We start from the raw sequence: 57671 nt of genomic DNA on the forward strand, positions 1-57671 counted from the left end.
GCCCCAGTGGGCGCGCTACGTCGGCGCGCCCGACGCGCACCGCAGGCGTCCCGTCCCGACCGCGCCGAACCAGGCGCCGCGCCAGCAGCCGGTGCTGTCGCAGTTCGCGGTGCTGTGCCGGCGCTACCTCGCCGTGGTCCTGGCCGACCGCCAGTACACGATCTTCATGGCGGCGCTGCCGCTGCTGCTGGCCGTGCTCACCCACGCCCTGCCCGGCGACACCGGGCTGTCCCAGGCCGCGCAGGCACGCGGCACACCCGGCTCGCCGAACAGCCTGCTGCTGGTGTTCGTCGTCGGCGCCGCGCTGATGGGGTCCGCGGCGTCGATCCGCGAGGTCGTGAAGGAACGCGAGATCTACCGCCGCGAGCGGGCGATCGGGCTCTCGCGCGGGGCCTACCTCTTCTCCAAGCTCAGCGTGCTGATCGCGATCACCGGCGTGCAGGCCGTGCTGCTCGGCGTGCTGGGGATGCTCGGCCGGCCCGCACCCGACGAGGCGGTGCTGCTGGGCTCGGGCACCCTCGAGATCGTCGTCGCACTGGTCGGCGTCGCCGTCGCGAGCATGGCCCTGGGGCTCGCGGTGTCCGCGGCCATCACCAACGCCGACCGCGGCATGCCCCTGCTCGTGCTGCTCGCGATGCTGCAGTTCATCCTGTCCAGCGCCCTGCTGCAGATCCAGGGCAGCCCCGTCCTCGCGCAGCTGTCGTGGCTGGTCCCGGCCCGGTGGGGGTTCGCGCTCGGCGCGTCGACCATCGGTCTGCCGAGCGGCCCTGGCCTGCCGACGCCCTACCGCGAGCACGACCCGCTGTGGGACCACGACGCCGCCACCTGGCTGCTCGACCTCGGCGCCCTCGTCGCCCTGCTGGTGCTCTTCGCGGTGGCGACCTCGGTGCTGCTGCGCCGCGTCGAGCCCATCCGTCGCCGCCGCCGCGCGAGGTAGGGGCGCTGCCAGGGTTCCCTCAGGAACATCCGCGGTCCCCCGCGCCGTCACAGGGTCGTCCGCACCGACCACTCCGGCGAGGGAGACCCCGAGATGACCAGCCCCGGCACCTACACCACCAGCGACGGCGCGACGTTCGGCGCCGACGGCGGACTCCTCGCGGAGCCGGCGGGGACGCCGACCATGACCTCGTTCGACGAGGACCGCGACGGCTACTACGAGACCTCGGCCACCGACGCCGACGGCGACGGGTACGCCGAGACGGCGTCGGCCGACCGGAACCACGACGGCTTCGACGAGTACGCCGTCTCCGACCACGACCACGACGGCAAGGTCGACGAGGTCGTCCTCGACACCGACGCGGACGGCTACGGCGACGCCGCGGTCACCGACGGCGCGCCCTACGGCGACCACGGCCCGGTCGCGGTCGCGGACACCGACGGCGACACCTACGCCGACATCGTCATCCCGATCCCCTGACGCGCACCCGGTGCTTCGTCGCACCGGGAATCGCCCGAAACCACCGACCCGACCTCTAGGATCCACTCGTGAGCTCGCCGTGGGAACCGCCGCGTGATCCGCAGTACCCGCAGCCCTACGGCTCGACGGAGGGCCCGGGCGGCGGACTGACGCCCTACTCCGACCCGTACGGTCCGTCGCCGTACGGCGCGCCGTACCAGCAGCCCTACGGCGCGCCGTACGAGCAGGCCTACGGCTCCGGCCCGTCCTCGCCGATGCCGTACTCCGGGTCGCCCGCCGCGCCGGGCCCCTACGGTGCCTACGGCTACCAGCCCGGTCCGCCCGCGTCCGGGCTCGCCATCGCCGCGCTCGTCTGCGGCATCCTCGGCTTCTTCACCGCCGGCATCACCTCGATCCCCGCGGTCATCTGCGGGCACCTCGCCTGGCCGGACACGAGCAACGGGCACTACACGGGCCACGGCATGACGATCGCCGGGCTCGTCCTCGGCTACATCCCGATCGTCGGTTGGATCGTGTTCTGGCTGTTCATCGTCGTCCTCGGCGCCGCCAGCGTCTGAGCGGGCCTGAGAGGTCCTCCACAGGGACGGTTGGCCGCGCGCGGGACCGGTTACCGTAGCTGAAGGTTCAGCGACTGCAGAGTTGCGGACACCGAAGCGAGTTCCCTCCGCGAGCCAGGAGGTCCTCCTGACCACGAGCGACACCCCGGCTCCCGCGCGCACCGGGCTGCGGGAGCGCAAGAAGGCCGCGACGCGCGAGGCGCTGCGGGCGGCAGCCGTGCGGCTCGGGCGCGAGCGCGGCCCGGACGGCGTCACCGTCGAAGCCGTCTGCGCCGAGGTCGACGTCTCGCCCCGCACGTTCTTCAACCACTTCGCGAGCAAGGACGACGCCTTCTTCGGGACGGGACCCGAGGCGGCCGGCGACCTCACCGCCGCCGTCGTCGCGCGCCCGGCCGGAGAGGAGCCGCTCGACGCCGTGGCCGCGGCCCTCGGCGACCTCCTCGACACCGCCACCGGTTCCGGGATCTGGCACGAGCAGCTCCTGCTGCTGCGCGAGCACCCCGAGCTCCTCGGGCGGATGCACGCCGCCACCCGGGAGACCGAGGCCGCGCTCGCCGCGGGCGTCGCCGGCCGGACCGGGCGCACCGCGGCCGACCCGTACGTGCTCACCGTCGCGGCGGCCGCCATGACCGCGATGCGGGTGGGCGTGGGTCTCTGGCTCGACGCACCCGGCGGCACGGCGCGCGACCGCCTCGGCGAGGTGGTCGCCCTCCTGCGCGACGGCCTGACCCCGCCCGACGACCCCGGAACCGGGAGCCGATGACCACCGCGAGCCCACCCCGTCAGCAGCAGGACGACCCCGGGACCGTCGAGGAGCCGGCCGCGTCCGGGCCTCCGGAGATGTCGCCGGAGATGAAGCGCAGCAACGTGCGGTTCGCCCTCGCGCTCCCGCTCTTCTTCATGATCATGTTCCCGCTGTGCTACATCACGGCCCTGCACCTGCCGGTGCCGCACGACCTCCCGGTCGCCGTGGTCGGCGCCGGAGCGGCGTCGTTCATCGCCGCGGCGGGCCCGGCGCTGGCCGGGAAGTTCACGCTCGTCGCGGTCGACACGCCGCAGCACGCCACCGACATGATCTTCCAGCAGACGGTGAAGGCGGCCTACGTCCCCGCACCGGCGGGCCAGCCCGCGCACATGCTCGTCGCGGGCGCCGACGGCCGGGTCATGACCCAGCTCGTCCCGACGGTCTTCCAGCCCTTCGCCACCGCGGCCGGCAACCCCGGCGCGATCCAGACCGTCGACGTCGCCCCGCTGGCCCCCGGCGACGGCAACGGCATCGGGCTGATGTTCTTCATGCTGATCGTCTGCATCGTCGGCTTCATGACCGCGAACATCCTCGGCAACGCGGCCTTCTTCCTGCCGATGCGCGTGCGGGTCGCGATCAGCGCCGGGATCGCCGTGCTCACCCCGATCGTGCTCTACCTGTTCATGGGCGCGTGGCTGCAGATCCTCCAGGGCAGCGTCGGGCAGATCGTCGCGGTGATCGCCCTGGGGGCGGTGACGTCGTTCGCGGTGGGGCTGACGACGACGGCGGTCGTCGCGTTCATCGGCAAGTGGGCGCTCTTCCCCTGCATGCTGGTCTTCGTCTTCCTCAACATCCCGTCGTCGAACTCGGCCTACCCCGCCGAGATCGTGCCGCCGTTCTTCGGCTGGATCTCCGACTGGCACCTCGGCGCCGCGTTCGTCGACGCCGTGCGCTCGATCCTCTACCTCGACGGCGCCGGGCTCGGGAGCCATCTGCTCGTCGTCGGGCTGTGGCTGCTCGCGGCGGTCGTGCTGATCACCGTCGCCGCCCTGCGCGCCCGGGCCGCGGCGCCGGCGTCCGCCGAGCAGGAGGACGAGAACGCCGACGACACCGGTGACGCCCATGGCCCCGGGTACGCCGACGCCGCGGCGGCCGGCGCGGGACCGGAGCGCGTGCTGCTCGGGCGGGTGCACGACCACCACGGCACCCCGCTGCCCGGTGCCGTCGTCACGCTCGTGGACACCCGCGGCGCCCAGACCGGGCGGACGAGCACGTCGCCCGAGGGCGACTTCCGCATCGACGACCTGCCGACCGGCGCCTACACGCTGATCGCCGCGGCGCCCGGGCACGAGCCGGCCGCGCGGGCGACGGTCGTCGACCACCACGCGCCCGCGTCGGCGCCGGGGGGCGGCTCAGCGGCCGACCTGGGCTCGATCCGTCTCGTGGCGCACGACGACGAGTACCGCCACCGCACGTCGGTCGCCACCGACGGCACGGTGCCGCCGTCGGGCGGTGCCTACGGTGGGGCCTGACGTCGTGGGAGCCTGACCGCGTGCTGTTCGCGCTGCGCTTCGCCGAGCCGATCGCGCGCGGCGAGGTCGACCTGACGTTCCGGCGCTGGCGCCGCGCCCAGGTCCGGCCGGGCCGGCCCTACCGGACGCCGGTGGGCCGGCTGCAGGTCGACGAGGTCGACGTCGTCGAGCCCGGCGACCTCGCCCCCGACGACGCCCGCCGCGCCGGCTTCGCCTCGGTGGACGCGGTGCTCGCCGAGGCGGACCGGCACGCGGCGCCCGACGCGGTCCTGTTCCGCGTGCGCTTCCACCCGCTCGACGAACCCGACCCGCGCGCCGAGCTCGCCGCGGCCGTACCCGGTGGCGACGACCTCGCCGCGGTGTGCCGGCGGCTCGACGCGATGGACGCGCGCAGCGGGCACGGGCCCTGGGCCTGGTCGACGCTCGCGACGATCGGCGCGCGTCCGGGGGTGCGCGCGCCCGACCTCGCGGCGTCGTTCGGTCGCGAGACCGCCCCGTTCAAGGCCGACGTCCGCCGGCTCAAGGCGCTGGGGCTGACCTACTCGCTGCCGGTCGGCTACGAGCTCTCGCCGCGCGGCCGGGCGGTGCTCGCCGCGCGGGCGTGACGGCTCTGCCGTGACGGCTCTGGCGTGACGGTTCTGGCGTCACAGATCTGGCCTGACGGAGCCCGACCCCGTCACCCCGGTGCTCTCCAGACTGATCTCTCGAGAGTGTCAGGAGTGCCGCGCGCTGGTGACACCCCCGAGAGATCGTTCTGGAGAGGTGCCCGGTGACGACCCGGTCGCCCGGGAGCGCGCTCAGCGCACCCAGCACGGGTGCACGGTGCGCACCACGGCGAACCCGTCCATCTCGCTCCCCGGCACGCAGGGCACGAGCGCCTTCGCGGGCGCGGCGGGCGAGACCTCGTCCCCGACCGAGCGCCGCGACGCCGTCGCCCCGGCCCAGGCGGTGACCGCGGCGGGGGTGCCGGCGTCGCCGAGAGCACCGAGGTCGAGGGCGAGGTCGGGGGCGGCGCCGGGCGAGGCGGACGCGGCAGACCCGGACGCGGCGAGCAGGTCGGCCTCGAGGGCACCAGCCGGCGGGGCGGGGAGTCGGTGCACGGAGGGGGTGCGGGCACGTCCGCTGAACCGGCGCCGGCGGACCGCGCGCGTCCGGCCCTCCCCCGCCGAGAACACCAGGGCGCGGTAGCGGTCGCCGAAGCGCTCCCGCAGGTGCGCGCCGAGCGTCGGGGCCTCCCCACCGGGCCCGCCCGACCCGTCCCGCACGACGACGTGGTCGGCGTGCGCCCACAGCACGACGCGTTCGTCGGGTCCGCCCGCGGCGAGCGCCTCGACCACGGCGTCGGCCATGAGCCGACCCGCCACCGCGTCGGCCTCGGCCGGCGGGGTGGCCGCGAGCTCGGCGGCCCGGGCGAGGTATCCGGCGTGCCGCACGGCCTCGTCGTGCTGGCGCGCGGAGGTCGCGGCGATCAGCGCCGGGACGTCCCGCCCGAGCCGCTCCTGGACCCGGTCGACCGCGCGGCGGGTGGCCTCGTCGCCGTGCCCGAGCGTGAGATCGGCGAGGCCGTCGCGCACCGAGGGCAGCACGTCCGGGGCCGCGGTGCGCAGGAACCGGCCCACGACCTGGACGGCCGTGGCCGGGCGCCGCGGGTCGATGCCGACGACCCGCAGCGTCCCGCCGCCCGGTCGGCCGGCGAGGTCGCGGACGACGTCGAGCACCTCGCGGGTGTTCCAGCTCCAGGACCCGAGCGCCTCGAGCGCCGCGCCGGGTGCGCCCGCGCCGCCGCGCACGTGGTCGTCGACCAGCGACGCGCCCGACTCGCTCGCCTGCAGCGCGAGCGTGTGCACGCCGCCGTCCGCGACGAGGCCGTCGAGCACCCGGTGCGCCAGGCGCGGGAGCTCCCGCGTGCCCACCACGGCCGGCCCGAGCGCCACCACCCGCGCGCCCGACGCCGCCCGCACCCACGCGCCCACCCCGTCATCAGGTCGGTCGTCGGGGCGCTCGTCGGGCACCGGGGAGTCGTCGTCGGGCGTCTGCTCGACCAGCTCGTCCGGGGCCGCGAGCGGCCGGGCGTGCTCGGCGAGCCAGCGCGTCACCTCACCACCACTGCCACCGCTGCCGTCGGTCACGGCGAGCACCCTGGCAGGTCGTCACGCGGACAGCGGCAGCGCCTCCTCGACCGGCGCGGCGACCGTGCCGTCGTAGACGCGCGTGATCGCGTCGCACCAGGTCGGGGCCGTGAACCGCGCGCGGAAGGACGCGCTCGCCCGCCGGCGCAGCCCCGTCCCGGCGCCCGTGATCGCAGCGATCCCGGCCCGCAGCTCGCCGGTGGTCGGCGAGGCCGCGGTGACGACGCCGAGGTCGTGCGCGGCGACGTCGTCGGCGGCGCTGTTGCCGTCGACGGCGAGCACCGGCAGGCCCGCGGCCAGCGCCTCGAGATACACCGTCGGCAGGCCCTCGAACCACCGCGACGGGACGACGAGCCCCGCGTAACCGCCCATCGCGGCGCGCAGCGCGGCGTTGTCCCGACTGCCGAGCAGGCGCACGCCCGCCGGGGCGGCCGCCTCGATGTCGGCGCGCAGCTCGCCCTCGCCCACGATGTCCAGCCCGACCTCGGCCGGCCACGAGCGCACCAGCTCGAGCACGCCCTTCTCCGGCGTCAGGCGGGCGATGCAGAGCCAGCGCTCACCGTCCCGACCGCCCGCGCCGACGGTCGGGACGGGCGGCACGTCGGCCACGAGGTTCGGCACGACGTGCAGGCGCTCGGCGGGGACACCGGCGTCGCGGTAGGTCCGCCGGGCCCGCTCGGAGAGGACGACGATCTGGTCGGCGCGGGCGAGCAGCGGGTCGCCGACGGCGCCGTGGCGGCTCCGCCAGGCCAGCGGCAGCGAGGCCACGCGCGAGCCGTGGAAGCAGCCGTGCCGGACGGCCGCCCACCGGTCGCCGGACGGGCAGGCCGTGCACGCGGCGCCGTCGCGGAAGAGGTAGCCGTTCGCGCACATGGGCCGGAAGTTGTGCAGCGTGGCCACGATCCGGCCGGGCCAGTCGCGCAGCCAGGCGGTCCCGAAGTTCGGGAACAGGTTGTGCACGTGGACCACGTCGGGGCTGAACGCGGCGAGCTCGGCGGTCGGGTCGGGCCCGACACCGGTGGCCGTCGTGAGGGCGGCCTCGACGGGGTACGACGCGCGCCGCAGCCGGTCGTCGGTGTGGCGGGCGACGAGCGCGACCTCGTGGCCGGCGGCGCGCAGCGCCTCGACCTGGGCGAGCACGACCTGGTTCTCCCCGCTCGGCACGCGGCTCGAGTAGAAGCTGTGGACGACGGCGATGCGCATGGTCAGACCTTTCCGGCGTGCGGGAGTCGCGGGGAGAGGGCCCGGAGGGCGTCGACGGCCCGCAGGGCGAGGAGCACGGCGGCGGAGTAGATGAGCATCCGCACGCCGGAGCGCAGGTTGTACTGGAGCATGAGGATCGTGAAGACCAGTGGCAGCGCGGTGAGCACCAGCGCGACGCCGCGGCGCCCGGCGTCCAGCAGGGCCCCGATGCGCTGGTCGAGGGTCCCGAGGAACAGCCCGACCACGAACCAGAAGCCGACCAGGACACCCCAGCCGTAGTTGGCGAGCTCGCCGGCGCCGGAGAACGGCGTGTACAGGTTGATCCGCAGGGAGTCGGAGACGTCGTACCAGCCGATCATGTTCCCGGGCAGCGGGTTGACCTGCAGGAAGAAGTAGTCCAGCGGCAGCGGCGCGACCTGGAAGGCCGTGGCGCCGACCAGCGGGAACGAGATCAGCAGGTTGTCGGCCGCACCGCCGAGGACGTCGTTCTGCTCGACGATGTCGGGCAGCGCCTGGAGGTAGGGGATGAGTCCGTGCGCCCCGATGCCGCGGACGTAGAGCGGGATGGGCAGGAGCACGAGGGCGGCGACGACGGCCGCGCCGAGCCCGATCCGCGTCGCCCGCGACGGCCGGGCGACGTGCGCGCCGACGGCCATGAGCAGCGGCAGCAGCGCGAGGCGGCGGCTGCCGAGCGCGAAGAACAGCACGAGGTAGCCGGCGGCGAGCGCGATCGGGAGCAGGAGCCGCGGTCCCTGCTCGGCACCGAGCACGAGCCCGCAGCCGACGGCTCCCGCGAGCCCGAGCATCGAGATGATGCCGCCCGCGGAGCCGGCGTCCCCGATGAGGTAAGTGCTGCGCTCGAGCAGCTCGGGGCCCTGGACGACCACCGTGGCGACGAGCGGCAGCGCGGCGACCGCGAGCACGACCGACCGTGTCGCGGGGTCGCCGCTGAACGCGCCGGTGTCGGGCAGCAGGGCGGCCCGCTGCTCGCGGCGGTCGCGCGCCGCCCGCGCGCCCAGGGCGGTGAGCACGACCGCCCCGCCGATCAGGAGCGTCGTCGCCGACACCGCGAGCAGCAGCGCGGTCTTCAGCGTCTCGGTGTCGTTCAGCGAGAGGTGCGCGCTGACGCCGCCGTCGTCGCCGACGCTGCGCCCGAAGGCCGCGCCGAAGCCCGCCGTCACGAGCAGGGCGACCGCGACGAGCAGCAGCGGCGACACCCAGCCGTCGAGGAACCGGCGGCGCACGGCGACCGCGACCGCCAGCGGCGCGCCGATCAGCCCGACCCAGACGAGCGCGCTCCCGGCGTGCACCGCGAGCAGGGTCAGCGCGACGGTGAGGACGGCGCCGGCGCCGTACAGGGCGACCCGGGGCGAGGTCGTCACGACGTCTCCAGCGCGCGCGGCGTGGGCGCGGAGACCGACGGGCGCACGGACGAGAGGGCACCGGTCGCGCGGCTGCGCCAGGTGCCGGTGCTCTCCTTGCGGTGCGCGCCGCCGGTCCGGCGGGCGGGAGCCGGGTGGGCGTCGACCACCGGCTGGAGGCTGCGCGGCGGCGGCACCGGCGTGGCCGGCGTCTGGGCCGACCGCGGGGTGAGCGGCACGACCCGCGCCGTCGGGCTGGGCAGCGGCGCGGGCACCGGGGTGCCGGAGCCGCCCGACGAGCCACGACGCGTCCCGTCGGTCCCGTAGTAGCCGCCGTAGCCCTCGCCGCCGCTGCGGGGCACCTGGGTGAGGACCGTGCCGACGAGGTGCGCACCCGCGGTCTCGAGGGTGGCGACGCCCTGGCGCACGGCGCTCGTCGAGGTCGCGCCGTGGCGGGCCAGCAGCACCACCGCGTCGCACCGGTGGGAGAGCACGGCACCGTCGGTGACCGGCAGGAGGGGCGCCGAGTCGACGATCACCCAGTCGTAGCGGGCGCGGAGCTCGTCGAGGGTCGCGCCGAGGCGGCGGGACTCGAGCAGCTCGCTGGGGTTCGGCGGGACGGGACCGGCGACGACGACGTCCAGCCGCCCCGCCCGCTGGACCGCGTGGGCCACCGGGGTGCCGCCGCCGAGCACCGTGGTCAGCCCGACGGCGGGCTCGAGGCCGAAGGTCGCGGCCAGGACGGGGCGGCGCAGGTCGGCCTCGAGCAGCAGCACGCGGGCGCCGAGGTCGGCGAGGCTGAGGGCGACGTTCGCCGCGGTCGTGCTCTTGCCCTCGCCCGGCACGGCGCTCGTGATCATGACGACGGCGGCGCCGTCCTCGCGGTCGACGGTGACGAAGCCGAGGTTGCTGCGCAGCTTGCGGTACGCCTCGGACGCGCTCGACGCGGGCCGGTCGGTCACCGCGAGCGGGCGGGCACCGGTCTGCGGGTCGAGCTCCACCTGCCCGAGGTCCGGGACGCCGGCGAGCTCGGCCAGCGCGGCGGCGCTGGTCACCGTGGTGTCCATGGCCGCGCGGGCCACGGCCACCGCGGCGCCGACCAGCAGGCCGACGACCAGGCCGAGGGTGACGTCGAGGACCGGGCGCGGCGACACCGGCGTCGCGTCGGGCTGCGCGGGCAGGGCCGTGCGCACCGACACCACCGGCGCGGCACCGTTGTCGGCGGCCTGCTCCATCCCGGACACGACGCCGGACAGGACGTCGCCGTAGGTGGTGGCGATGAGCGCCGCGCGCTCCGGGGAGCGGTCGGTGGCGACGACGAGCAGCAGCGTCGTCTCGGGCTGGTTGGTGATGCTGACCGACGACGACAGCTGCTCGGCGGTGGCGCCGCCGCCGACGCGCTGGGCCACCTGCTCGGCGACGCGGTCGCTCGCGAGGATCTCGCGGTAGGACTTCACGCGCTCCTGGGAGAGCAGGCTGCCGTTGTAGGCGTTGGTCGCGTTGTCGGTGCCGGCACTCGCGACGTAGAGCGTCGCGGTCGACCGGTACTGGTGCGGGCTCAGCACGGCGACGGCGACGCCGACGAGGACCCCGATCAGGGCGAAGACCACCACGGTCGTCCAGCGCGACCGGATCGCGCGGAGGTGGCTGACGATCACGGGATGTCCTCTCGGGGTGCTCGGGTGGGTGTGCTCGGGTGGGAGCCGCTCACGCGGCCCAGGTCTCGTACAGGCGGACGGCCGCGCCGCCGGGGGCGTGGCGGTAGGACTCCCAGCAGGCGACGGAGGCCGGCAGGGTGGGGACGCGCGCGTCGCGGACGGTGGTGTGCCGACCGTCGGGCAGCGCGATCTCCGCGCGGTCGCCGGCGAGGGTGACGTCGAGCGTCAGCGCGGTGCCGTCGGTCGCCAGCGGCCGGTCGAAGGCGCCGGTGGCCAGCTCGACGAGCCGGCCGTCGACCGCGATCGAGTGGATCCAGCGCCGCGGGGTGACGACGAGGTGCACCGGCGCCTCGATGACCCCCGGTCCGTCCGGCGGCAGCCCGCCCCGCCAGGCGGCGAGGCAGAGCGAGCCGTCGTCGGACGTCCCCGGGCCGGGGACGAAGCCGAAGCGGGCCCCGAGCCGGTGCACGGCCGTGCCGAGGTCCTGGTTGACGTACGACGCCGCGCGCTGGTCGCCCAGCTGCGCGTCGAGGGCGCCGTCCCGGACCACCGGGCCGCCGAGCGGCCCGGAGCTCCGGAGGACGAACGGCACGCCCTCGTCCCCGCGCGCGGGCATCGGGCCGTCGGCGTGGTCGCGCCAGACGGTGCGCATCCGCGGCGCGGGCGGCGGCGTCGCCGGAGCCGACGTGTCGCCGCCGAGCGCACCGCCGAGCACCTCCACGGCGCCGTAGGCCACGGCGGCCCCGCCGAGGAGTACCGCGGCGCCCCCGCCGAGGAAGGCGCGCCGCGACAGCCGGGTGGTCACCGGACCACCTCGACCAGCTCGGGCCGGGTGACCGGGACGGCGGGGGCGGCAGGGACGGTGGGGACGGCGGGCGGGGCGGTGCCCCGGTGGCCGTCCCCGGCCCGGCGCCAGCACGGGGTGGCGATCACGAGCAGGACGTCGACGAGCAGCGCCGCGCCGGCCAGCCCCCACGCGAGGACGACGACGCCGCCGAAGCCCATCCCGGCCGAGGCCGCGCCGACCAGCACCGTGGACGCGAGCACCTGGAGCCCGAAGAGCGTGCGGGCCCGGTGGAAGCCGCGGAGCTGGGCGTGGAACGGCACCCCGAGCACGTAGAACGCCGACTGCAGCGCGATCGGCACGACGAGCGCCGAGAAGGACGTGTACTGCGGGAACAGCAGCGCCAGCAGGGTGTCGCGCAGCGGGATCACCGCCAGCACCAGCGCGGCCAGGGCCCCGGCGGCGAGCATCGCGAACCGCCGGGCGTGGCGGGCCGCCTCGACGTCCCGCCGCGCCACGGCTCCCGCGACCAGCGGGGTGGCGAGCACGAGCAGGGCCGCCGCGACGGTCGCCGCGGGCTGGAAGACCATGAGCTGCACGGCGCGCAGGCCCGCGGCGTCGCCCGGGGCGAGCAGCGTGCCGGCGAGCACCAGTACCGCGTAGATCTCGCACTGGCCGAGCACCGACGTCAGCACGAACCACCCGGACAGCGACCGGGTGCGCCGCGCCCACGCCCGCGGGCAGCACGGACGCAGGGAGGCGCCCCCGAGCGCGGCCGCGACGACGAGGCCGGCGAGCGCGCCGATCCCCCAGGCGGTGGCGATGCCCGCCACGGTGAACCCGGTCGTCGTCGCGAACAGCACGAGCGCGAGCACCTGGGCGCCGGCCCAGACGCCGTCCGAGGCCAGCGCGCGCCCGGGGCGGCCCTGGCTGAGGAAGGCGAAGCGGCTGGCGTCCTGCAGCAGGGCCACCGGCACCCATGGCGCGAGCCAGAGCAGCCCGGCCAGGGTGTCGTGACCGACCAGGCCGCCGCCGACGCAGACGACCGAGCCGAGCGCCCCGAGCAGGAGCGCCGCGCCGGCGGCCGAGCGGACGACGCCGACACGGTCGCCGTCCGCCACCGTCGGCAGGTAGGCCAGCAGGACCTCGCCGATCACCGCGCGCCCGAGGGCGAGCACCACGGTGACCACCGCGTACGACACGACGAAGGTCGCGAACTCCGTGGGTGCCAGCGCCCACGAGGCCACGAACGCCGTGAGGAAGTTGGTCCCCGAGCTGAGCAGCTGGTCCGTGACGCCCAGGACGGGCCGACGGCGCGAGGCGGTCCCCGACTCCGCGCTCACCGGATGTCCGCGACGGCGCGGTGGAAGAAGGCGAGCTGGGGCGACAGCGAGCGCTTGGCCACCGCGGGGACGCCCTCGTAGAGGGTGTGCTCCTCGGCGAGCGGGCCCTTCACGACCGAGCCGGCCGACACGACGGTGTTGTCCGGCACCACCGCGCCGGGCAGCAGCACCGAGCTCGTGGAGATCATCGCGTGGTCGCCGATGATCACCGGCTTCGCGACCTGCTTGAGCCGGACGATGTCGACGGTGTGCGTCATGACCTGCGAGCCGAAGCCCGCGAGCCCCGAGTAGCGGCCGATCTCGACGCGGTCGCAGCAGTCGACCATGTGCAGGCAGCTGATCAGCGCCGCGCGCTTCATGTGCAGCACCGGCCGGCGCAGCGGCTGATCGGCGAAGTAGTGCTTGTCGCGACGCACCGCGTTGACCCACACGAGCGGGCCGATGACGGCCTCCGCGTCGAGCGCGACCTCCTCGCAGCCGCGGATCACCGAGCAGCTGCCGATGGCGGCGTGCGGGCCCATGACGAGGCGGTCGACGTCGACGAGGCTGCGCCCGAGGCGGGCGGTCGGGTGGATGGTCGCGCCGAGCAGGCGGGTGTGCACCCACCGGCGGGCGCGGCCCGGGAGGACGATCGCCGCGCCGGCGGCGAGCAGGCGTGCCTTGCGGCTCCGGAGTCGGACGCTCATGCCGCCGCCCCCGTCCCGGCCGCCGCGGCGGTGACCATCCACGGCCGCGGCGCGGCGAGGTCCTTGCGGAGCGTGAAGCCGAAGATGTTCCCCTGGCGGCGGGCGACGCCGTTGAGGGTGAGGTTGACCGCGCCGACGAGCGCGGCGCGGTGCGCGCGCCCGCCGCCGCCGAGCACCTGGCGCATCCCCGGCGTGAGGGCGCGGTCGGTGCCGATGAGCCACCGTGCGTGGAACTCGACGGGGACCTCGCGGCCCGGGTCGAACGAGCGGACGGTCTTGGTGACCTCGCGGCGCGTCCAGCGGTAGACGTGGTTGGGCACCCCGGTGCCGTCGACCCCGCCGGTGGTGCCGCCGCCGTCGGCGACGGCCTCGAGCTCGTAGGAGTTCGCGAGGCCGAACCGGGCCGCGAAGCGCATCAGGGGCGAGTCCTGGTTCTCGACGGCCACGACGGTCTTCGCCGCGATCCGGTACATCTCGTGCAGCGCCTCGTGCGGCCGGCTGCAGTGGTGCAGGCCGGCGTGGCCGATGACGTGGTCGTAGCCGCGGTCGGGGACGTCCATCTGGTGGGCGTCGGCGGTGCGGGCCTCCGGCAGGCGGCTCGACGCCGACGTCGGCGCGAGGTTGGTGAACGTGACGCGGGTCAGGCCGAGACGCCGGGTGACGTCGCGGTCGAACTCCCCGGCGAACTGCACGAGGACGCGGTCGTGGCGGTGGATGACCTCGCGGTCCATGAGGTCGGCGAGGATCGCCTCGTAGGTGCCGGCGCCGTTCTCGGCCATGGCGGGTTCCTGTTCTGGGAGTCGTGGGATCAGCTGGCGAGGGCGGGCCGGTCGAAACCGAGCACCGGCAGCGGGGTGACGGTCGCCGTCGGTCCCTCGAGGGCGGTGAGCTCGGCGTCGACCATCACGCGGGCGAGCTCGGGGGTGAACGTCTTCGGCGTCCAGCCGAGGGCATCGCGGGCCTTCGACGCGTCGCCGATCAAGGCGTCGACCTCGCTGGGGCGCAGGTAGCGCTCGTCGAAGCGGACGTGCTCGTGCCAGTCGAGGCCGGCGTGGTCGAAGCAGAGCCGAACGAAGTCGCCGACGGTGTAGGCGGTGCCGGTGGCGAGCACGTAGTCGTCGGGCGCGTCGGCCTGCAGCATCCGCCACATGCCCTCGACGTACTCGGGCGCGAAGCCCCAGTCGCGGACGGCGTCGAGGTTGCCGAGGTGGACGGTGCGCTCGAGGCCCAGCGCGATGCGCGCGGCGGCCCGGGCGATCTTGCGGGTCACGAAGGTCTCGCCGCGGCGCGGGGACTCGTGGTTGAACAGGATCCCGTTCACCGCGTACATCCCGTAGGCCTCGCGGTAGTTCCGCGCCGCCCAGTAGCCGTAGACCTTCGCCGCGCCGTAGGGCGAGCGCGGGTGGAACGGGGTCGCCTCGTTCTGCGGCGGCGGCGTCGCGCCGAACATCTCCGAGCTCGACGCCTGGTAGTAGCGGGTGTCCAGGCCGATCATGCGGATCGCCTCGAGCAGCCGGATGGTGCCCAGGCCGGTGGTGTCGCCGGTGAACTCGGGCTCGTCGAAGCTGACGCGCACGTGCGACTGCGCGCCCAGGTGGTAGACCTCGTCGGGCCGGATCCGCGAGAGCAGCGTGACCAGCCGCGACGAGTCCGTCAGGTCCCCGTAGTGCAGGAACAGCGGCACGCCCTTCTCGTCCGCCTCGTGCGGGTCGACGTAGAGGTGGTCGAGCCGGCCGGTCGAGAACGACGACGAGCGCCGCAGCAGCCCGTGCACCTCGTAGCCCTTGGCGAGCAGCAGCTCGGCGAGGTACGAGCCGTCCTGGCCGGTGATGCCGGTGATGAAGGCGGTCTTCACGAGATCTCCTGGGGGGTGAGCGCGAGAACGTCGGCGGTCGTGCGGCTGTCGGGGTCGGGCAGGTCGGGCACGCGCCGGTCGGCGAGGTCGCGGACCCAGGCGCCGTAGCGGGCGTGGGCGGCGGCGGCGCCGTAGGAACCGGTGGCGTAGCGACGGGCCGAGGCGGCGTGGCGGGCGGCGGCGCCGGGGTCGGCGACCAGCGCGAGCGCCGCGTCGACCAGGGCCTCCGGGTCGCCGGGGGCGACGATCGGCCCGGCGCCCGCCGCGCGGACCTCGCGGGCGGCCGCCGAGAGCTCGTTGGTCGCGGCGAGCACCGGGCGGCCCGCGGCGAAGTAGCTGGTCAGCTTGCTGGGCGCGCACATCTCGGCGACCTCGGGCCGCTCGTGCAGCAGCAGCACGTCGGCCGCGGCGAGCGCGGTGCGGAAGGCCTCGGTGGGCAGCGGGTCGACCACCGTGAAGCGCTCGACGCCGCGGGCGGCCTCGACGAGCCGCGCGCGCTGGTTGCCGTCGCCGAGCAGCACGAACCGCAGCGGCAGGCCGCGCTCGTCGGCGAGGCGGGCGGCGGCGACGACGCCGTCGAGACCCTGCTTGGCGCCGATGTTGCCGGCGTGCAGCACCACGGCCTCGCCCTGCGGCCAGCCGAGCTCCCGGCGGGCCGCGGTGACGTCGTCCAGCCGGCCGGCGGGCTCGAGGTGCGTCCAGTTGCGGATCGTCGTCACGCGCTCGGCGGGCAGGCCGGTGCGCAGCAGGGCGTCGCGCAGGACGTCGTGGACGGCGACGATCCCGTCGGCGCCGTCGAGCAGGGAGCGCTCGAGCCGGGCGACCGCGCCTGCGCCCCGGCCGCCCAGCGCGTCGGCCTCGGCGACCGCCGCGCCGTAGAGGTCCTGGACGATGACGCCGACCGGGCAGCCCCGCCCCCACGTCCGGGCGATCCAGCGCGCGGCGCCGACGCTCAGCAGCGCGGGGCTCACGGCCAGCACGACGTCGGGCCGGGGGCCGCGCACCGCCGCCGCGCGCAGGGCGAACACCGCCTCCATCCCGATCCGCGACGCCCCGGTGGGGCGGGCGGGGACGGGGTGCGGGACGCGGGTGACGCGCACGTCCCCGTCGCGCTCGCGGCGGGCCCGGCGGGCGCCGCGGTACTCGTCCTGCACGCGCCACTGCGGGTAGTGCGGCATGCCGGTGACGACGTGCACCTGGTGCCCGTCGTCGGCGAGCATCCGGGCCAGGCCCGTGGTGTAGGGGGCGATCCCGGTGGTCTCCGGGGCGTGGTTGAGACCGAGGAGCAGGACGTTGAGGGGGCGCTCGTGGTGCTGAACCGGTGCGGTCGACTCGAGCGGGGCTGCGGACATGCGTGTCTCCGGGATGCGACGGTGGCCGGGTCAGTACGCGCCGCGGGCGCCGACGACGGCGGTGACGGTGCGGGCGAGGATCAGGAGGTCGAGGCCGGGCGACCAGTTCTCGACGTAGCGCAGGTCGAGGCGCACGGTGTCCTCCCAGGACAGGTCCGAGCGGCCGCTGATCTGCCAGAGCCCGGTGAGGCCGGGGCGCACGAGCAGGCGCCGGCGGGCGTCCTCGGCGTAGGTGCCGACCTCCTCGGGCAGCGGAGGGCGCGGCCCGACCAGCGACATGGAGCCGCCGAGCACGTTGAACAGCTGGGGCAGCTCGTCGAGCGACCACCGGCGCAGCACGGCGCCGACCGGCGTCACGCGCGGGTCGCGGCGCAGCTTGAACAGGGGGCCGGCGCCGTCGTGCTCACCCTCGGGGCGGATCCGTTCGGCCCCGACGACCATCGAGCGGAACTTGACCATCGCGAACGGCCGGCCGTCCCGCCCGATGCGGACCTGGCGGTAGAACACCGGCCCGCCGTCGCGGCGCACCAGCACGGCGATCACCGCGAAGACCGGCGCGAGCACCAGGAGCGCTCCCGCCGCGGCGACCCGGTCGACCGCCGCCTTGACCGCGAGCGGACCACCGCGGAACGACGGCGGGCGCAGGCGCAGCAGCGGCAGCCCGTCGACCGGGGTGACGTGCAGACGCGGGCCGGCGATCTCCATCAGCCCGGGGTCGACGACGAGGTCGACGTCCAGGCCCTCGAGGCGCCAGGTGAGCTCGTGGAGCCGGCGCGGGGTCCAGCCGGGCGACGGGGCGACCGCGACGACCTCGGCGCCGGTGCGGTGGAGCTCGGCGGCGACGGCGTCCAGGTCGCCGACGACGGGCACGCCGGCGATCTCGGCGGCGCCGTCGGCGCCCGAGCCCGTGGCGGTGCACGCGGCGACGACCGTCCACCCGTGGCCCGGGACGCGGCGTGTGCGGGCGACGAGGTCGGCGACCGCTGCCGGCGCCCCGACCGCGAGCACCGTCGCCGTCCACCGGCCGCGGCGGCGGGCGCGGGCGACACCTGCGCGCAGCGCGAGGCGGCCGAGCGCGGCGACGACGCCGGCGGCGGGGACGGCGAGGAGGGCCCAGGCGTGGCCGACCGGGTCGGCGCCCGCCGCGGTCAGCACGAGCGCGAGCAGGGCGACGGCGACGGTCGCGGTGACCGTGCCGCGGGCGAGCCGGGCGAACTCGGCGCCGCCGGCCCCGATCGCCGCGGGATCCCAGGCGCGGGCGACGGCCAGGCCGGTGAGCTCCGCGACGACGGTGGCGCCGGCGAGGCCGAGCGTCGTGGGCGTGACACCGGCGACGGCGAGCGCGGCCGCGGTGGTCGCGACGACCGCACCGGCGTCGATGCCGACCGCCCAGCGCCGCAGCAGGGTGCGGTGGCCGTGTCGGTACCGGGCCGGGGTGGTGGCCGGGGTGGTGGTCCCGGTGGCGACCGTCAGGTGCGGTCGGGCCGGCACGACCACGGGCGCGGCGCCCCCCGGCCGTGTGACCGGTGAGTGCGCGGCCGCGGCTCTCGCCTCGCTGCTCATCGACGTCCTCCTCGCTGCGGGTGATCTCCGGACCCGCCGTTCTGAGGGGCGCATCGGGCGATCGAGCGAGGGCGCTACAGCCGGTTGTCGTAACTGAATGAGCAATTGGCTGCTTCACAGCGTCCGAACGGGGTAACAGAACGCGGACACGCCGACACGATCCGAGGTTTCGCGGTCAGGGCGAGCCGTACCGACGGCGGACCCGCCGGGTCGTGTCGCGAGACGGCCGGATCTTCACCCGATCCGGTCGTCCACCGGCGCACCGGCGTCATGTCCACGCGGCGGTGACGCGGATCGCGTCGGCCGCGAGCCGGGCCGGGGATGGTGATCGGGAGAACACCCGCCCGGGTGATGAGCGACGGGTGCGCGGGGGTGATCGCTCCGGGTGCTCCGTCGGGGCGATGTCATCGACCCGCAGGAGCACCCGCGGCGATCTTGTCGAGTGTCCTGCTGGATCCGGGGCCCGCCGAGCTGCGTCCAACCACGGTATGGACACCGAGAACGACCTCGCCGCCCTCCTGCGCCGACAGGACGGGGTGGTCAGCCGTGCGCAGGCCCTCGCCTGCGGTCTCTCCCGAGCAGCGATCAAGCACCGCCTGGCCCGAGGGCTCTGGACGCCGCTCTGGCCGAGCGTCTACCTGTCGGCGGCGCACACCCTCGGCCCGCGGGCTCGCCTGCGCGCGGCATCCCTGTGGCTGGGTGGGTCGGCGACCCTGATCGGCGCCGGCGCGGCCTGGTGGTGGCGCCTGCTCGACGAGCCGCCGGAGGTCCTCCGTTTCGCGGTGCCACCCGAACGCCGCGTCCGACCCCGGCGCGGCGTCCGAGCCGTACGGCGGGTCGCGTTCGGTCGGCGCAGCACGGTCGACGGCGTGCCGGTGGTGTCGAAGGCGTACGCCGTGGTCGACGCGGCCGCCGAGCTGGGCCTGCGTCGGGGCGCCGAGCTCATGGACCGCGCCCTGCTCACCGAGCGCGTCACGCTCGACGCACTGCAGCGCGCCCACCGCACGCGTCTCGGGCGACCGGGCTCGCGCACGGTCGCCCGCCTGCTCGCGCTCGCCGCCGGGGGTGCCCGGTCGGAGGCCGAGCGGCGCCTTCACCGGCTCCTGCGCGCGGCGGGGGTCGCCGGCTGGGTCGCCGATCACCGCGTCGTGCTGCCGAGGTACGGCCAGGCGGTGCTCGACGTCGCGTTCCCCGATGCCCGCGTCCTCGTCGAGGTCGACGGCTGGGCCTACCACCGCGACCTGCCCGCCTTCCGCCGCGACGTCGCACGGCAGAACGCGCTGGTCCTCGCCGGATGGACGGTACTGCGGGTGACCTGGCACGACCTCGAGGGCGACCCCGGCGCCGTCCTCGCGACGATCACCGACGCGGTGGCGTCGTCGGCATGATCCGCCCAGGTGCTCCGGCGGGTCGACCACATCGCCCCGGCGGAGCACCCGGGGCGATCACGACGCTTCTCGTCTCGACAGGGGCCGATCGGCGACGGAGGGTGCAGGGGTGACGTCCACCGACACCCCACCGGATTCCCGTGCCGATCTCGGCGCCGAGGACCTCGCCGCGCGCGTCGAGGCGTTCCTCGCCGAGCACGATCCGTCGACCACCGAGCCCGCCGCGTTCCTGCGCGAGCGCTTCGCCGCCGGCCTCGCCTGGGTCCACTACCCGGCCGGCCTCGGCGGCCTGGGCGCGGCGAACGGCCTGCAGACCGCGGTCGACGCCGCGTTCGCCGAGGCCGGCGCGCCGGAGAACCGGCCGCGCCTCAACGTCATCGGGCTCGGCATGGCCGCGCCGACGATCCTGCGCTTCGGCACCGAGTCCCAGCACCGGCGTTGGCTGCCGTCGCTGTGGACCGGCGAGGACATCTGGTGCCAGCTGTTCAGCGAGCCCGGCGCGGGGTCCGACCTCGCGGGCCTGGCCACCAGCGCGGTCCGCGACGGGGACGAGTGGGTGGTCAACGGCCAGAAGGTGTGGACGTCGATGGCCCACCACGCGCGCTGGGGCATCCTCGTCGCCCGCACCGACCCGTCGGCGCCCAAGCACCGCGGGCTGTCCTACTTCGTGGTGGACATGCAGGCGCCGGGCGTCGAGGTCCGCGGCCTGCGCCAGATCACGGGCGAGGCCGAGTTCAACGAGGTCTTCCTGACCGACGTGCGCATCCCCGACGACCAGCGCCTCGGGGAGGTCGGGCAGGGCTGGGCCGTCGCGCAGTACACGCTGATGAACGAGCGCGTCGCGATCGGCGGCGGCACCCTGCCCCGCGAGAGCGGTGCGGTCGGCCCCCTCGCGGCGCGCTGGCGCGAGCACCCCGAGGCGCACACACCCGGCCTGCACGACCGGATGCTGCGGCTGTGGGTGCAGACCGAGGCCGCGCGGCTGACCGCCGAGCGCCTCGGCCAGCAGCAGGCCGCCGGCCAGCCCGGGCCCGAGGGGTCCGGCGTGAAGATCACCTACGCGCGGCTGAACCAGGAGTGCTCGTCGCTCGAGCTCGAGCTGCGGGGCGAGGACGGCCTGCGCTACCCCGACTACACCGAGCGGCGTCCCGAGGTCGAGGACTACGGCAGCCGCGACGCCGCGTGGCGCTACCTGCGCTTCCGCGCCAACTCCATCGAGGGCGGCACCTCGGAGATCCTCCGCAACGTCGTCGCCGAGCGCGTGCTCGGCCTGCCCGCCGAGGCCCGCGCCGACAAGGACGTCCCGTGGAAGGACCTGCCCCGATGAGCGCCGCAGCAACGACCCCGAGCACTCCCGAGACCGGCGACCTCCTCTACTCCGACATCGAGGAGGACCTGCGCGCGAGCGTCCGGGCGCTCGTCGAGAAGCAGGCACCCTGGGACGCCGTCCTCGCCCGCACCGACACCGAGGAACCGGTCGACACCGACCTCTGGAAGCGGCTCACGCAGGAGATCGGCGTCGCCGGGCTCGCCGTGCCCGAGGAGCGCGGCGGCGCGGGCGCCTCGTGGCGCGAGGTCGCCGTCGTCGCCGAGGAGCTGGGCCGCGCGCTCGCGCCCGTGCCGCACCTGGGGACGGCCGTCGCCACGGCGCTCCTGCTCGGTACGGGTGAGGACGAGCTGCTCGCCGCCGTCGCCGCGGGCGAGCGCACCGCCGCGCTCGCGGTCGGCGCCACCCGCGGGGCCGGGCGCGCGGTGCCGGTGACCGTCGAGCGGCAGGGCGCGGGCGACCTCCTGCGCGGCACGGTCACCGCGGTGATCGACGCCGTCACCGCCGACGTCCTGCTCGTGCCGGTCTCGGGCACCGAGATCGCGGTCGTCGACGCTGGTGTCGACGGTGGTGGCGACGGCGTCACGCGCACCACCGCCGAGTCGCTGGACATGACCCGCCGGCTCACCGACGTCACCCTCGACGGCGCGCCGGCGCGGATCGTCTCCGGGGCCGACGTCGGGCACGCCCTGCGGATCGGGGCCGCCGTCCTCGCCTCCGAGCAGCTGGGCCTCGCCGAGCGCTGCCTCGCCGACACGGTCGCCTACCTGCGCGAACGGCACCAGTTCGGGCGGCAGCTGGCGTCCTACCAGGCGCTCAAGCACCGGCTGGCGGACCTCTGGGTGGCGATCACCCAGGCCCGCGCGACGGCCCGCTACGCAGCGCGCTGCGCCGCCGACGGCTCGCCGGATCTGCCGGTCGCCGCCGCGGTCGCGGCCGCCCACGGCTCCGAGGTCGCCCTGCTCGCGGCCGAGGACGCCCTGCAGCTGCACGGCGGCATCGGGTTCACCTGGGAGCACCCGGCGCACCTGTTCCTCAAGCGCGCCCGCGCCGACGCCCTGCTGCTGGGGTCGGCCGACCACCACCGCGCCGTGCTGGCGGAGCTCGTCGACCTGCCGGCCTGATGTCCGGTCGGGGGCGAGGCCTACCGTGACGCGGTGGCCTCGCTCCTGACGACCGACGAGCTCGACGGCCTCGGCGCCGACGCGTTCGATGCGCGCGACCCGCGGTCCGTCGCCCGGCGCATCGTCGCGGCGGTCGACGACGGCGGGCTGGCCGACCCCGACGACGCCGGCTACGCGCTGAGCCTCGCCGCCGACATCCACGAGCGTGCCGGCGACCACGACGAGACGCTGGCCCTCTCGGCCCGCTCGGTCACCGCCGGCGCGGGGACCGACGACGCCACCTGGCTGCACGCGATGCACGCGGACCGCCTGCTGCGCGCCGGCCGCGACGACGACGGGATGGCCGAGCTCACGAAGCTCCGCCCGCGGCTGCACCGCGAGGTGACCGCCGTCGGGGCGATCAGCGACGCGCTCACCGAGAACGGGCGGGCCGAGCTCGCCGAGCAGTGGCTCACCGCCGCGCTGCAGACCGCGATCGAGCGCGAGGAGCGGGCCACGTCGGCCTCCGGCCGGGACTCCGAGGAGCAGCTCGACGCCGCGGACGTCGTCGACGAGCTCGTCACGTGCCGCCGCCACGTCCGCGCCGACCTCGGCCGGGAACCCGACGAGTACGACGTGCTCGCCGAGGAGATGGACGCCGCCCCGGACCTCGTCTTCTTCCCGGAGGCGGAGTTCACCCGGCTCCTCGCCGCGCAGCCGGACGCGGCCGGCGAGCTCGGCGCCGACTGGGACACCCACCGCGCGCTGGTCGAGGCCGAGCTCCAGGACGCCGCGGCGGAGGGCGAGGTGCTCGATGTCGAGGTCGCGACCCCCGCCCTCGTGGCGGCGATCATCGACGACACCGACGCGGACCCCGCCGGGGAGCCCCTGGCCTGGCCGCCGGGCCGCAACGACCCGTGCTGGTGCGGGTCGGGGACCAAGTACAAGAAGTGCTGCCTGCCCCGGACCCGCGGTCGGGACGCACCGCTCGCGACACCGTCCCCCGCCGAGCCTGCCGAGCCCGCCGAGCCCGCCGAGCCCGTGGCGTCACCCGTCCAGGAGACGCCCACGCCGGCGCGTGCGTCGTCCGAGCGCGTCCTGCGGCGCGGCCCCGGGGCGCGGTCCCGGGCGCGGTGACCGTCAGCCCCGCGCCAGCCGGGGCAGCAGCGCCGACGCGATCACGATCATCGCCGCGGCGGCCACGACGAGCACCACGGCGTCGACACCGAGCCGCGCCGGGGTGCCGATGAGCAGGCCCCGCAGGGCGTCGACCTCGTAGCTCAGCGGGTTGACGTGGTTGACCCACTGCAGCCAGGTCGGCATGACGTCCACCGGGTACAGCGCGTTGGAGGCGAAGAACAGCGGCATCGTGATCGCCTGCCCGATGCCCATGAGCCGGTCGCGGGAGAGCACGACGCCGGCGAGCGTGATCGAGAAGCAGCAGAAGAACGCCGAGCCCAGCACCACGACCGCCGCCGCCGCCAGCAGCTTCAGCGGGTTCGCCGTGAACCCCACCCCGAGCAGCAGCGCGATCACGACCACGACGAGCGCCTGCACCAGCGCGCGGATGCCCGCGGCGAACGCCTTCGCGGTGACGAGCGCGGCCCGCGGCGTCGGCGTGACCAGCAGCTTCGCGAGCACTCCGGCGTCACGCTCCCAGATGACCTGGATGCCGTAGAAGATCGCGATGAACAGCGCGGACTGCGCGAGGATCCCCGGCGCGAGGAAGTCGAGGTAGGGGATCGAGCCGGTCGGGATCGCGTGGATGCGGCTGAACGTCGTCCCGAACACCGCCAGCCACAGGGCGGGCTGCACGGTGCGCGTGACGAGCTCGGTGCGGTCGTGGCGCAGCTTCTGGAGCTCCACGAGGCACATCGCCCCGATGCGGCGGACGAGCAGCGCGACCTCGGCCGCGGGCGAGAACCGGTCAGCCGACCCGGCGGGCGGTGCGGCGGGCAGCACGGACACTGCGCAGGCCTCCTTCCTCGGCCGGGCTCCCCGGCGTGAGCGTGTCGCCGGTGTGGTGGCGGAAGACGTCGTCGAGGGTCGCCTCGCCGCCGTTCACCGAGCCGAGGGCGGCCATGAGCTCGGCCGGCGACCCTTCGGCCCGCTTGCGGCCGCGGTGCAGCAGCGCCACCCGGTCGCAGTGCAGCTCGGCCTCCTCCATGGCGTGGGTGGTGACGAGCACGGTCATGCCGGTCTCGCGGCGCACCTCGTGGATGCGGTCCCAGACACCGGAGCGCGCGACCGGGTCGAGGCCCACGGTCGGCTCGTCGAGCACGAGCACCTGCGGCGCGCTGACCAGGGCCTGGGCGAGCTCGAGGCGCCGGATCATGCCGCCGGAGTACGTCGACGCCGTGCGGTCGGCCGCCTCGGTGAGGCCCATGGCGTCGAGGACGCCGGCGACCGCGTCGGACCGGTCGCGGCGGGGCACGTCGAAGAGGCGGGCGAAGAGCGCCACGTTCTCGCGCCCGGACAGCGAGGCGTCCGCGGAGAGCTGCTGGGGCACGTAGCCGAGCAGGCGCCGCACGCGCCGCCGGTGCCGGGCCACGTCGAGTCCGGCCACCGTGACGGTCCCCGGTGGGGCCGGCAGCAGGGTCGTGATGACGCGGATCGTCGTCGTCTTGCCCGCGCCGTTCGGGCCGAGCAGGCCGAACACCTCGCCGGGCGCGAGCGCGAGGTCGAGGCCGTCGACCGCGACGTGGTCGCCGAACGCGTACCGCAGGCCCCTCGTGACGACGGGTCCGCTCTCGCTCGCTGCCACCGGCATCCTCCTCGCACGTCGCTGCACCTCCATCGTCATCCCCCTCCGGCGCGCCCGCGAGCGCACCTTTCCTCGCGCCGGTGCCGACGTGTCGCACATCGGGCGGGTCCTACGCCGACGGCGGCGAGCCCGGTGCCGCGAGGCGCCCGGCCAGCCACGGCAGGGCGTCGGCGAACGCCGTCGAGGCGAACGGCCAGCTGTGCCGGCCGGGCTGCGTGTCGACCGCGCACGCGATCCCGTGCGGCTGCGCCTGCGCGCAGAGCGCCTGCGCCTCGGGCAGCTCCTGCCCGGTGGCGCCGCCGCCCCCGCGCCCGCCGACGCCGGCGTTCGCGGCGCCGGCTCCCCGTCCCGCGCCACCAGGACCCCCACCCGCGCCCCCACCCGGGCGGCGGTAAGCGCCGGGACCGTCGGACGAGTCGACGAACCGGCCCGCCGTGTCGGGGTACGGCGGGTGCCCGGCGAGGACCGTGGCCGGGTCGAACCGCGCCCAGGCCGCCGCGTCGCCGCCGTAGAGCCGCGCGATCGTCTGGTCCCTCGTCCCGACCTCGGGCCCGGCGTCGCCGGCGATGTCGACGAAGCTGTCGACCAGCTCGGGGTGCATCACCGCGAGGTCCACCGCACAGGTCCCGCCCATCGACCACCCGACGACACCCCACTGCCGCGGGTCGGGCGACGCCCCGAACCGCTGCTCGACGAAGGACACGACGTCGCGCGTGAGGTGGTCGGCGGCGGCGCCTCGCGGGCCGTCGACGCACTCGGTGTCGTTGTTGAACGTCCCGCCGGCGTCGACGAACACGAGGATCGGGGCGACGCCGCCGTGCGCCGCGGCGTAGCCGTCGGCCACCCCGGTCGCGTCGCCGATGCGCATCCAGTCCGCCGGGGTGTTGAACTCCCCGGCGATCATCATGACGACGGGCAGCGGCGCGCTGCCGGTGAACCAGGCGGGCGGGAGCCACACGTACTCCTCGCGGTGGGCGAACCCGCTCGCCGTCGCCGGGATGCTCACCGGGACGACGTGCCCGGTCGCCGTCGGGTTGCCGCGCAGCGACGCGAGCTGGTCGGCGTCGATCTGGTCCGGCAGCGGGCCGGCCGTCACCTCGCCCCAGCCCTCCGACACCGTGGTCACGTAGCCGACCCACTGATTGAGAACGACCGCGACGCACAGCACGCAGAGCGGGACCACGAGCACCGACAGCGTCCGCCGCCACCAGCGCGCGCCCGCCCAGCCGGCGACCACGAGCACCACGGCCGCCACCGTCAGCCCGACCCACACCCACAGCAGCAGCGGTGCCGGGTCAGAGGCGAGCCCGCTCCCCCGGAACGACAGCCACGCCGCGAGCGCACCGGCCGCGCCGAGCCCGACGACGACCGGCAGGCGCCGGCGGCGGAACCGCCCGGTCCGCCACCCCACCGCCACGATCAGGAGCAGCAGGACGAGCGCCTGGACGGTCCACGGGAGCCAGCCGTCGAGCAGGGACGGGCTGTGGCCGTAGCGGGGGACGGGCACGGATCCACCGTGCTCCGCGCCACCATCATCGCCGTGTGTGGTGGCGCGCCCACGGGCTGTGCAACCGCTGTGAATCTCCGTGGTCGGCGCGGCAGACTCGGCGCGTGGCCGGACGGAGAGCATTGCGGTGGCTGGTCCGCCGCGACCCCGGTCTGTCCGCGACGCGGAAGGCGGCGCGCGTGGCCGTCGTCGCCACGACCGCGTTCATGCTCTGCCGCTACGGGTTCGGCAGCCCCACTGCCGCGACGTACGCGGCGTTCGGGGCGATCGGGTTCGGGGTTCTCTCCCAGGTGGTCGGCACGCCCCGCGAGCGCACGCGCACCCTCGTCGCCTGCTTCGTCACCGGCACGGTGCTGCTCACCCTCGGAACGCTGCTGGCGGGGAGCACGTGGGCGGCGACGGCCGGGATGCTCGTCGTCGGCGTCGTCGTCGCGTTCCTGCCGATCGGCGGCCCGCGGCCGGCCGGCGTGGCCAACGGACTGCAGCTGCTGTACATCCTGCCGTCGTTCCCGCCGTTCGCCCCGGACACGCTGCCCGAGCGCGTGCTCGGCCTCCTCCTCGGGATGGGGCTGCTCGCGCTGGCCGACCGCACGCTGTGGCCCCCGCGCCCGCTCGAGAGCTACGCGTGCCGGGCCGCGGGGGCGGCGCGCGCGCTCGCCGACCTGCTGGACACGGTCGCGAGCGTCGGCGCCACGGACCTGCCGGCCCGCCGGGCGGCCGCCGCCCACGCGGTCGGGCGGCTGAAGCTGTCGGTCACGCCGTGGGAGGAACGACCGACCGGCCCCGAGGCGGAAGATCGCGGGCTCACGCACCTCGGGGCGGCCCTGCGCTCGGTGCAGGGGCGCGTCGAGGCCCTCCTCACGGCCGAGGAACGGGGTGCGGGCGCCGTGCCGGGGGACGCCGTCACGGCCCTGTCGGCCACCGCGGCGGCGCTGCGCCGGACGTCCGCGGCGCTGCGCGGGCACGGCACGCCGCCCGACGTCGCCGCCCTCGACGGGACCCGCACGGCCTACGCACGGCGCCGGATGGCCGCCATCGCGACCATCGACGGCGCCGACGCCGCGGTCGACCACGCCCGGTCGGCCGTCGCGGTCGCCCAGGTCCTCGCCGAGGCGCGCATCGCCGTGGCCGCCGCGCGGGTGGTCACCGACCCGCGCGACCGCACCGGCGTGCCCGACGATCTCGGCTGGTGGGCGAGGGCCCCGGTCGCGCTGCTGTGGCGCCGCCGCGTCCGGGCGCACCTGTCGCTGCGCTCGGTGTACCTCCAGAACGCCGTCCGCCTCGGGGTCGGCCTCGCCCTCGCCCGGCTCGTCGCCGGCGCGTTCGACCTGTCCCACGGGCTGTGGGTGCTGCTGGCGACGCTGACCCTGATGCGCACGTCGGTGACCTCGACCCGCGCGACGCTGCTGCCGGCGATCGCCGGCACCGCGCTCGGCGCGGTCGTGGCGGCCGGGCTGCTCGAGGTCGTCGGGCAGGACGCGGTCGTCTACGCCGTGCTCTTCCCCGTGCTGTGCGTCGCGTCGGTCCTCGGCGGGCAGCTCGTCGGCATGATCGCCGGGCAGGCGTTCTTCACCGTGCTCGTCGCCGTGCTGTTCGCCCAGCTCGCGCCGGCCGGCCCGTCGCTGGCCGGGGTGCGGCTGCTCGACGTCGCCGTCGGCGCGACGGTCGGGATCGCGGTCGGGGCGGCGGTCTGGCCGGCGGGCGGCCACGGCGAGGTCCGGCACGACGCGGCGCAGGCGCTGCACGCCCTCGCCGACCTCCTCGGGGCGACGGCGGCGTGGCTGACCGGGCGCGGCAGCCGCGCCGACCTCGCCGAGCGCCTGCGGGTGAGCGACCACCAGCTGCTCTTCTTCGAGGCCGACTTCCTGCAGTACCGCGCCGAACGGCGGCGGCGCCACGAGGACGACACCGACTGGTTCACCGTTCTCGGCGTCGTGCACCGGACGATGCGCGCGGTGCGCTCGGCCCTCGACGACACCGAGGGCATCGGATCCCCCGACCGGGAACCGGTGGCTCCGTGGCCGGACCTCGTGGCCCGCCTCGACCACGACGCCAGGGCCCTCGCCGACGGCTACACCGCGGTCGCGGAGGACCTCACCCTGCACCGCACGCCGCACGCCGTCCTCGGGGTCCCCGCCGACTTCGTCGACCGGGCCCTGCGCGCCGTTGCCGACGCCCCCGACCGCCGGGAGCACCCGGAGGCCACCCTGCGGCTCGTGGACGCATGGGGACGGCTCGGCTGGTCGGCGGACGACCTCACCGTGCTCGGTGTCGTGCTCGCGCCGGCCCGGGCACCGCGCCGGCGTCGTCAGCCGGCGTGAGCCGGGTTCACCCGGTGCCGGCCTGTTCACCCTCGGCGGCCCGGTCGTCCTCGCGGTCGAGCCGCGCGCGGCGCTGCTGCTCGCGCGTGCTGTAGGCGGCGGCCCGGACGTCGTCGGGCGACGTGAGACCGGACCCGACCGCGCCGGCGACGATGCCCATCGAGGTCGCCATCGACGCCACCGCGAGGTACGCCGACGGCCCGACCGGGTGGCCGAGCGTCGCCGCCAGCGTCGAGGGCGGGATCACGACCGCGGCCGCGGTCCCCGCGAGCACCAGCAGCAGGGCGTAGCAGCACACGACGCCGAGCACGATCGTCGACGTCGTGGCCGCGTTGTAGAGGTGCACCTCGGCGCGCAGCCGGCGCGATCGCGGGTGTTCCCAGAGGTGGTTGTCGGCGACGAGCCAGGTGCTCATCGCCGCGACCGCGAGCACCGCGACGAGGGCGAGCCGGCCGGGACCCGCCTCGCCCGCGAGTGCCCAGATGTTCGAGTAGAAGATCCCGAACGCGGCACCGGCCGCCGCCGCGGCGAGGGCGGTCGACAGGCTCGGGACCAGGCGCCACGGCCGGTTGCTGCGGACCATGCCCGCGAGCAGGCGCAGGCGCCCGCGCGTCCCCGTCAGCGCGAGGTGGCTGTCGATGCCCTCGTGCTGCGACGCGATCCGGCAGATGGGCGGGGAGAGGAGGGTGGGTCGGGTCGGTGTGGCGGTCGCGGTCGTGGCTGTCGGGTCGGCGAGCCCGTGGGCGAGCAGGTCGACCACCGCGGTCCGCAGCCGCCGTCGCAGCGCGACCGCCCCGAGCGCGGGCACGGAGACGAGACCGACGCCGTCGTCGGACCCGAAGTCCGACACCAGCGGCTCGGTCCCCGCCCGGCGCGGCAGGTCGGTGACGATGACGACGACGTCCCAGCCGTGCCGGCGCTGGTGCTCGCAGCCGGTGCGCAGCATGGGCATGAGGCCCTCGGCGTCGAGCCCGACCGGGCCCTCGGCGGTCTCCACGCGCCAGGTGCGGCCGGGCAGCCGCCAGGCCAGGAGGTCGGGGAGGTCGCTCGCGACCTGGGCCGCGAGCTTGGTGGGGAGTCCCGGGTCGGCGAGGAGGCCGACGGTCCGGATCGTGTTCCCGGGAGTCTCGGGGTCGTCGGTGTTTCCAGTGGTCTCGGGGGCCTCGTCCTGTCGAGGCACCGTGGAGGTCATCGGGGCTTTCTCCTGGTGGCAGAACAGCAGAGACCGCCACGGGTGCCTGACAGATCGAGCGCATCGAACGCGCATCGAGGCCTCGGCCGCCGCAGCGATCTCGCGGGGGTATGGATGACGTCCCGCCACCATCTCGACGGGCCGAGGAGGAACCGGCCGGAGTCGGCGGTTCGTGCTCACCCACCGCGTGCCCGGTGCGCCTGCCGTTCAATCCCACGCGGTCCTACTCTCCGACGCGTGTGCGAGGAGACACCGACCGCCGACGAGGTCCGGCTCGCCGCGCCCCGACCGGCGCCCGGCGCCGCGGTCGACCCGATCGCCCTCGCGCCCGTCGACGACCTCACGGTCACGGTCCTCACCGACAACCTCTTCGACGCGCTGCTCGCGGGCGACGCCGTCGCCACCCGCGCACGGACGGGGACGGGCCCTCGCGTCGCGGGCGAGCAGTACACCGACGGGCTGGCCGCGCCCGGTCTGGTCGCCGAGCACGGCTTCGCCGCCGTCGTCACGGTGCGCCGCGGCGCCCACGAGCACACCCTGTTGTTCGACACCGGCATCTCCCCCGACGGGATGGCCGGCAACGGGCGCCGGCTCGACGTCGACCCGTCGACGTTCGCCGCCGTCGTCCTGAGCCACGGCCACGGCGACCACACCGGCGGCTTCCCCGGACTCGTGCGCTGGCTCGGTCGTCACGCGCTGCCGCTGGTGCTCCACCCGGGCGCCTTCACCCCGCGTCGGCTCGTCCCGCCGGGCGCGCCGCCGTTCGCCATCCCGACCCTGTCGCGCCGCGCCCTCGAGGGCGAGGGCTTCTCACTCGTCGAGCGCCGCTCGCCCTCGGTGCTCCTCGAGGACTGCGTGCTCGTCACCGGCGAGGTCGACCGCGTCACCGACTTCGAGACCGGCCTGCCCCACCACGAGGGCCACGTCGACGGCGCGTGGCGGCCCGACCCGTGGATCGTCGACGACCAGGCGCTCGTGGTGAACGTCCGCGACCGCGGTCTCGTCGTGATCACGGGCTGCGGCCACGCCGGCGCGGTCAACATCGCCCGCCACGCCCTGCGACTCACGGGCGTCGAGCACCTCCACGCCCTGCTCGGCGGCCTGCACCTCTCGGGTCCCGGCTTCGAACCCGTCATCGAGCCCACCGTCGCGGCGCTGGCCGACCTGGCGCCCGACGTCGTCGTGCCCGCGCACTGCACGGGCTGGCGCGCGCAGATGCGCCTCGCCACCGACCTGCCCGACGCCTTCGTGCCCGGCTCGGTCGGCAGCCGCTACCGCTTCGGCTGACCGGCCGTCGCCGATGACCTCGAGCTCGGGACCCGGTCGGCGGCGGTCAGAGTGACACGGGATGCCGCCCGCCGGGACGCGGTCTTCGGTCGGGGTCCACCCAGCTCGGCGGCGTGAACCACGGCCGGCCCCCGACCATGGCGATGGTCCAGTCGCTGTGGTGCACCAGCTGGTGGTGGTACAGACACAGCAGGCACAGGTTCTCGAGGCAGGTCTCGCCGCCGTCGACCCAGTGATCGAGATGGTGGGCGTGGCAGCGCCGGGGCCGTCGGGTGCAGCCGGGGAACGCGCAGCCGCCGTCGCGCAGGTTCAGCGCGCGGCGCATCGCGTCGGTGACCGCGCGGGAGCGCCGCCCGACGTCGAGGGGCTCGGAACGCGTGCCCAGCACCATGGGGATGATCTCGGCGTCGCAGGCCCAGCGGCGCACGGTGTGCACGTCGGCCAGGGCCTCGCCGTCGAGGGTGCCGTGCCCGGTGGCCCGGCGCAGCCACCGGTGGTCGATGGTGATCGTCAGTAGCGCCCGGCCCGCGGACGCCGGCGCGGACGTCTCCGTCGGCTCGGGGAGCCGTGGGCCGGGGATCAAGGCACCCTGCGCGGCATCCTCAGCGGGGCCCGCGCCGACCTCGGCGTCGACCTCGGCCTCGCCTTCGCGGCGCGTGTCGGTGATCAGCCCGCCGGACCCGGCCGCGCCGGCGAACAGCTCGATCAGCGTGTCGGCCTGCCGGGCGGCGAGCCCGCGGTGGTCGTCCGGGCCGGCCGGGGCGGACATCACGTCGAACCCCTCGTCGATCAACGCGGCGGCGGCGGTGTCGCGGATGCTCCCGCGCAGATCCAGCGTGCCGTCCCGGCGGCGCAGCACCCGCACCTCGTCCGGGCCGTCGCCCGCGGGCTCCGGAGCCGCCCCGTCGGGGTCGAGGTGGGCCAGCAGGCGTGCCGCCGCCTTCTCGAGGCCGCGCGGCCCCAGCTCCCGGGCGTCCTCGGCCAGCCTGCTCTCCGCCTCGGCCACCACCGCCGGCGCGAGGTGCTCGAGCTTCTCGATCCTGGCCATGGTCCGGCGGATCACCGCCACGTGCGCCGAGCTGATCGCGCCGGTGGCGAGTGCGTCGGCGGTGCCGGGGTAGCGCGCCGCCAGCGGCTCCCCCGACAGCGCCCGCTGCGGCACGAGGTCGCGAGACTCCGCGACCAGCCGGGTCGCCTCGGCGCGGTCGTACCGGCCCAGCTCGGCGACCAGCCGGTCGACCCACCGGTCCCCGGTGAGCTCGGCGACCCCGCGGCGGTCGAGCTCGGCGACGTCCTCGAGCAATCGGTAGTGCTCGACGTTGCGGGCGACCATGCGCGCGCGGGCGCGAGCGAGCATCTCCCGCTCGGCCGCACCCACCCGTTCGCTCACGTGTTCGAGTGTACACGACACCGGCGACACAGCACGACAGGAGACGACACCGGCGACGAGTCGTCAACTCGGCGCGAACGCCTCCCGCAGCGCCCGCAGGTCGGCGCACAGCGCGTCGCGACGGTCGCGACCCAGGACGCCCACGACGCGCTCCTCGACCTCCGGCACCAGGCCCTGCGCCAGCGCGATGACGTCGGAGCCCCGGTCGGTCGGCACGACGAGCTTCGCGCGGCGGTCGGTCGGGTCGGGGACGCGGACCACGTAGCCGTGCTCCTCGAGATGGCGCACGAGCTCCGCCATCGCCTGCTTGGTCATCTGCGCCCGCTCGGCGAGCAGGCTGACCGTCGTCCCGGTGTCGTCGAGGTACTGGAACACCGCCGCGTGCGCCGGACGTACCGCCTCGTGACCGTCGTGGGCGAGCCGGTCGAGCACGACGTCGTTGAGCGCGACGAAGGCCTCCCGGAGCAGCACAGCGAGGTTGGCCGGCCGCTCGTGGCCGGCCAGCACCGGGATGCGGGTGGACATTCGACAGGCCTCCTGTCTATCGTCGCCATATGGACAAGCTTCCTGTCGATATTGCCACCGCGGAGCGCATCCAACTGGGCGGGGACGAGATCGTCGTGCTCGCGACGAGCGAGGCGACGGACGGCGCGCTGTTCGCCGTCCTGGTCCGGATGCCACCGGGCGGCGGACCACCCGTGATGCACCGGCACGCGCCCGGCGAGGTCTACCACGTGCTCGCCGGCGAGTTCGCCTTCTACGTCGCGGGCGACGACGGCCGGGTCACACGCACCACCGCCGCGGCCGGCGAGGTCATGCCCCTGGCCGGCGGCACGCCGCACACGATCCGCAACGAGACCGGCGCCGACGCGGAGGCGTTCGTCGTCCACGCGCCGGGCGCCCCGATGGAGGGCTTCTCCCGCGCCGTGGCCGCCCTCGCCGCCGACGGCGAGCCGACCATGGAGGCGGTGCTGGCGGTCGCCGCGCGGAACGGCATCGAGCTGCTCGGCCCCGTCCCGGAGGTCGCGGCGTCCGTCTGAGAGAGATCAGGAGCGCGTCAGGCACCTCCCGAGCCGCGACGGGGTGCGTACAGCACTCCTGATCTCCAGCAGCCCCCGTACGGCGTCGCTGCTCTGGTCCTCAGCCCACGAACCCCGACGTCTCCTGGCGCGGCAGGCAGTAGATGCCGTCGTAACCGGCGGCGACGTCGACGGGGATGTGGGTCGTCGCGTGCCGGATGCTCTGCGGGCCGCCGACGTCCCCGCGGGCCGCGCGCAGGTCGAGCAGCACCGGCGCCTCGCCGCGCTCGCGCACCGCCTGCTCCACGCCGTCCGGCGCGGGATCGCCCAGGGGTTCGGGGTGCACGGTGATCCCGTGGCGTCCGGCCTCGTCGACCGCGAGGCCCGTGGTCGTGCCGGCGAGCGCCGTGAGGCCGACGACGGCGTAGTCGTCGCCGTAGGTCTCGGCGAGCAGCGTCCCCGTCGACGGGGCGGTGACGCCGGGCAGGAAGGTGAAGGGGACGCGTTGCGCGTGACCGTTGTGCAGGAGCAGGACGATCCGCTCGCCGGGGCCCGCCCACTCCCGCAGGCGCCGCACGGTCTCGGCCATGTAGACGTCGCGCGACGACACGACGCGCGACGGCGGATCGGGCGCGAACAGGACGGCGAACTCGCGCAGCTGCTCGTCGAGGCGCAGTGCCCCGAGCGCCAGGTGACGCTCGACCGACGCCGGCGGCCCGAGCGCCTCCACCCGCAGCAGCACCCGGGTCAGCGCGGCGGTGGCCCGGTCGCGGGCGTCCGCGTCGAGGGCGGCGTAGCGACCCGGTGCGAGGCCGTTGTTCGCGGCCGCGTAGCCCGCCGTCGCCGCCAGCGCCGCGTCGACGAGCGCGTCCACCGCGGCCCCGAGGGACTCCCGCACCCGTCGCAGCGCGGGCTCCGGCGACCCTCCCGAGCCGGGCAGGTCGAGGCCCACGAAGCGCACCCGCCCGCCCTCGACGACGTGCGAGCGCAGCCCGCCGACCAGCTCCCGCATCTCCGCGGCGTCGCCCGCGCGGAACGTGAAGCCGTCGTGGGCGAGCCCGTTCCACTCCGTGGCCGCTCCCTGCACCCACGCGTCGACCGGGGCGCTCTCCGCGAAGCCCGACTCCAGCGCCACGACGCCGAACCCCCGCTCGCGCACGAGGTGCCGGACCAACCGCGCCCGCAGCTCCCCGAACTCGCGGATGCCGTGGTTGTTCTCCCCCAGCGCGACGACGTGGGCGTCGCCGACCAGGGCGTCGAACGCGGAGAGATCGTCGGCAGGCGTCACGCGGACGGCCTCGGGGAGGCTCACGGGCGCATCCTCGGGCACGCACCGCGGGGCCGTCCAAGCACTTCCCGGACCGGTCCCGTCAGCCGAACGAGTGGTGTGTCGCACGGGCGATAACGACGGGCGGTCACCCGGCGACACCCGGGGCATCAGCGTTCCATCGGGGGAACGCGTCGGGGACCATCGGGGGAAGATCATGGGTGTTCTGGCCGCAGTCGGTGCGCTGGGTGTCGGTGTGGGCGCGTTCGTCGCCACCCCCCTGGTGAGCATGTCCCGCCGGGGCACGATCGACGAGCGGGCCGCTGCCGGTGTGCGCGAGCAGGCCGCCCGGGCCGCGATGGTGCGCCGCGCGCAGCGGCGCTCCGCGATCGTCGCGAGCATCCCCGCGCCCCGCCACGCCGCCCACGACCAGCAGCGCTCGCCGCTCGCCGGCTGACCTGGATCGGGGCGCTCCTCCCGGGCTGTTAGCGTCCTGCGCTCGACCGGACCGGCGACCCGGGGGGATCGCGATGACGCAGGAACGGCACAGGGCATGGGGGCTGCTCGCCCTCGCGGCCACGATCGTCACGGCCCTCGCCGTCACCGCCGCCTGCGGCTCGGCGCCGACGGGACCGCCACCGGAGCCCGGGCCCGCGCAGGCCGCCACGGCCCGCGACGCCCGCGCCGCGGCGCCGGGTGCCCAGGAGAGCCCCGTCGCCTTCGCCGACCAGCGCCTCGCCGCGACGGCCGACACCCTCCAGCCGCCGAACTACCCGACCCGGACCAGCCCGGACGGGTCGTGGCAGACCAAGGAGGCCGACGACTGGACGGCCGGCTTCCTGCCCGCGACGCTCTGGCGGATCTTCGAGCGCACCCAGGACCCGGCGTGGCGTGACCGCGCCGTCCGCTGGACCCAGCCGCTGACGTCGGAGACGTCGCACGACGACGGCGACCTCGGCTTCAAGATGTACATGACCTTCGCCGTCCAGCACCAGCTCACCGGCGACGAGCAGGCGAAGCAGACGGCGCTCGCCGCCGCCGACACCATCGCGAAGCGCTTCAAGCCGACCGTCGGCGTCATGCGCATGTGGGACGACGCCGACGATCCCGGCGACGTGCGCGTGAACATCGACGCGATGATGAACATGGAGCTCCTGTACTGGGCCGGGCAGAACGGCCGCCCGCAGTACACGGCGATGGCGAACAGCCACGCCGACCGGACGCTGCAGGACATCGTGCGTCCCGACGGCAGCACCTTCCAGTTCGCGTCCTGGAACCAGCAGACGGGGCAGCTGACCCGCCAGTACACCGAGCAGGGCGCCGCGGACGATTCGACGTGGGCCCGCGGCCAGGCGTGGGCGGTCTACGGCTACGCGATGGCCTACCGGTACACCCAGAACCCGCGCTACCTCGAGACCGCGCACCGGACCGCGGACTGGTTCATGTCGCACCTGCCGCCGGACCACGTGCCGTACTGGGACTTCAACGTGCCGCAGGACCCGTCGCAGCCCCGCGACACCTCGGCCGGCGCGGTGGTCGCGAGCGGCCTGCTCGCGATGAACGAGCTCGACGCCGACCCGGCGCAGAAGAACGCCGACGTCGACGGGGCGCGCACGCTGCTCACCCCGCTCTCGGCGCCGCCCTACCTGTCGCGGGGCACGAACACGCCGTCGGTCCTGCTGCACGGCACCCAGAACGTGCAGGAGGGCCAGGTCGACACCGGCATCCAGTTCGGCGACTACTACTACGTCGAGGCCCTCAACCGCTGGGAGCGCCAGGTGGGCCCGGCGACGCAACTCATAGCCGGCTGACGCACGCGCTCCGCCCGCACCGGGAAGCCTCCTCGGTGATGGACACCGACCGCACGCGCCGCCGCACCGCCCGGCGCCACGCCGAGGTGCACGGCGACCACGTCGCCTTCTGGGACTCCGGCCCGGTGGACGGCGACACCCCCGACGGCGAGCTCGTCCTGCTCGTGCACGGCATCGCCGGCTCGGCGCACACGTGGAGCCCGCTGCTCGCGGAGATGGCGCGACGCCGGGACACACACCGGTTCCTCGCCCCCGACCTGCTCGGCCACGGCTCGTCGTCGGCGCCGTGGGCCGACTACTCCCTCGGCGGGTACGCGACCGGGCTGCGCGACCTGCTCGTCTCCCTCGGCCACACGCGGGCCACGGTCGTCGGGCACTCCCTCGGCGGCGGGATCGCCCAGCAGTTCGCGTTCCAGTTCCCGCAGCACACGAGCCGGCTGGTGCTCATCGACTCCGGCGGCCTCGGGCGCGAGGTGAGCCCCGCGCTGCGGGCGGCGACGCTGCCCGGCGCCGACTGGGTCGTCCCGATGCTGTCGTCGGGGCCCCTCGTGCGCTGGGGACGGCGGCTGGTGGACAACGTCCCCAGGCTGTCGTCGCCGTCGGCGTCCGAGGCCGGGCGCGCGCTCGCGTCGCTGGCCGACCCGGTGCACCGGCGCGCGTTCCTCCACACCGCGCGCAGCGTCATCGACGCCGGCGGCCAGCGGGTGCGCGCCACCGACCGCCTCGACCTGGCCGCGGACCTCCCCCTGCTCATCGCCTGGGGCACGGCGGACACCCTCATCCCCGTCGACCACGCGCACCGCGCCCACGACATCGTGCCGGGCAGCGAGCTGGCGCTCTTCGACGGCGCCGGGCACTTCCCGCACTGCGACCAGCCCCGGGCCTTCGCCGACCGGCTGCTGCGGTTCGTCGCCGAGCACCCCCCGGCGACCCTGGACTCCACGGACCTCGCCGACCGGATCGTCGCCCACACCGACCTGGACCGGTCGGCCGGCCCGTCTCACTGACCGGACCGAGAGCTGGGACGACGCCCCGGCCGGTCGCAGGCTGTCCGGAACCCACCACGGGGAGCCACCGGGAGCCCGCTCATGACCAGTGCATCCGAGATCCGGCACAGCCCGCGCAAGGCCGTGCTCGCGAGCTGGATCGGGACCACCGTCGAGTACTACGACTTCGCGATCTACGGGCTCGCGTCGTCGCTGGTGTTCGCGAAGCTGTTCTTCCCGACCTTCGACACCCTGTCCGGCACGCTCATCGCGCTCTCGACGTTCGGCGTCGGCTACGTGGCGCGCCCGCTGGGCGGCGTGGTGTTCGGCCACCTCGGCGATCGGATCGGGCGCAAGGCCGTGCTGGTCACGACGCTCGTGCTGATGGGCGGGTCGACGTTCGTCATCGGCCTGCTCCCGACCTACGCGAGCATCGGGGTCGGGGCGCCCGTGCTGCTCGTCGCGCTGCGGATCCTGCAGGGCCTCTCGGTCGGCGGGGAGTACAGCGGCGCGGTGCTCATGACCGTCGAGCACGCCGAGCCGCACCGTCGCGGGTTCCGCGGCGCGCTGGTCAACACCGGCACGCAGGCCGGCATGATCCTGTCGAACGTCGTCTTCCTCGTCGTGCTGACGCTGCCGCAGGAGACCCTGCTGAGCTGGGGCTGGCGGGTGCCGTTCCTGCTCTCGGCGATCCTCGTCGTCGTCGGGTTCTGGGTGCGGATCACGCTGGAGGAGAGCCCGGCGTTCCTCGAGGCGCGGGCCTCGGGCCTGGTGCGCAAGCTGCCCGTGCTCGACGTCCTGCGTCAGGGCTGGCGCAACGTGCTGCTCGTGGCGTTCGCGACGATCGCGGCGGGGACGATGTTCACGGTCACGACCGTCTACTCGGTGTCCTACGGCAAGACGATGCTCGGGCTGTCGAACACCGCGGTGCTCGCGGCGCTGCTGCCGGCGGCGCTGTTCCTCATGGTGCTCGTGCCGTGGTTCGGGCACCTCGCCGACCGCGTCGGCGTCCGCAAGGTGTTCCTCTGGGGTGCCGCGGGCCTCGTCGTGACGCCGTTCGTCTGGTTCGCGCTGCTGAACACGCGCTCGTGGTTCCTGATGTTCCTGGGCTTCCTCGCGATCTTCATCCCGTACGCGGCGAACTACGCGATGTACCCCGTGTTCTTCTCCGAGGCGTTCCCGGCGATGCTGCGCTTCAGCGGGCTCTCGCTGGGCTTCACGCTCGGCACCATCCTCGGCAACGCGTTCGCGCCCGCCATCGCGACCTCGATCCAGGACGCGACCGGCGGCTGGGTCGGCATCGCGGTCTACATGGCCGTCGGGTCGCTGATCTCGATCGGCGCCGGGATCGCGCTGCGCAGCGACCACCCCACCGAGGAGCCGGTCAGCCCCGAGCTCTCCGCAGGAACGCCAGGCTGATCTCGTTGTAGCGCGCCGCCTGCTCGTGCTGCGGCCAGTGGCCGCAGTGCTCGAGCAGCTCGAGCTGCGACCCGGGGATCGCCTCGTGCATCCGCGTCGCCTCGGGGACCTCGCCGAACGGGTTCTCCCGTCCCCACACCACGAGCGTCGGGACGGTGATGCGGCCCAGCTCCTCGGGCGTGAGCAGGTTGCGCTGCCGGCGCTCCATGTCCTGCAGCGAGAGCAGGTTGTCGACGTTCTTGACGAACTCCGGCGCGTGGTAGATCGCGTGCCGGACCTCGACGAGCTCCTCGGTGGCGTTCGCCGGGTCGGCCATGAGCAGCTGGAGACGCTGGCGGGTGAGCTCGACGTCGTCGCTCTCGACCGCCTGCTTCGTGCTCGTGCGGATGCGGTCCATGACCTCGGGGTTCGCGACGGTCCCGCCCGCGCAGAGCAGCTGGAGGCTCCGCAGCCGCTCCGGGCGCGTCGTCGCCAGCCGGGCGCCGACCCAGCCGCCGAGCGACTCCCCCACGATGTGCGCGCGCTCGACGCCGACCGCGTCGAGGTAGGCGACGAGGTGGTCGACGTAGTCGGCGATCTCGTAGGGACGGTCGGGCTTGCCGGTCCAGCCGTGGCCCAGCATGTCGATCGCGTGCAGGTCGTACGCGGCGTGCGCGGCGACGTTGCGGGTGAACGCCTCGAGGTGCCCGCTCGTGCCGTGCAGGAACACGACGGCCTCGGCGTCCGGGTCGCCCGCGCGCAGCGTGCGGGTCTCCACCCCGCCGGCGACGACGTACTCCAGCCGGAACGGCAGCGGGCTCAGCTCGGTCCAGATGCTCACGACGGGGCTCCCTTGTTGATCCGGTGCACCTGGGTGTTGCTGCGGGCGGCGAGCCGGCGCGCGAGCACGGCGACCGGCGGCAGCGCGAGCAGGACGATGACGAGGCGCTTCACCGGGCGGCCACCTCCTCCTGCAGCGACCCCGAGAGCGCGCCCGGCGACGGTGCGGACTCCAGGAACCCCCGCACCACGCTGTGGAACGCCTCGGGGCGCTCCTCCTGCAGGTGGTGGGAGGCGTGGTCCATGACGTGCAGGTTCCCGCGCGGCACCATCCGGGCCAGCATCAGCGGGTAGTCGGGCGTGAGGAACGCGTCCTGCATGCCCCAGATGAACAGCACCGGCGCCTGGAGGCGGCCGAGCTCTCCCGAGAGGTCCTGCCAGTCGCCGCGCGGCGAGTCCGACATGGCCGCGAGCTCGCGCTCGCCGGGGTCGAGGCTCTGCCGGTAGCGCAGGTCGAGGGTCTCCTCGGGCAGGGCGTCCGGGTCGTACCACTCCAGCCGCGTGATCAGCGCGCGCATCTTCTCCCGCGTCGGGCCCTCGCCGCCGTAGTAGGCGTCGCGGGCGTTGCGACCGCGGCGCCCGCCCTCGGGCAGCGGCGCGAGCGGGCCGTGGAACACCGGCATGCTGCCGGTGATCACCAGCGACCGGACCCGCTCCGGGTGGGTCGCCGCGAGCGCGATCGCGATCGTGCCGCCCCAGGAGTTGCAGACGAAGTCGGCACGGTCGACGCCGAGGGTGTCCATCAGCGCGACGGTCTTCGCCGCGTGGTGGTCCCACATCGGGCCGGTGATCCGCGACTTCTCCGACCCGCCGTACTGGTGGATGTCGACGAGCAGGCAGCGCCGGTGCGCGGCGAAGAGCGGCGCGACGGGGCCGAAGTCGGTCCACGCGCTGCAGCCGGGCCCGCCGCCGTGCAGGAAGATCGTGTCCGGACCCGTGCCCAGGTCGTGGTAGTGGTACGTCACGCCGCCGCCGTCGGCGTAGTGGCTCTGCGGGGGTGGGGCCATCGGCGTGAGCCTCCTCAGCTCGTCAGGTCGAGCGCCGTGCGCGCGAGGACCTCGCACAGGCGGCGCATGGCGCGGACGTCGACGGTGTTCATGCCGCGGGAGAAGTCCTGCGCGGGGTCGGGGTCGAGCGACGGGTCGGCGACCTTGGGCATCCCGACGCGCGCGGTGGGGATGCCGCGGGCGCGCAGGATGTTGGCGTCGGTCGCGCCGCTCATGTCCGGCACGGGCGCGTGCGGGCGGCCGTGGGTGGCCTCCCAGGCGGCGATCGTGGAGCGCACCACGGGGGTGTCGGGGTCGGTCGCCGTCGCCGGGATCGCCAGCACCATCTCCAGCCCGATCTCCGGGTCGATGCCGGCCAGGAACGCCGCCAGCTCCTTCTTGATCGCCAGCGGTGTGTCCCCCGGCGCGACGCGGACGTCGAGGCGCAGCCGGCAGACCGCCGGGGTGACGGCGAGCATCCGCTCCCACCCGCCGGCGACCGCGCCGATGACGCCCTGCGGTGCGGCGGTCGCGGTGCGGTGGCGGGCCGGGTAGTCGGCGAGCCACTGCTCGAGGCGCCCCGCGACCTCGCCCGCGACGACGATCGGGTTGCGGTACGGCAGGCGGTGCCGGCTGCCCGCGTAGGTGTGGATCCCGGGCACGGTGACCTCGAACCACGCGAGCCCCACCTCGTCGTGGGCCACGAAGTCGCCGGGCTTCGCGATCACGGCGTGGTCGGCGTACCAGCCGCGCTCCAGCAGGAACGAGGCGCCGACGCCCTGGCCGGTGTTCGCCCGCGCCGGGTAGCCCGGGGCCTCGACGGCGTTGGTCGGCATCCCGCCGGCCCCGAACGCGACGACCAGGTCGCCGCCCAGCCCGGGACCCACGGCTCCGAACGCCTCGGCCAGCACGAGCAGGCACGCGGCGTGGCCCTTCGGGTTGCTCGCACCGAGCCCGGAGACGTACGGGCCCTCGTCGCGCGGCTCGGGGCGCATGTCCGGGCGCAGCGACGGGCCGATCCACGGGACGTCGATCGCCTCCTCGCCCGTGGTCAGCGTGTCGATCGGGGCGTAGAGCATGACGTCGTCACCGGTCCCCGCACCGCGGAGGCGCCCGGCGGCGCTCGCCTGCTGCTCGTCGATCGGGACGGTCGTCGCGGCGAGTCCAGCGGCGCCCATCCGGTCGGCGAGCAGCCGGGCCAGCGGGGCCTCGCGGCCGGTCGGGCTCGGGATCGCGGTGACGGCGTGCGCGGCGGCGCGCAGGCGGTCCTCGGTGACCTCGGCGAGGATCTTCTCCAGGACGCCGTTCACGGCGCGGTCCCGGGCTCGATGAGGGCGACGCCCATCCCCGTCAGCCACTCCGGCATCGCCGCGTAGGCCAGCGACCGGCCGGGCGCGAAGTCCAGCGCCGCGGCCATCGTCAGCCACGTCCGCAGCTCCTGGCCCCCGTTGCCCGCGGCCCGCTCGATGTCGGCCGACGTCCACATCCCGTAGGTCGCGAGCGCCCCGCGCTCGAGGTCGGCGAGGAACGCCTCGTCGAACTCCTCGGCGATCGCGGGCCGGGCGGCGGTGATGATCTGGCGGCGGCGCCCGTCGTAGGACTCCCAGTCGCCGCGGCCGTTGAGCCAGGCCTGCACGAGGAACTCCTCGTCCTCGCCGTGCGGGTCCCGCCAGTCCGACGGCCACGGCAGCCGGTGCGACAGCCCGCCCGAGGCGATGACGGCGACGCGCAGGTCGCCGGGCAGGGTCGCGACCGCGTCGGCGAGGTTGCGCCCGAGCGCGGTGCACCGGTCGACGCGCGGCAGCGGCGCGGCGAACACGTTGACCACCAGCGGGATCACCGGCACCGCGAGGTCGCGCAGCAGGTACTGGATCGCGTGGGTCTGGCCGTGGTCGATCTGCAGGCGCGCCGAGAGGGCGACCTCGGTGCCCCGGTCGACCAGCTCCTCGGCCAGGGCCTGCGCGAGGTCGGGCCGGGTGCGCTGCGGGCCCTTCGGCGTGCCCGCCTCCCCCGCGCCGAGCACCTCGCCGACCCCCAGCGTGAACGCCGGGATCATGTCGAGCCAGAACCCGCGGAAGTGGTTCGACCCGACGATGACCGCGACGTCCGGGCGGGCCGCGACGACCGCGTCGTGCGCGGCGGCCAGGCCGTCGCGGAACCGCTCGGCGCCGTCGGTGTGCACGACCTGGTCCCAGTGGGTGTTCATCAGCGTCGAGTGCGAGGCCCCGACACCGAGGACGATGCGGCTGCTCACGGTGTCGGTCCCACGGGCTCGATCCCCTCCTCGCGCAGGCGCGCGTGCCGTGCCGAGGTGATCTCCTCGGCGAGCTTGCGCCAGCGCAGCAGCGAGTCGTCGGGGCGGTAGAGCCGCTCGGGAGGGGCGTCGGTCAGCTCGACCATCCACTTGTCCTGCGCCGAGAACTGCCCGTGGAAGAGCCACCGGACGAAGGTCAGGTACTTGACGTAGAACGGCAGCGCCGCCGTGCCCTTGCGGAAGTCGGCCATGACGCCGACGTAGAGGTGGTTCCCGGCGTCGACCGGCACGTAGAACTCGTAGTGGATGAAGCTCGGGTACGCGATGCGCAGGACGCCGGGCATGCTCACCGACGCGAAGCCGGGGAACTCCTGCGCGGCGATCACCGGGTCGACCTCGCGGTGGCTGCCGGTGTTGCCGATGTTCCCGGTGGTCGTCGGCGGCTTGAGCTTCCACCACGCCTGCGAGTCCCAGCGCCCGAGCCCGGGGAAGTCCGCGGTCCAGTGCTGCTTCTCCTGCACGCGGTAGATCCAGCGGCCGCGGCGCACGATCCGCGTCTCGTTCCACACCGGCATCGACTTGAACAGCCGCCACAGCGACGTCCGGTGCAGGTACTTCGCGTGGCCCTCGTCGTAGCCGTTCTCGCAGGCGAAGCGCCAGTTGCCCTCGCGCGGCTGCATCCGCGAGCCGAGCACGGCCTCGTTGTGGACCAGCTCCTCGGGCAGCTGCTCGTCGATCGGCGGCGGCTCCTCGCCGTCGCCGACGAACACCCACACCATCCCGAGCCGCTCCGCGACCTCGTAGGTGGGCTGCGTGACCTTGCCGCAGATCGGGCTCTGCGGGCCGTCGGTGATCGCCGCGACGAGGTCGCCGGAGGCCAGGTCGAACGTCCACCCGTGGTACGGGCAGGAGATCGTGCCGGGGAACTGCTGCGAGCCCTCGGACAGCGGGACCCCGCGGTGGGGGCAGCGGTCGACGAGCGCGTACGCGGTGCCGGCGTCGCGGATCAGGACGATCTTCTCGCCGAGCAGCGTGACCTGCTTCGGCTTCCCGGTGAGCTGCGATGAGTAGCAGACGGGGTACCAGTAGCCGCGGAACCCGGCGGCGGCCGCCTGGTAGTGCGGCCAGGTCGACCAGTCCTGGCGTCCCGGCAGCTTGCCCGCGCGGTGGCGGCGGACCGGCCGCTTCGCGGCCCGCTCGGCCTCGGCCCTGCCCTGCCCGGTCCTGCTGTGCACCGTCATGTGCCCGTGCTCCGTCCCCGCGACTGCCCCCGCCAGTGCAGCACCGGGCGCCACCCCCTCCCACGGCACCGGTCCGCTCACCGGACCGCGCGGCGGGGTCAGCGGCCGTGGAAGCGCGGCTCCCGGCGGTCCAGGAACGCCTGCAGCCCCTCGGCCGCGTCGGCGGTGGCGGTGAGCGCGCGGACACCGGCCGCCTCGACCGCCAGCGCCTCGGGCAGCGGCCGCCCCCAGCCGTCGTCGACGACCCGTTTGAGCAGACCGATCGCGGCGGTCGGCTTCTCGGCCCACCTGGCCGCCTCGTCCGCGAGTGCGGCGTCGAACCCGTCCGCCGGGAGGACGTCGTCGACCAGCCCCAGCGTGAGCGCCCGCGCCGCCGGCAGCCGCTCGCCGGAGATCATCAGCTTCGTCGCGACGTGCGGACCCACCAGGCGCGGCAGCCGCTGGCTGCCGCCGGCACCGGGGAACAGGCCCAGCGCGATCTCGGGGAAGCCGAACGTCGCGGTGTCGGCGAGCAGCCGGAGGTCGCAGGCCAGCGCGAGCTCGGCGCCGCCCCCGAGGGCGTGGCCGTTCATCCCGGCGATCACGGGCTTGGGCGCGCGCTCGATCAGCCGCTGGACCTCGATCCACCGGCGCATCCGGTCCTGCGTGCCGGCCGAGAGGTCGCGCATCACGGCGATGTCGGCGCCCGCGACGAAGAAGCGCCCGGTGCCGGTGACCACGATCGCGCGCACCGCGGGATCGGCGGCCAGCGGCGGGAGGACGGCGAGGAACTCCTCGATCATCGCGGGGTCGACGGCGTTGGCGGGCGGGCGGTCGATGCGCACCGTGGCGACGGCGTGCTCGTGGCTGACCTGCAGGACGCTCACTCGGTCACTCCCTCGGCCTCGAGCGCGGCGAGCTCGTCGGCGCCGAGGCCGAGCAGCTCACCGAGCACCTCGGCGGTGTGCTGCCCGAGCAACGGCGCGGACGTCGCCGGCTCGGCGGGCGTCCGCGCCAGGCGGGCGACGACGCCCTCGTGGCGCACCGGCCCGGCGATCGGGTGCTCCAGGATCGGGTAGAAGCCGCGGGCGGCGAGGTGCTCGTCGAAGTCGACGAGGTCGCGGCCGGTGGCGACGACGGCGGCCGGGACCCCGGCCCCCTGCAGCGCGGCCGCGGCCTCGGCGGCGTCGCGCGCGGCGGTCCAGGCGGCGAGGTCCCGGTCGCCGATCAGCGCGTGCAGGGCCCGCCGCTGGTCGTCGTCGGTCGCCGACACCGCGACCCAGCGGTCGTCGCCGGCGGCGGGGAGCACGTCGCCGCACCCCGCCGGCGCCTCCTCGCCGAGCGCGGACCGCACCACCGACGGCCCGACCGCGGCGGCCATGGCCTCGAGCTGGGACAGGTCCACGTGCCCGCCACGGCCCTCGGCGAGCATCGTCAGCGTCGCGAGCACCGCCGCGTTCGCCGCGATCATGTCGCCGAGCCCGAACGTGAGGCCCTGGGGCGGCCCGCCCGGTTCGGCCGTGGCGTGCGTGTGCCCGGCCATCGCCGCGAGGGTGTCGGCGAAGGTCACCGCGTCGCGCCACGGGCCGGTCGCGCCGAGCCCGGCCATCGACACGAGGACGACGCCCGGCCTCAGGGCCTGCAGGCCGTCGGGGTCGAGGCCCCAGCGCGCGAGCGTGCCCGGGCTGAAGTTCTCGATCACGACGTCGCAGTGCGGCACGAGCCGGCGCAGCAGCTCGGCGCCCCGGTCGGTGCGCAGGTTCAGCGCAACGCTGCGCTTGCCGCGGTTGACGTTGAGGAAGTAGCCGCTGTCGTCCGGGCCCGCGCCGGGACGCAGGCGCATGCCGGGCGAGAACCGGGTGGGGTCCTGCCGGTGCCACGACTCGATCTTGATGACGTCCGCGCCGTGCTCGGCGAGCTGCCGCGTCGCGTACGGGCCGGCGAGCACCCACGTGAGGTCGAGGACGCGGACGTCGTCGAGGGGGCGCCCGCGTCGGGGGCGTGCCGCTCGCCGCGCGCTGCGCCACGGCCGCGTCGTCTCCTCGATCGGGGCGACGCTCGGGGCGGGATCGGGAGTCCACGCGACGCCGACGTCCTCGACGCCGCCGACGTCGCGGAAGAACCCGCGCTCGCGCAGCTGGGGGTTGGCGGTCAGCCGCGACGGGGCGGCCACCTCGGCCCAGGGCAGCGACCGCCGGCGGCCCTCGGCGGCGATCGCGGCGGCCGGGCGCCGGGCGGCGAACCGCGCGACGACGGCGTCGACGTGCGGGCGTTCCTGCCATCGCGTGACAGGGTCGGCGAAGCGGGGGTCGGTGAGGTCCTCGGCCTCGCCGACCTCGACGAGCCACGCGAGCAGGTCGGTCCACATCCGCTCGCTGCCCGACCAGCCGCCGGCGACGGACCCGTCGGACGCCGGGAAGACGCGGTGGGCGACGTGCTCGTAGACCCCGCCGGTGCGCCCCGGGACCCGTCCCGCGTGGATCCACGTGATCGCGCCCGTCTCGAGCGTCGCAGCGACGGCCTCCTGCGCGGAGACGTCGATCAGCTGGCCGCCGCCGGCGAGCACCCCGAGCAGCGCCGCGATCGCCCCGTGCACCCCGGCCAGGCCGAGCGCGGCCTCGAACGGCGGCGGGGTGGGCGGCCCGTCGGGGCGCCCGCCCAGCCAGGTCATGCCCCCCGCCGACGCGAGCACGAGGTCGTCGCCGCGCCAGTGCCGCCGCGGGCCGGTGAGCCCGAACGGCGTGACGACGACGTGCACGGCGTCGGGCCAGCGCGAGGCGCCCTCGGGCGTCACACCGCGCAGGGCGACGAGCGGCCCGCTCTCCAGCACCACGTCCGCCTGCCGGGCGAGGTCGTCGAGGTCGGCCGCACGGACCCACCGCTTGCCGGCATGCCAGTGGATCCGCGCGGCGTGATCGTCGTCGCCGGGGTCGACGCGCAGCACGTCCGCGCCGATCCCGACGAGCGCCCGGGCGCCCGCCGCTCCGAGGGCGTCGGTCAGGTCGAGGACGCGCACCGGTCCACCTCGCCGTCCCACGTGTCCGCGGTGACGCCGTCCGCGGCGAGCGCCGGCTTGCGGACCTTCCCGCTCGCGGTCCGCGGCAGCTCCGCGAGCAGGCGCACGTAGCGCGGCACGGCGTGCCGGGGCAGGCGTCCGGCGCACCAGGCCCGCACCGCCCCGGCCGTCACGCCGGGGTCGTCGGTCACGACGGCGGCCAGGACCTCCTGCTCGGTGAGCTCGGCGTCGACACCGACCACCGCGACGTCGACGACGCCGGGCATCGCGCGCACGGCCTCCTCGACGTCCCACGCCGCGACGTTCTCCCCGCGCCGGCGCACGACGTCCGCGCGGCGCCCGGCGAACGCCAGGTAGCCGTCGGCGTCGACGCGACCGCGGTCGCCGGTGGTGAACCAGCCGCCGGCCGGGAACGGGGCCTCGCCCGCGTACCCGAGGAACGCGACGTGCGCGGCCCGTGGTCGCGCGGCGATCTGCCCGACCTCGCCCGCGGGCACCGGACGGCCCGCGTCGTCGAGGATCGCCACCTCGTACTCGGGCACGACCCGCCCGGCGGTGCCCGGACGCCGGTGGCGCGGCGTGCTGATCGCGACGTCGGCGAGCTCGGTGCAGGCGTAGGCCTCGAGGGCGAGGACACCGAAGCGGTCGCGGAACCGGGCGGCCAGGTCCGGTGGGGCCGGGGCGCCGTAGGCGCGGCGGACGGCGTGGACCTCGTCGTCGGGAGCCGGCGCCCGGCGCTCCAGGATCGCCAGCATCGCGCCCATGAAGTTGAAGGCCGTCACGCCCTCCGCGCGGCAGATCGCCCAGAACCCCGAGGCCGTGAACCGCGGGTGCGCGACGAGCGTCGCGCCCGAGAGCAGCGCAGGGAGCAGGCCCGCGTGGCGCACGTTGATGTGGTGCCACGGGAAGACGTTGAACAGCACGTCGCCCGGCCCGTAGCCCATCGCCGCACTGACCGTCCACGCCTGGCGCAGCGCCGCGAAGTGCGGCAGCACCGCGGCCTTCGCCCGCCCGGTCGTGCCGGACGTGCTCATGACGGCGAGGGGGTCGCCGGGCTCGGGGGCGGGTCGGTCGACCGGGCGCCGGGGTTCGTCCAGGACGTGGCGCGACGCCGCCGCGTTCCCCACTGCGTCCCCCACGACGAGGACCGGCCCCACCTCGCGCAGCACGGCGATCCGCTCGGGGTCCGTCCGCGGGTCCACCAGCGCGACGGACGCTCCCGTCGTCGCGAGGAGCGCCCGCACCGACGGCGCCGGGAGGTCGGCGGCGACCGGCACCTCGACCGCGCCCAGCACGGCCAATGCGAAGATCGTCTCCACGGCCGCCGGGCCCGGCGCCAGGCACGTCGCGACGGCCGACCCCCGGGGGACGAGGCCGGCGAGGCGCTCGGCCAGCCCCCGCGCTCCGGCCGCGACCTCGCCGACCCCGATCCGTGCGCCGTCGGCGAAGCGGACGAGCTCGGCGTCCGGGTCGCGCGCGGCGCGCCGCGCCAGCGCCGCGAGCGGCGTGATCACCCCGTCGGCCACCTCGTCCGTCCCCGGCACCGCACCACCTCCCCGACCGGCACCGTCCGCGTCCGGCCGCACACGGGACAACGTGGCGGTCCACCTGGCGAACCGGTCCGCTCAGCGGACCGACCCGTCGTCGGCGCGCGTTGGGCCCACCACGCTGGGCCGATGGGAGCGCGCTTCGCCTACGTCGACGCCCCCGGCGGTCAGCTCCACTACGCGGAGGACGGCGGCCGGGACGCGGACAGCCCGGTGATCCTCCTGCTGCACCAGTGCCCGCGCTCGCACGACGAGTTCCGCGAGCTGATGCCGCTGCTCGCCCCCGACCACCGCGTGATCGCGATGGACATGCCGGGCTACGGCCAGAGCCACGGGCTCCCGGCGCCGCAGACGATCGAGGACTACGCCCGCGGCGCGCTGGACCTGCTCGACGCGCTCGCCGTCCCCCGTGCCACGGTGCTCGGCCACCACACCGGCGCCGCGGTGGCCCTCGAGGTCGCCGCGGCCGCGCCGGACCGCGTCGAGGCCGTCGTCCTGTCGTCCGCGCCGTGGGCCGACGAGGCCTTCCGGAACGCGCCGCGGACCGGCCCGGGCGTCGACGACGCGGACCGGGACGACGACGGGCTCCACCTGACGACCTGGTGGGCCCAGCGGGCGCCCCACTACCCCGCGCCGGTCTCCCCGCTGCTCGACCGCCTGGTGCGCGACGCCCTGGCGCCCGGCGTCGACCCGCGCGAAGGTCATCTCGCGTGCCGGCGCTACGTGATGGAGCGGCGCGCCCCCGAGGTCCGGGCACCGGCGCTGGTGCTCACGGGCGACGCCGACCCGTTCGCGCTGCCCGCCCTCGATCCCCTGGCCGACGCGCTCACCGGCGCGGCGTCGGTCTCCCGCGCGGTGATCCCCGGCGGGACGCTCGCGCTCATGGAACGGCACGCCGCCGAGGTCGCCGGCGAGGTCCGGCGGTTCCTGGGCTCGCTCGACGGCCTTGACGGTGCCGTCCGGACCGGACGAGCGTGACGCCACCACCACGGTGAGGAGGACCCATGGCTGCACCCGCCGTGGACGCCCTGAACAGGCCGGACAGGCTCGAGGAGCCGGACGCCGCCTGCCCCAACTCGGTGCTCGGGAAGGCGCGCCTGATCCTCGGCGCGTTCGAGGCGGGTGCCTACCGGCTGCGCCTCACCGAGCTGAGCCGCCGCTCGGGCGTCGCCAAGGCGTCCTGCTACCGGATCGCGCAGGAGCTCGTGCAGTGGGGACTGCTGGAGCGCGTCGGCGACTCGTACCAGCTCGGCCTCAAGATCTTCGAGCTCGGCCAGCGCGTGCCGATCTCCGCGGTGCTGCGCGTCGTGGCGCGCCCGCTGTTGGTCGACCTGTTCGCCGCCACCCGCGCCACCGTGCACCTCGCCGTCCTCGAGGGCTCGCACGTCCTCTACGTCGAGAAGGTCGCCGGCGAGGCCAACATCCTCACCCACTCCGAGGTCGGCGGCCGCCTCCCGGCGACGTGCACGGCCACCGGCAAGGTCCTGCTCGCCACCCGTCCGGAGGGCGAGACCGTCGTCGCCGGCCTCGCCCGGACCGGCGTCGCCCGCCCGACCTCGCGCAGCACGCCGTCGACCGACGCCCTCCGCACCCAGCTCGTCGAGATCCGCAAGGCCGGGTTCGCCGTCGAGATCGAGGAGACCAAGGTCGGCTTCGGCAGCGTGGCCGTCCCGATCGTCGCCGCCGACGGCACCGTCTCAGCTGCGGTGTCGACGACGCTCCCGGCCGCCCAGCTCTCCACCGCCCGCCTCGTCCCGGCCCTCCAGGCCACCGCGAACGGCATCGCCCGCGCCGTCGAGCGCCGGTTGCTCGAACGCGGCGGGACCGCCGACGAGCTCCCCGCCGTCCCGATCCACTGACGGGTTCGGCCGGAGCACGTCGCGCTCGGCCGTGGTCGCCGGGTGCCCCGCGAGAGCGGGCCCGCCCCCGGTCTCCGCCCCGCACCACCGCGTGACAGTCACGGTGTGCATGCGACATGTCACGTAGGGTCGCCCTCGATGACGAGCACCAGCCAGCGACCGCTGCTCCGGCGCGGATGGCGGCGGCGCCCGCCGCGCGTCGCGGAGGCCGCCGCCGTGGCCCTCGGCGTGCACGAGGGCGACCGGGGCACGCCGGGCTACGTCCCCCGCCCCGCCGACGCCGACCTGGCCGCGAGGGTCGACCGCGGTCCCCTCGTCGTGGCCCACGGGCCGCGGCTCGCCGGGACGAGCCGGGCGCTGGTGCACGCGGCGCGCTGCCGGCTCCCCGACCCCCGGGTCGTGCGATTCCCCGAGGCCGTCCGGTGCGACCCGCGCCGGCTGGTCGACGAGGCCACGACGTGGGTCGGACACTGCGACGGCGTCGTGCTCTGGCTCGACGACGCGCACCAGGCCCTGCTCGCCCGGATCGACCACGGCTTCCTCGCGACCGTGCCCGACGGCGTCCGGCTGCTCGTGACCGCGCGGCGGGCGGTCGTCGGGTCCGGTGCGCTCCCGGAGCCGGCGCGGGAGGCCCTCGCCGACCACGGAGTGCCGGTCGACCCGGACCCCGACAGCCCCGCCAGCCCCGCGCCTCGCGACCACCTCACCCTCCGGATGGCGCGCGCCCGGGCCCAGCTGCTCCCGGAGTACCGGCGGGTCCCCACGGTCGCGCTGCTGCGGGCGGCGATCGACTGGGACCGCCTGCAGGTCCCGTTCCCCCTCGGCCGCGACCTGCTGCGCCGGCTCGCGCTGCTGTACTGCAACGACTTCGGACCGATGCCCCTGGCCGAGCGCGACGCCGCCGTCGACGCCCTGCTCGATTCCCTCGGGCGCGGCTGGCTGACGGTCTCCACCCGTGACGGCCGGCCCCACCACCGCCCGCACCCGCTCCTGACGGCGGCCGCCGAGGACCCGGACGTCGGCTGGTCCCCGTCCGACGACGTGTGGCGCGTCTACGGCGACCTCCCCCCGACCGCGCTCGGGCCTGTCGCCCTGGCCGCCGGCCGGCCCTGATCACCGGGCCTGATCACACCGCGCCGTCGAACCACCCGGCCATCTCGAGGACCTGGAACGCGACGCGGGCGGACAGGAGCGTGTCCATGGCGACCGGGTCGCGGCCGGTGATCTCCCGGATGCGCCCGAGGCGGTAGCGCACGGTGTTCTCGTGGACGCCGAGGCAGGCCGCCGTGCGCTGCACGCGCGCCTCGGCGTCGACGAAGGCGCGCCAGGTCGCCAGCAGCGCGCCGTCGGGCCCGTCGTGCTCGCGGACGGGCCGGACGAGCTCGTCGGCGAACCGCACGGCCTCCTTCACGCGCCCGCTCGAGACGACGACGCGGAACAGCCCGAGCTCGTCGACGGTGAGCACGCCGCGCGAGCGCCCGAACGAGCGGGCGAGCTCCTCGACCTCCCGCAGCTCGCGGTGGGCGCGGGGGAAGTCCTCGGGCTCGCGGCAGACCGCCGAGACCACGGCGCCGCGCACGCGCACCCGCGGCGCGAGGGCGTCCGCGACGGCGGCGACGTGGTCGCGCACCTCGTCGGGACCCGCGGCTCCGGCCAGCCGCACGAGCAGCACCACCGCGCCGGGCAGGGTCGTGGCGGGCGGCTCGTCGGTGCCGAGACGCGCGGCGAGGCCGGCGACGATGTGCCGGCGGGCCACCGAGGCGTGCAGGTCGGCGTCACCGCTCTCGACGGCCAGGCGCACGAGGACATGGGGCTCGGCGAGGTCGACGCCGAAGGGCACCCCGCGGCGGGCGAGCTGGGTGACGTCGCGGTGGTGGTGGAGCAGGTCGGAGAGGAAGTCGTCGCGGGCCTGGCCCTCGGCCTCGATCTGGCGGCGCTCGGAGAGGACCTGGAGCGCCAGGACGGCGGCGCCGCGCTCGGCGAGCTTGGTGTCGAGGTCGGACAGCGGGCGCCCCGCCTCGACGACCGTGAGGTAGCCGCTGGGGCGGCCCTCGACGATCAGCCGGCAGACCAGGTGGCGCCGGCCCAGCCCGGACGCCGAGGACGGCTCGACGACGGTGCTCGGGCGCGCCGCCGACAGCCCGTCGAGGGTCGCGCGCAGCGCGGGCCGGGCCCGGGCCCGCTCCCCGAGCGCGGGCGGCTCGGCGGCCCGCAGGCGGGCGGGCGCGGTCCAGGTCAGCAGCGCGAGGTCCTCGTCGAACAGCGCGACCGGCGATCCGGCGAGGTCGCTGAGCAGCCCGACCACCTCGCGGAGGCCCGCGCCCTCCAGCACCGCGCCGGTGAGCTTGGCGTGGACGTCGGCGAGGTACTCGAGCGTGCGCTTCTGCCGGTCGAGCTCGTCGGCCTGCGCGGCGAGGCGCGAGGCCTGCAGCGCCTGGGTGATCACGAGGGCGGCGAGCCCGCCGAACAGCTCGCCGAGGGAGATCTCGTCGTCGGTGTAGGTGTGCTCGCGTGCGACGTTGTCGACGAAGATCAGCCCGATGACGTCGCCGTCGAACACCAGCGGCACGCCGAGCATGGCCCGCACGCCCCAGTGCTCCATCGTGCGCCGGTGCGGGCGGGGGTCGTTGCGGACGTCGCTGATCAGCACCGGGGCGCCGCTGCGGATCACCTCCCGGCTGAAGGCGTCGCCCGGGATCCCCGCCTCCTGCGCCTGCACCGCCGCGCTGATGTTGCCGTCGTCGCCGCACCAGCCCGCCGCGCCGCGGAAGCGGTCGTCGTCCTGGCGCAGGTAGACCGAGCAGCGGCTCACGCCGAGCAGGTGGCAGAGCTTCTGGCCGACGAGGGCGAGCAGGTCCTCGAGGCGGGTCGCGGTGATCGCCTCGGTGGTGATCTCGGCGAAGGCGGCGATCACCTCCCGCTCGCGCGGGGTGCCGCCGGGCGGCTCCGGGCGTGCGGCAGCGAGAGCAGTCATCCCGGTACCGCCTCCCCGTCGACGCGCCCGCAGCCCGAGTCTGCCCTGCGGGACGCGTCGAACGGGAGGGGTCACACCCCTGCCGGCGTCTTGGTGCGCATCTTGTGCAGTTCCGGCACGACCTTCTCGCCGAAGAGCTTCATGCTCGCGTGCACCTTCTCGTAGGGCAGGCCCGCGTACGAGAACGCCAGGTTCGCCATGAAGTCGCCGACGGCGTCGCGGCGCTCCTCGTACTTCCCGATGATCTGCTCGGGCGTGCCGTAGACGTTGGCGTCCACGTACGCGCTCGCCGCCGTCTCCATGCCGGCCTCGCGGATCATGTCCGCGCCGACCTGGTAGGCCTCGTAGCCCGGCGTCTCGCGCCAGTGCGAGCCGGCGAAGTCGTAGTGCTTGATCACCGACAGGAAGTACCGCGAGATGTACTCGTGCGCGACGGCCTTCGCCTCGTCCGGGTCCTCGTGGCAGAAGGTGAAGTCCTGCAGCAGCGGCGGGCCGGGCTCCGTGCCGTGGTGCTCGCGGTGCAGGCCCCGCCAGCGGTTGATCGCCTCGGCGTGGGTGCCGATGTCGTACTGCATGAAGGTCATCATCTGCACGGGGAGCGAGGCGATCGCCGGGATCGAGTCCGGCGACATCGCGACGCCGAACAGGCGGCCGTCGAGCGAGCGGCTCGGTCCGGGACGGACCGCGGTGCGCGGCTGGTGGTAGTGGGTGCCGTCGTGGTCGACGAGGCCCTCGGCCAGCCCCTTGATGATCATCGGCGCGGCCTCGTCGAAGCGGCCGCGGGCCTCGCCCATGTCGGTGCGGAAGGCCTCGTACTCCATCTTGGCCAGGCCGCGGCCCATGCCGAACAGCGTCCGCCCGCCCGAGAGGTGGTCGAGCATGATCACCTTCTCGATCACCCGCAGCGGGTCGTTCCACGGCAGGATCACCGCCCCGGTGCCGAGCTTGATCCGCTCGGTGCGCCCGGCGAGGTAGCTCATGAGCTGCAGGTTGTCCGGGCACATCGAGTAGTCGTCGAAGTGGTGCTCCGCCGCCCACACCGAGTCGAACCCGTACCGCTCGGCGAGCACCCCGAGCTCGGTGTCCTGCACGAACACCTCGTCGTCGGTCTTGTCCGAGAACCAGTTCTGGAAGACGAGAAGGACGCCGACGTCCATGGATGTACCTCCGGGTCGAGGAGAAGGGGCGGGTCAGCCCAGGAAGATGGCGCGGGTGTGCTCGGTGTCGAGGTACTCCTTGACGCGGCGGATGCGCCCGTCGGAGAGCTCGAAGACGAAGTGGTAGAGGTTGTTGTAGACGCGGCCGTTCGTCAGCTCGGCGTACGACTCGGTCTCCGCCGCGACGCGGTCGCCCTCGGCGGTCAGGGCCTTCGGGGTGAGACCGATGGCGCCGGTCGTCGAGAGCGTCGAGAGGCCGGCGAGCATCTCGCCGAAGGCCGCCTTGTCCTTCTCGCCGGAGATCCCCTCGATCGTGCCCGCGACCCACCACGTCGCGTCGTCGGTGAGGAACCCGAGGATCGCGTCGACGTCGCCGCGGGAGAACACCTCCATGAACTCGGTGACCACGGCCTTGTTGGCCTCTTCCTTCGTGCGCGCGGCGGCGTCGGTGCTCATGGGTCGGACGCTAGGAACCACGTCGGCGCGACGGAACGTCACGGCGTCGTCACGGTTGTGGGTCTCGACAAGGCTCACCCCGTCCCCCCGAACGTCGCCATCAGCCCGCCGTCGACCGGCACCACCGCGCCGGTCATGTAGGTCGCGCCGGCCACGCACACCACGACGTCGGCGATCTCCTCGGCGCTGCCGGTCCGCCCGGAGGGGATGGCGGCGACGATGCGCCGGCGGGCCGACGTGGACAGGCCCGCGGTCATCGCCGTGTCGACGAAGCCCGGGACGACGAGGTTCACCCGCACCCCCGCCGGCGCGAGCTCCACCGCGAGCGACCGGGTCAGCCCCGCCAGCCCCGCCTTCGCCGCGGCGTAGGCGCTGTCGCCGGGGAAGCCGCGGAAGCCGACGACGGCCCCGACGTTGACGACGGCGGCACCGTCCGCGAGGTGCGGCACCGCGGCGTGGCAGACCTCGTAGGCGCCGGTGAGGTTGGTGCTGAGCACCTCGTCCCACCGGCGCCGGGCGAGGTCGGCGATGCGCCCGCCGCGGTGGACCCCGGCGCAATTGACCACGACGTCCACGCCGCCCAGGTGCTCCCGGGCCCGCTCCACCGCCCCGGCCACCGCCGCGGTGTCGGTGACGTCGGTGGGGATCTCCAGGACGCGGTCGGACGCGTAGGGCACGTCGGCGGGCGTGCGGGCCAGGACGGCGACGGCCCCGCCGCCCTTCGCGACCTGGTCGACGACCGCCCGCCCGATGCCCCGGGTGCCCCCGGTGACCAGCCACCCCCCGGTCACCGTCACCGGGCCGTCTTCCCACCCGTGGCCGAGAGGAACGTCCGCAGCTCGGTGAGGTAGGTGTCGCGGTCCTCGAGGTGCGGGGCGTGCCCGACGCCGTCGAACGCGACGAGGCGCGCGTCGGGGTAGAGATCGATGGCGGCATCGACGCCGGAGAACGCGACGAAGCCGTCGCTGCGGCCGTGCAGGGCGAGGACCGGGACCTCGAGCGTGCCGATCGTCTTGCGCTGGTCGATCGTCGCGAGGTCGCGCAGGGAGTCGTCCGCGCGCGGGCCGTTCTCCAGGAACATGCCCCACATCCAGTCGACGACGTCGCTGCTCACGGGCACCGCGCACACCGCCTGGGAGACGCCCTTGAAGGTCGTCGCGCGGTCGGCGGCGGCACCCGCCAGGACGGCCTCGACGTCGTCGGGGGTGCCGCCGTGCGGCCAGTCCGGCGCGGCGGTGTAGCGCGGGGTCGCGCCGCCGGTGAGGACGAGCCCGCCCGCCGCGGAGCCCAGCCGCGCGACGGCGTCGACGGCCACCGCCCCGCCGAGCGACCACCCGTTGACCACCGGGCGTTGCAGGCCGAGGTGCTCGCACAGCCGCGCGACGTCGGCGCCCATCGCGGTGATCGAGACGTCGGCGAAGTCCTTGTCGGACCGCCCGCAGGCGCGGCAGTCGAGCAGCACGACCTCGTGCCCGTCCGCGGCCAGGGCGGGCGCCACCGTGTCCCAGGAGTGCGCCGTGAGACCCCACGCGTGCACCAGGACCACCGGCTGCTCCGTGCCGGCGTGGTGCTCGAAGTAGATCCGCCGGCCGTCCTCCACCTCGAGGTGTCCCACGTCGTCCTCCTGCTGCTGGTCGTGTGCTCGCCGGGAACCTAGGAAGGGCTCACCGCGACCCGGGAGCCGTCGCCCTCATGGGCCTTGTGGCTTCCTCCAAGCCGGGCGCGCACGGCCGGCGCCACCTGCGTGGCCAGCAGCTCGACCCGCCGCGACCCGTGGTCGACGGACTCCCCGGGCAGCTGCGCCCAGAAGTGCACGTCGCGGATCTGGGGCCGCGCGCGCAGCATCGCCGTGAGCTCCTCGACCGCGGTCGCCGGGTCCCACAGCGCGAAGGCGCCGGCGCCGACGATCTGGTCCGGGTCGGCGAAGCGCGGCACGACGTCCGGCGGCCCGAACGCGCCCCAGGTGATGTAGGTGTTGAGCTGCTCGAGCACCAGCGGGCCGATCTCGGCCCACTCGCGCTCGGGGTCCTCGGCGATCAGCGCCCACTGGCCGGCGTAGATGCGGCCCTCGCCGCGCGGGCGACCCTGCCGCTCGACCGCGTCGAGGTAGGTCTCGTGGTGGTGGTTCTGGGTGGAGAGGAAGCCGTCGGCGATCCGCGCCACGCGCTCGATCGCGGGGTCCGCCATCGCCCCGACCAGCAGCTTCGGCGGCTGCTCGGGCACCGGCGTCACCGGCAGGCCCGGGAAGCGGTAGCGGGCGCCCTCGTAGGGCTCGGACGAGCCGGACCAGGCGCGGCGGATCAGCTCGCAGCCCTCGGTGAGCAGGCTCGGGCGGTGCTTGATGTTCTTGCCGAAGGCCGCGAACTCGCGCTCCCAGTAGCCCTGGCCGACGCCGAGGTCGAAGCGCCCGCCGGTGA

Annotated in this window: 52 protein-coding genes (1 of these 52 running past the window's edge); 20 read left to right on the top strand and 32 right to left on the bottom strand. The window is 75.5% G+C overall.

Annotated elements, in window-relative coordinates; translation table 11 throughout:
• The 6 genes from ACR9E3_RS16060 to ACR9E3_RS16085 all read left to right on the top strand — a co-directional run.
• Positions 1 to 937: ABC transporter permease (locus ACR9E3_RS16060; RefSeq protein ID WP_460381297.1), on the top strand; the 937-nt coding region annotated here is incomplete at its 5' end.
• 93 nt (positions 938 to 1030) lie between these two features.
• Positions 1031 to 1417: a hypothetical protein gene (locus tag ACR9E3_RS16065; RefSeq protein ID WP_460381298.1), complete on the top strand. Its 387-nt coding sequence runs from the start codon at positions 1031 to 1033 to the stop codon at positions 1415 to 1417.
• A 68-nt stretch (positions 1418 to 1485) separates the two neighbouring features.
• Positions 1486 to 1974, top strand: coding sequence for a DUF4190 domain-containing protein (locus ACR9E3_RS16070; RefSeq protein ID WP_460381299.1), 489 nt, complete (start codon positions 1486 to 1488; stop codon positions 1972 to 1974).
• An 82-nt stretch (positions 1975 to 2056) separates the two neighbouring features.
• Positions 2057 to 2737: a TetR/AcrR family transcriptional regulator gene (locus ACR9E3_RS16075; RefSeq protein ID WP_460381300.1), complete on the top strand. Its 681-nt coding sequence runs from the start codon at positions 2057 to 2059 to the stop codon at positions 2735 to 2737.
• A complete protein-coding gene (locus ACR9E3_RS16080) occupies positions 2734 to 4251 on the top strand; it encodes a carboxypeptidase regulatory-like domain-containing protein (protein ID WP_460381301.1) in 1518 nt (505 codons plus the stop codon). Before ACR9E3_RS16075 ends, ACR9E3_RS16080 begins: the two co-directional genes overlap by 4 nt.
• A gap of 20 nt (positions 4252 to 4271) precedes the next feature.
• On the top strand, positions 4272 to 4856 hold the full coding sequence (locus ACR9E3_RS16085) for an ASCH domain-containing protein (protein WP_460381302.1): 585 nt from the start codon (positions 4272 to 4274) through the stop codon (positions 4854 to 4856).
• 192 nt (positions 4857 to 5048) lie between these two features.
• Here the strand turns inward: ACR9E3_RS16085 and ACR9E3_RS16090 are convergent, their stop codons facing one another.
• The 11 genes from ACR9E3_RS16090 to ACR9E3_RS16140 are packed head-to-tail and all read right to left on the bottom strand — an operon-like array spanning position 5049 to position 18185.
• On the bottom strand, positions 5049 to 6380 hold the full coding sequence (locus ACR9E3_RS16090; protein WP_460381303.1) for an erythromycin esterase family protein: 1332 nt from the start codon (positions 6378 to 6380) through the stop codon (positions 5049 to 5051).
• A 21-nt stretch (positions 6381 to 6401) separates the two neighbouring features.
• On the bottom strand, positions 6402 to 7583 hold the full coding sequence (locus ACR9E3_RS16095) for a glycosyltransferase family 4 protein (RefSeq protein WP_460381304.1): 1182 nt from the start codon (positions 7581 to 7583) through the stop codon (positions 6402 to 6404).
• Between the two features lie 2 nt (positions 7584 to 7585).
• Positions 7586 to 8965, bottom strand: coding sequence for a hypothetical protein (locus ACR9E3_RS16100; RefSeq protein WP_460381305.1), 1380 nt, complete (start codon positions 8963 to 8965; stop codon positions 7586 to 7588).
• A complete protein-coding gene (locus ACR9E3_RS16105) occupies positions 8962 to 10602 on the bottom strand; it encodes a tyrosine-protein kinase domain-containing protein (RefSeq protein WP_460381306.1) in 1641 nt (546 codons plus the stop codon). The genes ACR9E3_RS16100 and ACR9E3_RS16105 overlap by 4 nt, the downstream gene beginning before the upstream one ends.
• Positions 10603 to 10651: 49 nt before the next feature.
• A complete protein-coding gene (locus ACR9E3_RS16110) occupies positions 10652 to 11407 on the bottom strand; it encodes a hypothetical protein (RefSeq protein WP_460381307.1) in 756 nt (251 codons plus the stop codon).
• On the bottom strand, positions 11404 to 12729 hold the full coding sequence (locus ACR9E3_RS16115) for an MATE family efflux transporter (RefSeq protein WP_460381308.1): 1326 nt from the start codon (positions 12727 to 12729) through the stop codon (positions 11404 to 11406). Before ACR9E3_RS16115 ends, ACR9E3_RS16110 begins: the two co-directional genes overlap by 4 nt.
• Positions 12726 to 13415 carry an acyltransferase gene (locus tag ACR9E3_RS16120; protein WP_460381309.1) on the bottom strand — a complete coding sequence of 230 codons (690 nt, stop codon included), beginning with the start codon at positions 13413 to 13415 and terminating at the stop codon, positions 12726 to 12728. The genes ACR9E3_RS16115 and ACR9E3_RS16120 overlap by 4 nt, the downstream gene beginning before the upstream one ends.
• On the bottom strand, positions 13412 to 14194 hold the full coding sequence (locus ACR9E3_RS16125; RefSeq protein ID WP_460381310.1) for a methyltransferase domain-containing protein: 783 nt from the start codon (positions 14192 to 14194) through the stop codon (positions 13412 to 13414). Before ACR9E3_RS16125 ends, ACR9E3_RS16120 begins: the two co-directional genes overlap by 4 nt.
• 29 nt (positions 14195 to 14223) lie before the next feature.
• Positions 14224 to 15270, bottom strand: a complete 1047-nt coding sequence (gene gmd / locus ACR9E3_RS16130) for a GDP-mannose 4,6-dehydratase (protein ID WP_460381311.1) — start codon at positions 15268 to 15270, stop codon at positions 14224 to 14226.
• Entirely contained in the window at positions 15267 to 16622 is a 1356-nt protein-coding gene (locus ACR9E3_RS16135; protein WP_460381312.1) for a glycosyltransferase family 4 protein, read from the bottom strand. Before ACR9E3_RS16135 ends, gmd begins: the two co-directional genes overlap by 4 nt.
• A gap of 30 nt (positions 16623 to 16652) precedes the next feature.
• On the bottom strand, positions 16653 to 18185 hold the full coding sequence (locus ACR9E3_RS16140) for a sugar transferase (RefSeq protein WP_460381313.1): 1533 nt from the start codon (positions 18183 to 18185) through the stop codon (positions 16653 to 16655).
• Between the two features lie 488 nt (positions 18186 to 18673).
• Here ACR9E3_RS16140 and ACR9E3_RS16145 point away from each other — a divergent pair, with 488 nt between their 5' ends.
• The 4 genes from ACR9E3_RS16145 (at position 18674) to ACR9E3_RS16160 (ending at position 23140) form a co-directional block, all read left to right on the top strand.
• Positions 18674 to 19573: a DUF559 domain-containing protein gene (locus ACR9E3_RS16145; protein WP_460381314.1), complete on the top strand. Its 900-nt coding sequence runs from the start codon at positions 18674 to 18676 to the stop codon at positions 19571 to 19573.
• A 109-nt stretch (positions 19574 to 19682) separates the two neighbouring features.
• Positions 19683 to 20900, top strand: a complete 1218-nt coding sequence (locus ACR9E3_RS16150) for an acyl-CoA dehydrogenase family protein (protein ID WP_460381315.1) — start codon at positions 19683 to 19685, stop codon at positions 20898 to 20900.
• The gene (locus ACR9E3_RS16155; protein WP_460381316.1) at positions 20897 to 22024 is read left to right on the top strand and encodes an acyl-CoA dehydrogenase family protein; all 1128 of its coding nucleotides are present in this window, start codon (positions 20897 to 20899) and stop codon (positions 22022 to 22024) included. Before ACR9E3_RS16150 ends, ACR9E3_RS16155 begins: the two co-directional genes overlap by 4 nt.
• Positions 22025 to 22057: 33 nt before the next feature.
• A complete protein-coding gene (locus tag ACR9E3_RS16160) occupies positions 22058 to 23140 on the top strand; it encodes an SEC-C domain-containing protein (RefSeq protein ID WP_460381317.1) in 1083 nt (360 codons plus the stop codon).
• 3 nt (positions 23141 to 23143) lie between these two features.
• On the opposite strand, the gene ACR9E3_RS16165 is transcribed toward ACR9E3_RS16160, so the two are convergent.
• The 3 genes from ACR9E3_RS16165 to ACR9E3_RS16175 form a co-directional block, all read right to left on the bottom strand.
• The gene (locus ACR9E3_RS16165; protein ID WP_285653604.1) at positions 23144 to 23971 is read right to left on the bottom strand and encodes an ABC transporter permease; all 828 of its coding nucleotides are present in this window, start codon (positions 23969 to 23971) and stop codon (positions 23144 to 23146) included.
• Complete coding sequence (locus tag ACR9E3_RS16170) at positions 23931 to 24767, bottom strand: ABC transporter ATP-binding protein (RefSeq protein ID WP_460381318.1); 837 nt, start codon at positions 24765 to 24767, stop codon at positions 23931 to 23933. The genes ACR9E3_RS16165 and ACR9E3_RS16170 overlap by 41 nt, the downstream gene beginning before the upstream one ends.
• A 109-nt stretch (positions 24768 to 24876) precedes the next feature.
• Positions 24877 to 26274: an alpha/beta hydrolase gene (locus ACR9E3_RS16175; RefSeq protein WP_460381319.1), complete on the bottom strand. Its 1398-nt coding sequence runs from the start codon at positions 26272 to 26274 to the stop codon at positions 24877 to 24879.
• Between the two features lie 104 nt (positions 26275 to 26378).
• On the opposite strand from ACR9E3_RS16175, the gene ACR9E3_RS16180 reads away from it, so the two are divergent.
• Positions 26379 to 28595, top strand: coding sequence for an FUSC family protein (locus ACR9E3_RS16180; protein WP_460381320.1), 2217 nt, complete (start codon positions 26379 to 26381; stop codon positions 28593 to 28595).
• Positions 28596 to 28602: 7 nt separating this feature from the next.
• Here the strand turns inward: ACR9E3_RS16180 and ACR9E3_RS16185 are convergent, their stop codons facing one another.
• Complete coding sequence (locus ACR9E3_RS16185; RefSeq protein WP_460381321.1) at positions 28603 to 29787, bottom strand: hypothetical protein; 1185 nt, start codon at positions 29785 to 29787, stop codon at positions 28603 to 28605.
• A 237-nt stretch (positions 29788 to 30024) separates the two neighbouring features.
• On the opposite strand from ACR9E3_RS16185, the gene ACR9E3_RS16190 reads away from it, so the two are divergent.
• Positions 30025 to 31074, top strand: coding sequence for an MBL fold metallo-hydrolase (locus ACR9E3_RS16190; RefSeq protein WP_460381322.1), 1050 nt, complete (start codon positions 30025 to 30027; stop codon positions 31072 to 31074).
• Between the two features lie 46 nt (positions 31075 to 31120).
• Here the strand turns inward: ACR9E3_RS16190 and ACR9E3_RS16195 are convergent, their stop codons facing one another.
• Positions 31121 to 32464 (bottom strand): HNH endonuclease signature motif containing protein, encoded by a 1344-nt coding sequence (locus tag ACR9E3_RS16195; protein ID WP_460381323.1) that lies wholly within the window; start codon positions 32462 to 32464, stop codon positions 31121 to 31123.
• A gap of 63 nt (positions 32465 to 32527) precedes the next feature.
• Positions 32528 to 32989 carry a MarR family winged helix-turn-helix transcriptional regulator gene (locus ACR9E3_RS16200; protein ID WP_460381324.1) on the bottom strand — a complete coding sequence of 154 codons (462 nt, stop codon included), beginning with the start codon at positions 32987 to 32989 and terminating at the stop codon, positions 32528 to 32530.
• Between the two features lie 29 nt (positions 32990 to 33018).
• On the opposite strand from ACR9E3_RS16200, the gene ACR9E3_RS16205 reads away from it, so the two are divergent.
• Positions 33019 to 33504: a cupin domain-containing protein gene (locus ACR9E3_RS16205; RefSeq protein ID WP_460381325.1), complete on the top strand. Its 486-nt coding sequence runs from the start codon at positions 33019 to 33021 to the stop codon at positions 33502 to 33504.
• A 100-nt stretch (positions 33505 to 33604) separates the two neighbouring features.
• Here ACR9E3_RS16205 and ACR9E3_RS16210 read toward each other — a convergent pair whose 3' ends face one another.
• The gene (locus ACR9E3_RS16210) at positions 33605 to 34795 is read right to left on the bottom strand and encodes an erythromycin esterase family protein (RefSeq protein ID WP_460381326.1); all 1191 of its coding nucleotides are present in this window, start codon (positions 34793 to 34795) and stop codon (positions 33605 to 33607) included.
• A 172-nt stretch (positions 34796 to 34967) separates the two neighbouring features.
• Between ACR9E3_RS16210 and ACR9E3_RS16215 the strand changes: the two genes are divergently transcribed.
• The 4 genes from ACR9E3_RS16215 (at position 34968) to ACR9E3_RS16230 (ending at position 38966) form a co-directional block, all read left to right on the top strand.
• Entirely contained in the window at positions 34968 to 35207 is a 240-nt protein-coding gene (locus ACR9E3_RS16215) for a hypothetical protein (RefSeq protein WP_460381327.1), read from the top strand.
• A gap of 73 nt (positions 35208 to 35280) precedes the next feature.
• On the top strand, positions 35281 to 36561 hold the full coding sequence (locus ACR9E3_RS16220) for a glycoside hydrolase family 88 protein (RefSeq protein ID WP_460381328.1): 1281 nt from the start codon (positions 35281 to 35283) through the stop codon (positions 36559 to 36561).
• 38 nt (positions 36562 to 36599) lie between these two features.
• On the top strand, positions 36600 to 37568 hold the full coding sequence (locus ACR9E3_RS16225) for an alpha/beta fold hydrolase (RefSeq protein WP_460381329.1): 969 nt from the start codon (positions 36600 to 36602) through the stop codon (positions 37566 to 37568).
• 81 nt (positions 37569 to 37649) lie between these two features.
• A complete protein-coding gene (locus tag ACR9E3_RS16230; RefSeq protein WP_460381330.1) occupies positions 37650 to 38966 on the top strand; it encodes an MFS transporter in 1317 nt (438 codons plus the stop codon).
• On the opposite strand, the gene ACR9E3_RS16235 is transcribed toward ACR9E3_RS16230, so the two are convergent.
• From ACR9E3_RS16235 to ACR9E3_RS16270, 8 genes are all read right to left on the bottom strand, one after another.
• Positions 38932 to 39786: an alpha/beta fold hydrolase gene (locus tag ACR9E3_RS16235; RefSeq protein ID WP_460381331.1), complete on the bottom strand. Its 855-nt coding sequence runs from the start codon at positions 39784 to 39786 to the stop codon at positions 38932 to 38934. The genes ACR9E3_RS16230 and ACR9E3_RS16235 overlap by 35 nt on opposite strands.
• 109 nt (positions 39787 to 39895) lie before the next feature.
• On the bottom strand, positions 39896 to 40792 hold the full coding sequence (locus ACR9E3_RS16240; RefSeq protein ID WP_460381332.1) for an alpha/beta fold hydrolase: 897 nt from the start codon (positions 40790 to 40792) through the stop codon (positions 39896 to 39898).
• 14 nt (positions 40793 to 40806) lie between these two features.
• Complete coding sequence (locus ACR9E3_RS16245) at positions 40807 to 42081, bottom strand: M20 family metallopeptidase (RefSeq protein ID WP_460381333.1); 1275 nt, start codon at positions 42079 to 42081, stop codon at positions 40807 to 40809.
• Positions 42078 to 43025: a DODA-type extradiol aromatic ring-opening family dioxygenase gene (locus ACR9E3_RS16250; protein ID WP_460381334.1), complete on the bottom strand. Its 948-nt coding sequence runs from the start codon at positions 43023 to 43025 to the stop codon at positions 42078 to 42080. The genes ACR9E3_RS16245 and ACR9E3_RS16250 overlap by 4 nt, the downstream gene beginning before the upstream one ends.
• A complete protein-coding gene (locus tag ACR9E3_RS16255) occupies positions 43022 to 44266 on the bottom strand; it encodes a Rieske 2Fe-2S domain-containing protein (RefSeq protein ID WP_460381335.1) in 1245 nt (414 codons plus the stop codon). The genes ACR9E3_RS16250 and ACR9E3_RS16255 overlap by 4 nt, the downstream gene beginning before the upstream one ends.
• Positions 44267 to 44364: 98 nt before the next feature.
• Positions 44365 to 45132 carry an enoyl-CoA hydratase/isomerase family protein gene (locus ACR9E3_RS16260; RefSeq protein WP_460381336.1) on the bottom strand — a complete coding sequence of 256 codons (768 nt, stop codon included), beginning with the start codon at positions 45130 to 45132 and terminating at the stop codon, positions 44365 to 44367.
• The gene (locus tag ACR9E3_RS16265) at positions 45129 to 47261 is read right to left on the bottom strand and encodes a CaiB/BaiF CoA-transferase family protein (protein ID WP_460381337.1); all 2133 of its coding nucleotides are present in this window, start codon (positions 47259 to 47261) and stop codon (positions 45129 to 45131) included. Before ACR9E3_RS16265 ends, ACR9E3_RS16260 begins: the two co-directional genes overlap by 4 nt.
• Positions 47243 to 48805 carry an AMP-binding protein gene (locus ACR9E3_RS16270; RefSeq protein ID WP_460381338.1) on the bottom strand — a complete coding sequence of 521 codons (1563 nt, stop codon included), beginning with the start codon at positions 48803 to 48805 and terminating at the stop codon, positions 47243 to 47245. The genes ACR9E3_RS16265 and ACR9E3_RS16270 overlap by 19 nt, the downstream gene beginning before the upstream one ends.
• 132 nt (positions 48806 to 48937) lie before the next feature.
• Between ACR9E3_RS16270 and ACR9E3_RS16275 the strand changes: the two genes are divergently transcribed.
• The 3 genes from ACR9E3_RS16275 (at position 48938) to ACR9E3_RS16285 (ending at position 51780) form a co-directional block, all read left to right on the top strand.
• Positions 48938 to 49786 carry an alpha/beta fold hydrolase gene (locus tag ACR9E3_RS16275; RefSeq protein WP_460381339.1) on the top strand — a complete coding sequence of 283 codons (849 nt, stop codon included), beginning with the start codon at positions 48938 to 48940 and terminating at the stop codon, positions 49784 to 49786.
• Between the two features lie 26 nt (positions 49787 to 49812).
• A complete protein-coding gene (locus ACR9E3_RS16280) occupies positions 49813 to 50667 on the top strand; it encodes an IclR family transcriptional regulator (protein ID WP_460381340.1) in 855 nt (284 codons plus the stop codon).
• Positions 50668 to 50805: 138 nt separating this feature from the next.
• A complete protein-coding gene (locus ACR9E3_RS16285; protein WP_460381341.1) occupies positions 50806 to 51780 on the top strand; it encodes a hypothetical protein in 975 nt (324 codons plus the stop codon).
• Between the two features lie 13 nt (positions 51781 to 51793).
• On the opposite strand, the gene ACR9E3_RS16290 is transcribed toward ACR9E3_RS16285, so the two are convergent.
• The 6 genes from ACR9E3_RS16290 to ACR9E3_RS16315 all read right to left on the bottom strand — a co-directional run.
• The gene (locus tag ACR9E3_RS16290; protein WP_460381342.1) at positions 51794 to 53641 is read right to left on the bottom strand and encodes a GAF domain-containing protein; all 1848 of its coding nucleotides are present in this window, start codon (positions 53639 to 53641) and stop codon (positions 51794 to 51796) included.
• Positions 53642 to 53712: 71 nt separating this feature from the next.
• A complete protein-coding gene (locus ACR9E3_RS16295) occupies positions 53713 to 54798 on the bottom strand; it encodes an LLM class flavin-dependent oxidoreductase (protein WP_460381343.1) in 1086 nt (361 codons plus the stop codon).
• A 33-nt stretch (positions 54799 to 54831) separates the two neighbouring features.
• Positions 54832 to 55254, bottom strand: coding sequence for a nuclear transport factor 2 family protein (locus ACR9E3_RS16300; protein WP_460381344.1), 423 nt, complete (start codon positions 55252 to 55254; stop codon positions 54832 to 54834).
• A 74-nt stretch (positions 55255 to 55328) separates the two neighbouring features.
• A complete protein-coding gene (locus ACR9E3_RS16305) occupies positions 55329 to 56051 on the bottom strand; it encodes an SDR family NAD(P)-dependent oxidoreductase (RefSeq protein ID WP_460381345.1) in 723 nt (240 codons plus the stop codon).
• Entirely contained in the window at positions 56048 to 56869 is an 822-nt protein-coding gene (locus tag ACR9E3_RS16310) for an alpha/beta fold hydrolase (protein ID WP_460381346.1), read from the bottom strand. Before ACR9E3_RS16310 ends, ACR9E3_RS16305 begins: the two co-directional genes overlap by 4 nt.
• Before the next feature lie 38 nt (positions 56870 to 56907).
• A protein-coding gene (locus ACR9E3_RS16315; protein ID WP_460381347.1) for an LLM class flavin-dependent oxidoreductase crosses the window boundary here: on the bottom strand, positions 56908 to 57671 show its 3' portion. Its footprint extends 313 nt past the window's final position; 764 of the gene's 1077 nt are visible here — the last part of the coding sequence; its start codon lies off the right edge, out of view; its stop codon occupies positions 56908 to 56910.

The sequence above is a fragment of the Actinomycetospora sp. C-140 genome, from assembly GCF_054796175.1.

Coding starts and splice junctions, on each gene's coding strand:
- ACR9E3_RS16065 (WP_460381298.1), top strand. CDS start 1,031: ATGACCAGCCCCGGCACCTACACCACCAGCGACGGCGCGACGTTCGGC.
- ACR9E3_RS16185 (WP_460381321.1), bottom strand. CDS start 29,787: ATGACCTCCACGGTGCCTCGACAGGACGAGGCCCCCGAGACCACTGGA.
- ACR9E3_RS16225 (WP_460381329.1), top strand. CDS start 36,600: ATGGACACCGACCGCACGCGCCGCCGCACCGCCCGGCGCCACGCCGAG.
- ACR9E3_RS16255 (WP_460381335.1), bottom strand. CDS start 44,266: ATGACGGTGCACAGCAGGACCGGGCAGGGCAGGGCCGAGGCCGAGCGG.
- ACR9E3_RS16120 (WP_460381309.1), bottom strand. CDS start 13,415: ATGAGCGTCCGACTCCGGAGCCGCAAGGCACGCCTGCTCGCCGCCGGC.
- ACR9E3_RS16230 (WP_460381330.1), top strand. CDS start 37,650: ATGACCAGTGCATCCGAGATCCGGCACAGCCCGCGCAAGGCCGTGCTC.
- ACR9E3_RS16205 (WP_460381325.1), top strand. CDS start 33,019: ATGGACAAGCTTCCTGTCGATATTGCCACCGCGGAGCGCATCCAACTG.
- ACR9E3_RS16290 (WP_460381342.1), bottom strand. CDS start 53,641: ATGACTGCTCTCGCTGCCGCACGCCCGGAGCCGCCCGGCGGCACCCCG.
- ACR9E3_RS16155 (WP_460381316.1), top strand. CDS start 20,897: ATGAGCGCCGCAGCAACGACCCCGAGCACTCCCGAGACCGGCGACCTC.
- ACR9E3_RS16140 (WP_460381313.1), bottom strand. CDS start 18,185: ATGAGCAGCGAGGCGAGAGCCGCGGCCGCGCACTCACCGGTCACACGG.
- ACR9E3_RS16285 (WP_460381341.1), top strand. CDS start 50,806: ATGACGAGCACCAGCCAGCGACCGCTGCTCCGGCGCGGATGGCGGCGG.
- ACR9E3_RS16095 (WP_460381304.1), bottom strand. CDS start 7,583: ATGCGCATCGCCGTCGTCCACAGCTTCTACTCGAGCCGCGTGCCGAGC.
- ACR9E3_RS16295 (WP_460381343.1), bottom strand. CDS start 54,798: ATGGACGTCGGCGTCCTTCTCGTCTTCCAGAACTGGTTCTCGGACAAG.
- ACR9E3_RS16300 (WP_460381344.1), bottom strand. CDS start 55,254: ATGAGCACCGACGCCGCCGCGCGCACGAAGGAAGAGGCCAACAAGGCC.
- ACR9E3_RS16215 (WP_460381327.1), top strand. CDS start 34,968: ATGGGTGTTCTGGCCGCAGTCGGTGCGCTGGGTGTCGGTGTGGGCGCG.
- ACR9E3_RS16125 (WP_460381310.1), bottom strand. CDS start 14,194: ATGGCCGAGAACGGCGCCGGCACCTACGAGGCGATCCTCGCCGACCTC.
- ACR9E3_RS16220 (WP_460381328.1), top strand. CDS start 35,281: ATGACGCAGGAACGGCACAGGGCATGGGGGCTGCTCGCCCTCGCGGCC.
- ACR9E3_RS16135 (WP_460381312.1), bottom strand. CDS start 16,622: ATGTCCGCAGCCCCGCTCGAGTCGACCGCACCGGTTCAGCACCACGAG.
- ACR9E3_RS16200 (WP_460381324.1), bottom strand. CDS start 32,989: ATGTCCACCCGCATCCCGGTGCTGGCCGGCCACGAGCGGCCGGCCAAC.
- ACR9E3_RS16145 (WP_460381314.1), top strand. CDS start 18,674: ATGGACACCGAGAACGACCTCGCCGCCCTCCTGCGCCGACAGGACGGG.
- ACR9E3_RS16280 (WP_460381340.1), top strand. CDS start 49,813: ATGGCTGCACCCGCCGTGGACGCCCTGAACAGGCCGGACAGGCTCGAG.
- ACR9E3_RS16275 (WP_460381339.1), top strand. CDS start 48,938: ATGGGAGCGCGCTTCGCCTACGTCGACGCCCCCGGCGGTCAGCTCCAC.
- ACR9E3_RS16240 (WP_460381332.1), bottom strand. CDS start 40,792: ATGGCCCCACCCCCGCAGAGCCACTACGCCGACGGCGGCGGCGTGACG.
- ACR9E3_RS16080 (WP_460381301.1), top strand. CDS start 2,734: ATGACCACCGCGAGCCCACCCCGTCAGCAGCAGGACGACCCCGGGACC.